The 55,870-nt window shown below is 68.9% G+C and carries 49 protein-coding genes and 1 pseudogene (1 of these 50 cut by a window edge); 19 read left to right on the top strand and 31 right to left on the bottom strand.

Annotated elements, in window-relative coordinates; genetic code table 11:
- The 4 genes from MTBUT4_RS12690 to cyaY all read right to left on the bottom strand — a co-directional run.
- Positions 1–386, bottom strand: the 5' portion of a protein-coding gene (locus tag MTBUT4_RS12690) for a YebC/PmpR family DNA-binding transcriptional regulator (protein WP_173980056.1). 364 nt of this gene lie to the left of the window's left edge; the window shows 386 of its 750 coding nt (coding positions 1–386); it begins with the start codon at positions 384–386; its stop codon lies beyond the left edge, outside the window.
- Between the two features lie 65 nt (positions 387–451).
- Positions 452–907 (bottom strand): hydrogenase maturation protease, encoded by a 456-nt coding sequence (locus MTBUT4_RS12685; protein ID WP_217424168.1) that lies wholly within the window; start codon positions 905–907, stop codon positions 452–454.
- Positions 904–1,560, bottom strand: coding sequence for a hypothetical protein (locus MTBUT4_RS12680; protein WP_173980055.1), 657 nt, complete (start codon positions 1,558–1,560; stop codon positions 904–906). Before MTBUT4_RS12680 ends, MTBUT4_RS12685 begins: the two co-directional genes overlap by 4 nt.
- Positions 1,561–1,646: 86 nt before the next feature.
- The gene (gene cyaY / locus MTBUT4_RS12675) at positions 1,647–1,973 is read right to left on the bottom strand and encodes an iron donor protein CyaY (protein WP_173980054.1); all 327 of its coding nucleotides are present in this window, start codon (positions 1,971–1,973) and stop codon (positions 1,647–1,649) included.
- A gap of 174 nt (positions 1,974–2,147) precedes the next feature.
- On the opposite strand from cyaY, the gene MTBUT4_RS12670 reads away from it, so the two are divergent.
- The 5 genes from MTBUT4_RS12670 (at position 2,148) to MTBUT4_RS12650 (ending at position 7,035) form a co-directional block, all read left to right on the top strand.
- Complete coding sequence (locus tag MTBUT4_RS12670; RefSeq protein WP_173980053.1) at positions 2,148–2,486, top strand: hypothetical protein; 339 nt, start codon at positions 2,148–2,150, stop codon at positions 2,484–2,486.
- Between the two features lie 86 nt (positions 2,487–2,572).
- On the top strand, positions 2,573–2,797 hold the full coding sequence (rpmE, locus tag MTBUT4_RS12665; RefSeq protein WP_173980052.1) for a 50S ribosomal protein L31: 225 nt from the start codon (positions 2,573–2,575) through the stop codon (positions 2,795–2,797).
- A 192-nt stretch (positions 2,798–2,989) separates the two neighbouring features.
- Positions 2,990–4,744, top strand: coding sequence for an adenylate/guanylate cyclase domain-containing protein (locus MTBUT4_RS12660; protein WP_173980051.1), 1,755 nt, complete (start codon positions 2,990–2,992; stop codon positions 4,742–4,744).
- Between the two features lie 186 nt (positions 4,745–4,930).
- Entirely contained in the window at positions 4,931–5,614 is a 684-nt protein-coding gene (locus MTBUT4_RS12655; protein ID WP_173980050.1) for an ABC transporter substrate-binding protein, read from the top strand.
- Positions 5,611–7,035 (top strand): ATP-binding protein, encoded by a 1,425-nt coding sequence (locus tag MTBUT4_RS12650; RefSeq protein ID WP_173980049.1) that lies wholly within the window; start codon positions 5,611–5,613, stop codon positions 7,033–7,035. The genes MTBUT4_RS12655 and MTBUT4_RS12650 overlap by 4 nt, the downstream gene beginning before the upstream one ends.
- 15 nt (positions 7,036–7,050) lie before the next feature.
- Here the strand turns inward: MTBUT4_RS12650 and MTBUT4_RS12645 are convergent, their stop codons facing one another.
- Positions 7,051–7,449 (bottom strand): DUF1465 family protein, encoded by a 399-nt coding sequence (locus tag MTBUT4_RS12645; RefSeq protein ID WP_173980048.1) that lies wholly within the window; start codon positions 7,447–7,449, stop codon positions 7,051–7,053.
- A 204-nt stretch (positions 7,450–7,653) separates the two neighbouring features.
- On the opposite strand from MTBUT4_RS12645, the gene MTBUT4_RS12640 reads away from it, so the two are divergent.
- Positions 7,654–8,112 (top strand): Hsp20 family protein, encoded by a 459-nt coding sequence (locus MTBUT4_RS12640; protein ID WP_173980047.1) that lies wholly within the window; start codon positions 7,654–7,656, stop codon positions 8,110–8,112.
- Between the two features lie 60 nt (positions 8,113–8,172).
- Here the strand turns inward: MTBUT4_RS12640 and MTBUT4_RS12635 are convergent, their stop codons facing one another.
- The 3 genes from MTBUT4_RS12635 to MTBUT4_RS12625 all read right to left on the bottom strand — a co-directional run bounded on the left by MTBUT4_RS12635 (position 8,173) and on the right by MTBUT4_RS12625 (position 11,300).
- Positions 8,173–8,514, bottom strand: coding sequence for a TusE/DsrC/DsvC family sulfur relay protein (locus MTBUT4_RS12635; protein ID WP_173980014.1), 342 nt, complete (start codon positions 8,512–8,514; stop codon positions 8,173–8,175).
- The gene (locus MTBUT4_RS12630) at positions 8,511–10,646 is read right to left on the bottom strand and encodes a bifunctional diguanylate cyclase/phosphodiesterase (RefSeq protein ID WP_173980046.1); all 2,136 of its coding nucleotides are present in this window, start codon (positions 10,644–10,646) and stop codon (positions 8,511–8,513) included. Before MTBUT4_RS12630 ends, MTBUT4_RS12635 begins: the two co-directional genes overlap by 4 nt.
- 174 nt (positions 10,647–10,820) lie before the next feature.
- Positions 10,821–11,300 (bottom strand): helix-turn-helix domain-containing protein, encoded by a 480-nt coding sequence (locus tag MTBUT4_RS12625; RefSeq protein ID WP_173980045.1) that lies wholly within the window; start codon positions 11,298–11,300, stop codon positions 10,821–10,823.
- 281 nt (positions 11,301–11,581) lie between these two features.
- Between MTBUT4_RS12625 and nifJ the strand changes: the two genes are divergently transcribed.
- A complete protein-coding gene (gene nifJ, locus MTBUT4_RS12620) occupies positions 11,582–15,181 on the top strand; it encodes a pyruvate:ferredoxin (flavodoxin) oxidoreductase (RefSeq protein ID WP_173980044.1) in 3,600 nt (1,199 codons plus the stop codon).
- A gap of 536 nt (positions 15,182–15,717) precedes the next feature.
- On the opposite strand, the gene MTBUT4_RS12615 is transcribed toward nifJ, so the two are convergent.
- The 8 genes from MTBUT4_RS12615 to MTBUT4_RS12580 form a co-directional block, all read right to left on the bottom strand.
- Positions 15,718–16,368: a NapC/NirT family cytochrome c gene (locus MTBUT4_RS12615; RefSeq protein ID WP_173980043.1), complete on the bottom strand. Its 651-nt coding sequence runs from the start codon at positions 16,366–16,368 to the stop codon at positions 15,718–15,720.
- A gap of 18 nt (positions 16,369–16,386) precedes the next feature.
- Positions 16,387–16,833 (bottom strand): nitrate reductase cytochrome c-type subunit, encoded by a 447-nt coding sequence (locus MTBUT4_RS12610; protein WP_173980042.1) that lies wholly within the window; start codon positions 16,831–16,833, stop codon positions 16,387–16,389.
- Positions 16,834–16,877: 44 nt separating this feature from the next.
- Positions 16,878–17,804 carry a quinol dehydrogenase ferredoxin subunit NapH gene (napH, locus tag MTBUT4_RS12605; RefSeq protein ID WP_173980041.1) on the bottom strand — a complete coding sequence of 309 codons (927 nt, stop codon included), beginning with the start codon at positions 17,802–17,804 and terminating at the stop codon, positions 16,878–16,880.
- Positions 17,801–18,553: a ferredoxin-type protein NapG gene (gene napG / locus MTBUT4_RS12600; RefSeq protein WP_173980040.1), complete on the bottom strand. Its 753-nt coding sequence runs from the start codon at positions 18,551–18,553 to the stop codon at positions 17,801–17,803. Before napG ends, napH begins: the two co-directional genes overlap by 4 nt.
- Positions 18,554–18,691: 138 nt before the next feature.
- The gene (napA, locus tag MTBUT4_RS12595; RefSeq protein ID WP_173980039.1) at positions 18,692–21,193 is read right to left on the bottom strand and encodes a nitrate reductase catalytic subunit NapA; all 2,502 of its coding nucleotides are present in this window, start codon (positions 21,191–21,193) and stop codon (positions 18,692–18,694) included.
- Complete coding sequence (locus tag MTBUT4_RS12590; protein ID WP_173980038.1) at positions 21,190–21,498, bottom strand: chaperone NapD; 309 nt, start codon at positions 21,496–21,498, stop codon at positions 21,190–21,192. Before MTBUT4_RS12590 ends, napA begins: the two co-directional genes overlap by 4 nt.
- Entirely contained in the window at positions 21,489–21,794 is a 306-nt protein-coding gene (locus MTBUT4_RS12585) for a 4Fe-4S dicluster domain-containing protein (protein WP_173980037.1), read from the bottom strand. Before MTBUT4_RS12585 ends, MTBUT4_RS12590 begins: the two co-directional genes overlap by 10 nt.
- Positions 21,795–22,378: 584 nt before the next feature.
- Positions 22,379–24,040 carry a bifunctional diguanylate cyclase/phosphodiesterase gene (locus tag MTBUT4_RS12580; RefSeq protein ID WP_173980036.1) on the bottom strand — a complete coding sequence of 554 codons (1,662 nt, stop codon included), beginning with the start codon at positions 24,038–24,040 and terminating at the stop codon, positions 22,379–22,381.
- Positions 24,041–24,127: 87 nt separating this feature from the next.
- Here MTBUT4_RS12580 and nudC point away from each other — a divergent pair, with 87 nt between their 5' ends.
- Positions 24,128–25,060: an NAD(+) diphosphatase gene (gene nudC, locus MTBUT4_RS12575; RefSeq protein ID WP_173980035.1), complete on the top strand. Its 933-nt coding sequence runs from the start codon at positions 24,128–24,130 to the stop codon at positions 25,058–25,060.
- On the opposite strand, the gene MTBUT4_RS12570 is transcribed toward nudC, so the two are convergent.
- Genes MTBUT4_RS12570 through MTBUT4_RS12560 form a run of 3 tightly spaced genes read right to left on the bottom strand, consistent with a single transcriptional unit; the run spans position 25,041 to position 27,429 of the window.
- The gene (locus MTBUT4_RS12570) at positions 25,041–25,295 is read right to left on the bottom strand and encodes a hypothetical protein (protein WP_173980034.1); all 255 of its coding nucleotides are present in this window, start codon (positions 25,293–25,295) and stop codon (positions 25,041–25,043) included. The two genes, nudC and MTBUT4_RS12570, sit on opposite strands and share 20 nt — an antisense overlap.
- A 59-nt stretch (positions 25,296–25,354) precedes the next feature.
- On the bottom strand, positions 25,355–26,167 hold the full coding sequence (locus tag MTBUT4_RS12565) for a sugar phosphate nucleotidyltransferase (protein WP_173980033.1): 813 nt from the start codon (positions 26,165–26,167) through the stop codon (positions 25,355–25,357).
- A gap of 14 nt (positions 26,168–26,181) precedes the next feature.
- Entirely contained in the window at positions 26,182–27,429 is a 1,248-nt protein-coding gene (locus MTBUT4_RS12560; protein WP_254434851.1) for a class I SAM-dependent methyltransferase, read from the bottom strand.
- A gap of 244 nt (positions 27,430–27,673) precedes the next feature.
- Between MTBUT4_RS12560 and MTBUT4_RS12555 the strand changes: the two genes are divergently transcribed.
- The 3 genes from MTBUT4_RS12555 to MTBUT4_RS12545 are packed head-to-tail and all read left to right on the top strand — an operon-like array spanning position 27,674 to position 30,827.
- A complete protein-coding gene (locus MTBUT4_RS12555) occupies positions 27,674–29,098 on the top strand; it encodes a UDP-glucose/GDP-mannose dehydrogenase family protein (RefSeq protein ID WP_217424167.1) in 1,425 nt (474 codons plus the stop codon).
- Entirely contained in the window at positions 29,095–30,177 is a 1,083-nt protein-coding gene (locus MTBUT4_RS12550) for an NAD-dependent epimerase/dehydratase family protein (RefSeq protein WP_173980032.1), read from the top strand. The genes MTBUT4_RS12555 and MTBUT4_RS12550 overlap by 4 nt, the downstream gene beginning before the upstream one ends.
- A 5-nt stretch (positions 30,178–30,182) precedes the next feature.
- Complete coding sequence (locus tag MTBUT4_RS12545; protein WP_173980031.1) at positions 30,183–30,827, top strand: PIG-L deacetylase family protein; 645 nt, start codon at positions 30,183–30,185, stop codon at positions 30,825–30,827.
- Positions 30,828–31,091: 264 nt separating this feature from the next.
- Here MTBUT4_RS12545 and MTBUT4_RS12540 read toward each other — a convergent pair whose 3' ends face one another.
- The 3 genes from MTBUT4_RS12540 to MTBUT4_RS12530 form a co-directional block, all read right to left on the bottom strand.
- Complete coding sequence (locus tag MTBUT4_RS12540) at positions 31,092–32,978, bottom strand: calcium-binding protein (protein ID WP_173980030.1); 1,887 nt, start codon at positions 32,976–32,978, stop codon at positions 31,092–31,094.
- A 367-nt stretch (positions 32,979–33,345) separates the two neighbouring features.
- On the bottom strand, positions 33,346–34,692 hold the full coding sequence (locus MTBUT4_RS12535; RefSeq protein ID WP_173980029.1) for an HlyD family type I secretion periplasmic adaptor subunit: 1,347 nt from the start codon (positions 34,690–34,692) through the stop codon (positions 33,346–33,348).
- 16 nt (positions 34,693–34,708) lie between these two features.
- The gene (locus MTBUT4_RS12530; protein ID WP_173980028.1) at positions 34,709–36,445 is read right to left on the bottom strand and encodes a type I secretion system permease/ATPase; all 1,737 of its coding nucleotides are present in this window, start codon (positions 36,443–36,445) and stop codon (positions 34,709–34,711) included.
- Between the two features lie 414 nt (positions 36,446–36,859).
- On the opposite strand from MTBUT4_RS12530, the gene MTBUT4_RS12525 reads away from it, so the two are divergent.
- The 6 genes from MTBUT4_RS12525 to MTBUT4_RS12500 all read left to right on the top strand — a co-directional run bounded on the left by MTBUT4_RS12525 (position 36,860) and on the right by MTBUT4_RS12500 (position 45,013).
- The gene (locus MTBUT4_RS12525; RefSeq protein WP_173980027.1) at positions 36,860–37,756 is read left to right on the top strand and encodes a hypothetical protein; all 897 of its coding nucleotides are present in this window, start codon (positions 36,860–36,862) and stop codon (positions 37,754–37,756) included.
- Positions 37,757–37,899: 143 nt separating this feature from the next.
- Positions 37,900–40,065: a Wzz/FepE/Etk N-terminal domain-containing protein gene (locus tag MTBUT4_RS12520; RefSeq protein ID WP_173980026.1), complete on the top strand. Its 2,166-nt coding sequence runs from the start codon at positions 37,900–37,902 to the stop codon at positions 40,063–40,065.
- 35 nt (positions 40,066–40,100) lie between these two features.
- Positions 40,101–41,360 carry a glycosyltransferase family 4 protein gene (locus tag MTBUT4_RS12515; RefSeq protein WP_173980025.1) on the top strand — a complete coding sequence of 420 codons (1,260 nt, stop codon included), beginning with the start codon at positions 40,101–40,103 and terminating at the stop codon, positions 41,358–41,360.
- Between the two features lie 34 nt (positions 41,361–41,394).
- Positions 41,395–42,282, top strand: a complete 888-nt coding sequence (locus MTBUT4_RS12510) for a glycosyltransferase family 2 protein (protein ID WP_173980024.1) — start codon at positions 41,395–41,397, stop codon at positions 42,280–42,282.
- Positions 42,279–43,589: an oligosaccharide flippase family protein gene (locus tag MTBUT4_RS12505; protein WP_173980023.1), complete on the top strand. Its 1,311-nt coding sequence runs from the start codon at positions 42,279–42,281 to the stop codon at positions 43,587–43,589. Before MTBUT4_RS12510 ends, MTBUT4_RS12505 begins: the two co-directional genes overlap by 4 nt.
- Complete coding sequence (locus MTBUT4_RS12500) at positions 43,553–45,013, top strand: O-antigen ligase (RefSeq protein WP_173980022.1); 1,461 nt, start codon at positions 43,553–43,555, stop codon at positions 45,011–45,013. The genes MTBUT4_RS12505 and MTBUT4_RS12500 overlap by 37 nt, the downstream gene beginning before the upstream one ends.
- A 6-nt stretch (positions 45,014–45,019) precedes the next feature.
- On the opposite strand, the gene MTBUT4_RS12495 is transcribed toward MTBUT4_RS12500, so the two are convergent.
- Together MTBUT4_RS12495 and lipA are read right to left on the bottom strand one after the other, a co-directional pair.
- Positions 45,020–45,481, bottom strand: coding sequence for a type II toxin-antitoxin system RatA family toxin (locus tag MTBUT4_RS12495; protein ID WP_173980021.1), 462 nt, complete (start codon positions 45,479–45,481; stop codon positions 45,020–45,022).
- 1 nt (position 45,482) lies between these two features.
- A complete protein-coding gene (gene lipA, locus MTBUT4_RS12490) occupies positions 45,483–46,427 on the bottom strand; it encodes a lipoyl synthase (RefSeq protein ID WP_173980020.1) in 945 nt (314 codons plus the stop codon).
- Positions 46,428–46,505: 78 nt separating this feature from the next.
- On the opposite strand from lipA, the pseudogene MTBUT4_RS12485 reads away from it, so the two are divergent.
- Positions 46,506–46,772 (top strand): annotated as a pseudogene (locus MTBUT4_RS12485) (tyrosine-type recombinase/integrase); the annotation flags it as partial.
- Between the two features lie 411 nt (positions 46,773–47,183).
- Here MTBUT4_RS12485 and lpdA read toward each other — a convergent pair.
- The 7 genes from lpdA to MTBUT4_RS12450 all read right to left on the bottom strand — a co-directional run bounded on the left by lpdA (position 47,184) and on the right by MTBUT4_RS12450 (position 55,645).
- Positions 47,184–48,578: a dihydrolipoyl dehydrogenase gene (lpdA, locus tag MTBUT4_RS12480; protein ID WP_173980019.1), complete on the bottom strand. Its 1,395-nt coding sequence runs from the start codon at positions 48,576–48,578 to the stop codon at positions 47,184–47,186.
- 37 nt (positions 48,579–48,615) lie between these two features.
- Entirely contained in the window at positions 48,616–49,224 is a 609-nt protein-coding gene (locus MTBUT4_RS12475) for a hypothetical protein (protein WP_173980018.1), read from the bottom strand.
- A 119-nt stretch (positions 49,225–49,343) separates the two neighbouring features.
- Complete coding sequence (locus tag MTBUT4_RS12470) at positions 49,344–50,615, bottom strand: pyruvate dehydrogenase complex dihydrolipoamide acetyltransferase (protein WP_173980017.1); 1,272 nt, start codon at positions 50,613–50,615, stop codon at positions 49,344–49,346.
- A gap of 12 nt (positions 50,616–50,627) precedes the next feature.
- Positions 50,628–51,995 carry a pyruvate dehydrogenase complex E1 component subunit beta gene (locus MTBUT4_RS12465; protein WP_173980016.1) on the bottom strand — a complete coding sequence of 456 codons (1,368 nt, stop codon included), beginning with the start codon at positions 51,993–51,995 and terminating at the stop codon, positions 50,628–50,630.
- Positions 51,996–52,009: 14 nt separating this feature from the next.
- Entirely contained in the window at positions 52,010–53,011 is a 1,002-nt protein-coding gene (gene pdhA, locus MTBUT4_RS12460) for a pyruvate dehydrogenase (acetyl-transferring) E1 component subunit alpha (RefSeq protein ID WP_173980015.1), read from the bottom strand.
- A 416-nt stretch (positions 53,012–53,427) separates the two neighbouring features.
- Positions 53,428–55,257, bottom strand: coding sequence for a methyl-accepting chemotaxis protein (locus MTBUT4_RS12455; protein WP_254434850.1), 1,830 nt, complete (start codon positions 55,255–55,257; stop codon positions 53,428–53,430).
- A gap of 40 nt (positions 55,258–55,297) precedes the next feature.
- On the bottom strand, positions 55,298–55,645 hold the full coding sequence (locus tag MTBUT4_RS12450; protein WP_217424166.1) for a rhodanese-like domain-containing protein: 348 nt from the start codon (positions 55,643–55,645) through the stop codon (positions 55,298–55,300).
- Here MTBUT4_RS12450 and MTBUT4_RS19310 point away from each other — a divergent pair.
- Positions 55,638–55,870, top strand: a 233-nt coding sequence (locus MTBUT4_RS19310; RefSeq protein ID WP_217424165.1) for a hypothetical protein, incomplete at its 3' end; no start/stop codon positions are given. The genes MTBUT4_RS12450 and MTBUT4_RS19310 overlap by 8 nt on opposite strands.

Genomic DNA, 55,870 nt, shown 5'->3' with positions numbered 1-55,870 from the left:
GAATTGCTCTCGCCCAGCGCGCCGCCGTTCTTCGAGAAGGCCGAACGCACCTCCGAGGCGGTGCGGTTGCGGTTGTCGGTCAGCGCCTCGACGATGATCGCCACCGAGCCGGGGCCGTAGCCCTCGTAGCGCACTTCCTCGTAATTGGCGCCGTCCTCGCCGCCGGCGCCGCGCTTGATGGCGCGCTCCACCGTGTCCTTGGGCATGTTGGCGGCGCGCGCCGCCTGTATCGCCGCGCGCAGGCGGGGATTGGCGTTGGGATCGGGCTGGCCGGTCTTGGCGGCCACCGTCAGTTCACGGATCAGTTTGGTGAACACCTTGGCGCGCTTGGCGTCCTGCGCACCCTTGCGGTGCATGATGTTCTTGAATTGGGAATGACCGGCCATGGGCGCGTGGTCCCTGTCAACGATAGGATGAACCGCGCTGCCTTACCATATCTTGTGGGAAGACGCTACGGCAGAAACAGCCCCTCGCTATCGGACGAAAGTCCGGCAACCAGTCTCTCGGCGGCGGCGGCTACCTCGGGCGACATCGGCGCGCCCATGGCGAAATGGCGCCCCTCCACCCCCAACACCATCATCCCGCCCGGCAGCCGGCCCAGCAGCCGGGACATCTCCACCGCCTCGGCCAGCCCGAACAGGTGGCTGCCCTTGGGGAACAGGGCGGCGGGCAGTTTCTCCGCCACCGCGTCCCAGGCCCGGACGGTGCCCGGCGCGCCGCCGCCGGACGTGGCGTCGACCACCACCACCCGCTCCAGACCCTGCCAAAGCTCCATCAACTCGGCGCCTTCGCCGTGATGGGCGACGGCGTTGACACCCGTAGCGGCCAGGCGTTCCGCCACCATCGGCCCGACACCGTCATCGCCGCGGTAGGGATGGCCGATTCCGATGACCAGGATTCCGCTCACTCGGCGAACCAGCGCGGGAAGAAGGTGTGGTCGCCCTCGGTCCGCAGGGCGCGGGTGGGCCGGCCGTCGTCGTCGATCAGGTCCATCTTGCGCAGCCAGCGCACGATCTTCTTGAAATGGGCAAGGTTGTGGCGGCTGACGCCGCCCTCCATCCAGTTCTGTTCCAGGAAGGCCAGGATGGCCGGCTGGCCCAGCTCCGCTTCCCACAGGATGCCGAGCAGCGAGCACAGCGCCTCCTCGACGTCGCGCTCGGGGCAGAACAGGCTCTGCACCGCGTCGGCCTCGTCCCGCCGACCGCTTTCGGGGCCGCAGCCAAGGCCGAAATCGATCACCGCCCGGCGGTCGGGGGCGGCGCACTGGTAATGGGCCACCTCGTGGATCAGCACGCTGGGCTCCATGCGGATGGCGACGCTCTCGCCGTCCCAGGTCCAGTGGCTCCTGGGATCGACGTCGAGGATGCCGAAGCCGAAAGACCGGCACAGCTCCACCGCCTGGGCGTGATGGCCGGCATCGGTGGACAGGCTCATCAGGTCTCCGTCGGGAACCAGCGCGGTGACCCGGGCGAACACCTTGGCCGCCACCCCGTCCAGCGCGCCGGCGAAGGCGGGCAGCAGCGGAGCCAGGGCGGCATGGTCGATGGGGGTGAGCATCATGATGGGGATGGTTTAGCCGAGGAGGAAGGGAGCGGGCAAGCCCCCTGCCCCACCCCCGGGCCTTCCCGCGCCGTCGGCAGGCGGCCTCAGAACTCCACCCGCACCCCGAACGTCGCCTCCAGCTCGCCGGCCAGGACGGAGTCGAGGGTCACCTTCGGCGCCCGCGTCGAGATCCAGTCGCCGTCGGCGTAGTCGAAGTGCCAGGCCCCGCTGACCGGCGAGGACAGCCAGACCTGTTTCATCGGGCCGTTCTTGTTGACGACGTACTGGCCGCCGCCCTTGATGGTGATGGTCAGCACGGCGCCGTGCAGGTCGGCGTCCAGCCGGTCGCCCAGCGCCTCGTCGATGGCGTCGGCCAGCCCCTCGATCAAATCGTCGGCAAGGGTGTTGAAACGGCTGTCGTCCAGGCTCATGGCGGGTTCCTTCAATCTGACCGGGCGATCCTACCCAAGCCCGCCGCCGCCGCCAAGCGGCCTACGTCTTTCGAACCCTTTTCCCACCCCAAAGGGGAATTGCGACAGGCGCATGAATGCGGCGATACTGGTCCAAAATAATGAAGAATGTATGGTCCAGGGGAGGTTTCCGCCATGATTCGAATCCTCGTCATCGATCCTGAGCCCCATGCGCGTCTGACCATGCGCAGCATGCTGGTCGGTGCCGGCTACGAGGTCGATCTCGCCGCCGATGGCTGCGCCGCCGAAAGCGCCTTCGCCCGCCACCCCGCCGATCTGGTCATCGCCGATGCCGAGGAAGAGGCGGCGCGCCTGCCCACCCGCCTGCTGGCGGTGCCCGGCGGCGACCCCTTGCGCCGGCGTGAACTGGGTGGCGTCACCAACGTGCTGCCCAAGCCGTTCGGCCGCGACGACCTGCTGGCCGCGGTGCGGGTCACGCTGGGGGCGATTCCGCCGGTTCCCGGCCACTCCTGAAAGGCCGAAAAATCCGTGAAACGGGCGCTTGCGCGGGGGCGGGCTTTTCTGTATAAGGCCCCCTTCGATTTGCGGAGCTGTAGGCCATGAAGAACGACATTCATCCCGATTACCACGAGATCAACGTGGTCATGACGGACGGCAGCGAGTTCACGACCCGCTCGACCATGGGCAAGGCCGGCGACACTCTGCGCCTGGACATCGACCCCAAGTCGCACCCGGCCTGGACCGGCGTGCACCGCATGGTCGATACCGGTGGCCAGATCGCCAAGTTCAACAAGCGCTTCGCCAGCTTCGGCATCAAGGCCTAAGGGCCGGCGGCCGCCAGGCCGCCCAACGCCGACCTTCCGCATCAGGCCGCCGTCCTCGGACGCGCGGCCTTTTTGCCGCTTTCCGCCCGCGGCGTTTTGCCGCTTTCCGATGGACTTGGCGGATCGAAGGCGTTACAGCAACCTTGTTTTGATCGGCCGATGGGGGGGCCGGGAAATGGACGGGCGGACGCCATGATCATCGTCCACTACGAGGTCTACGTCCTCGAGGGCCGCGGCTGGATGCTGCACGCCCGCTTCCCCCGTTCCGAACGTGAAACCGCCGTCAACGAGGCCAAGGAGCTGGAGCACCAGCTCCGCATCAAGGTCAAGGTGGTCCGCGAGACCTATTACACCGACACCAACGCCTTCGACGAGGCCGAAGTCTACATCACCGGCATGAAGGCCGGCGAGGCGCCCCGCGCCGCTGCGGCCCGCTCCGCGGCACCGGAGGGAGCCCGTGCAGGCGGCGGAGGCGCCGCGGCCGCCAAGCCGGCGGGAAAGGCGGCCAGCCCGCCGGCGCCGGCGCCGGCGCGCAAGGCACCCGCCCGCCCGCCGCCCAAGCCCCACCGGAATCCGCTCGAGGTCGCCCAAGCCCGCCAGGTGATGGTGCGCCTGACCGGCATCACCGCTCTGGCCCTCACCGTGGCCATCGTGGCCATCAAGGTCACACCCGAGTTCATCGTGCTGGCGTGGAAAATGGGCTTTCCCATCCGGGTCTCCCCGGACGGCTACAACCAGATGCTGTTCGCGGTCTTCGCGCTGACCTTCCTGATGACGGCGGTGCCGCTGGGCATGAAATTCCTGCCCCGCCAGGGCGCCGCCACCGCCCGCACCGCCCCTGCCGCCGATCCCGATCTCGGCTGGGGCCGGCGTGCGGCAGCACCGCCACCGCCGCGGCGGACCCGCCGCGCAGCGTCGGACGACGGCGACTCGCTGCCGTTGCTCGATGATCTGCCGGCCTTCCCGGACGACACGGATTCCGAGCCGCCTCCGCCGGCACTGGAGGTCTTGGCCACCGCGTCCGCCGCGGCGGAAGCCGCCGGTCCGGCCACCGCCGAGGGCGAGGTTCCCACGGTGATGCGCTTCCTCGACGGCGCCGTCGACTTCGCCAAGGGTGCCGGCATTGCCATGGACGCCTACAACAAGTTCGCGCTGCACCTCTACCTTGCCGGCGCGGTGGAATCCCTTTGCGAGTTCCGCAAGCTGGGCAGCTCGGCCAAGGCCAAGCTGATCGCCAACGCGCTCGAGACGCTGGGAGTGTCGGGCGAGCTGGCCCGCAGCTTCTACGACAAGCTGCCGGAATACCTGCGCGAGCCGCGCTATCTGGGGGCGGTCACCGCCGGGCGCGGGGCCATGAGCAACCTGATGCTGGGCGACGAGATGGGCGCCCATCTGGTCCTGCGCGACGTCTTCGCCAACTGGAACAAGAAGAACGAGAAGAAGGCCCAGCTGATGACGGTGCTGTTCACCGACATGGTGGGCTCCACCGACATGACCCAGGACCGCGGCGACGCCGCCGCCCAGGAGATCGTGCGCCGCCACAACCTGATCGTGCGCGCCGCGCTGCAGAAGTACGGCGGCACCGAGGTCAAGCATACCGGCGACGGCATCATGGCGTCGTTTTACTCGGCCGGCGGCGCCATCGACGCCATGATCACGGTGCAGCGCCAGGTCGCCGAGCACAATGCCCGCAAGCCCGATCAGGAACTGCATCTGCGCATCGGCCTGAATGCCGGCGAGCCGATCCAGGAGGAGGACGATTTGTTCGGCTCGACCGTCCAGCTCGCCGCCCGGGTCTGCGCCGCCACCGGCACCGACCAGATCTTCTGCACCGCCGGGGTCAAGGAGTCTTCTGGCAAGCCCGCCAACCAGTTCCGCGACGTCGGCGCCAAGCCGATGAAGGGATTCAAGCAGCCGATTCCGCTGTACGAGATACGCTGGCAGTGAGCCATGGCCGAAGGGATTGGTGACATGGCGCTTCACCTCATTCCCCGATACCGCTAAGGTTTCCATCGGTTTCGGCGCGGGCGGATGACGGGGACAGGTTTGAAGTCGGTCTTTCTTGTTGTGTTTGCATGGCTGACGGGCGCCTTCATTTGGGGCGCGGCGGCCGGTGAGCCACAGAAACCTGAATTGAAAATCATCTTCTCGCAATACACCCCACCTTACGTCTTCGAGAACGGGCAGGGCATTGTCGTCGACATCGTCCGCGCGGCGCTGGCCCCGGCCGGCTACCGCATCACGCCGGTCTACGTCCCCATCGGCCGCGGCGTCGAGCTGTTCGCCGAGCGCAAGGTGGACGGAACCGCCATCATCCGCGAAAGCTCAGGCCTGGCGGCCAGCTATTCCGACCCCTTCATGCAGTACCACAACGCCGCCTTCTCGCTGAAGCGGCGCGGTCTGGTCCTCTCGACGGTCGCCGACCTGAAGGACAAGGCGGTGGTCGGCTTCCAGAACGCCTCTGTCTTCCTGGGTCCCGAATTCGGCGCCATGGCGGCCGCCAACACGGCCTACAAGGAACTGGCCAACCAGGAGACCCAGACGCTGATGCTGCTGCTCGGGCGCATCGACGTGGCGGTGATGGACAGCGGCATCTTCCACTTCTACCGCCAGAAGCTGATCGCCGAGGGCCGGGCGCCGGCGGGCGAGGACATCCAGGTGTCGACCCTGTTCCCGCCCACCCCCTATCAATGCGCCTTCGTCGATCCCGTCGTCCGCGACGCCTTCAACCGGGGCCTGGCGGCGATTCGCGCCAGCGGCCGCTACGACGAAATCTACCGGTCGTATGTCGGCCGTTACCTGTGGGTCAACCAATGAAGTTCCGCACCGATTCGCTGTCGTGGCAGCTTCTGCGATCGGTGCTGTCCACCTATTTCGCCATCACGCTGGCCATCACCGTGGTGCAGATGGGGATCGAGTACTTCCATGCCCGCACCGTCATCCGGTCCGAGCTTCGCGACGTCGAGAACACCTTCCGCCCCGCCCTCTCCACCGCCCTGTGGGAGCTGAACCGCGAGCAGATCCTGGCCATCCAGAAGGGCATCCTGGGCCTGCCCAACATCACCTCGGTGACCATCCTCACCCAGCGCGGCGAGGACCTGCAGCTTCAGGACGCCGCCCACTTCGCCAGCGGCATCTCCCATACCTTCAAGGTCTGGTACAGCTTCGACGGCCAAGACAACGAGCTGGCGACGGTCAGCTTCACCGCCTCGGGCAAGATCGTCCTCGACCGGGTGATCGTCGGCTTCCAGATGATCGTCGCCGCCGCCCTCATCAAGAGCGCGGTGCTGGTGCTGCTGTTCTTCTGGGTGTTCCGACGCACGCTGGACGGGCCGCTGGGGCGGCTGACCGGGGCGCTTCGCGCCGTCGATCTGGACACCCTGGGCAGCAAGCACCTCGACCTGGGATTGACCGGCCGCAACGAGCTGACCGAGGTCGAAGGCGCCTTCAACCGCATGCTGAAGACCCTGGACGACGAACGGCTGGAGAGCACCCGCGCCCTGCGCGCCCTCAATCTCGGCCTGGAGGAGCAGGTGGAGCAGCGGACCCGCGACCTCGCCCGCTCCAACGCCGACCTCGAACATTTCGCCTATGCCGCCTCGCACGATCTGCGCGAGCCGCTGCGCATGATCAGCTCGTATCTGGGCCTGCTGGAACGCCGGGAATCCCACCACCTCAGCGAGGAAGGGCTGGAATTCCTGGGCTATGCCAAGAACGGCGCGGTGCGCCTGAACGACATGATCTCGGCGCTGCTGGACTATGCCCGCATCGGCCGCGACCAGCCGCCGCACGCGCCGGTGAGCCTGGACGAGGTGGTGGAGGAGGTGCGCGTCAACCTGCGGGTCGGTCTGGAGGAGAACGGCGCCCGCGTCGATGTGGCGCCTCCGCTGCCCCGGGTGATGGGCAACCGCGCCGATCTGGTGCGGCTGTTCCAGAACCTGATCGGCAACGCCGTCAAGTACCGCGCCCCCGACCGCCTGCCGATCATTTCCATTTCCGCCGGGTCCGTCGAAGGGCGGTGGGAGCTGGCGGTCGCCGACAACGGTGTGGGAATTCCCGAAAGCGCCTCGGAGCGGGTGTTCGAGCTGTTCCAGCGCCTGCATGGGCGCGATGTGGAAGGCTCGGGCATCGGTCTGGCCACCTGCCGCCGGATCGTCGAGCAGCACGGCGGCAGCATCCGGGTGGAAGGCGAGGCCGACCGGGGATCGACCTTCCGGCTGACCCTGCCGGCCGCCTGACCGCCCCCTCCCCCGTCAGTTCAGCCGCTCCAGCATGTCGCGTTCCAGCCGCGACACCCGCTGGTAAAGGCTGAAGCTGCGCTCCAGCAGGCTGCGCAGGCCGCCGGGAAGCGCTTCGTCGGCCAACCCGCTGGTGTCCAGGCAGACCTCGATCCCCGACAGGCGGTTGGGTTCGGCCAAGGCCTCGTCGCTTCCGATCTCGCCTTCGTGGACGGCGCGCTGCATCAGCAGCCAGGCCATCACCTGGGTCAGCCGCGAGGTCACCCGCATCGCCTCGCACGACAGCCGGAGGCGTTCCAGACCACCGCGCCGCTCGCTTTCGCGGCGCTCGACGAAGGCCAGGTAGTTCCTCGCCTCGACCATCAGGGTCAGGGTCTCGTCGTAGGTCCGGCGGAAGTACAGGGGCTGCGGCATGGGCCTTCCTCGCGCGCGGCAACGTGCCACCATCGACGCCCTGGAGGTGGCGCTCGGCGCCGCCCGGTTCAATGCGACCGAAGCGCCATGGCCCCTCCGCACGCCCTCTTGACGGCGGCCCGGGCGCCCCTATCTCGATAGCGCGCGGCCGCCACGTTCCGGGACCGCGTGATCCTCTGGTTGCTTCGCAAAGGAGAACTGGACATGCGTACCTTCGATCTCTCTCCCCTGTTCCGCTCCACCGTCGGGTTCGAGCATCTGTCGCGCATGCTCGATGCCGCCAGCCGCCTGGATGAGCAGGCGGCGGCCTATCCGCCCTACAACATCGAGAAGCTGGGCGAGGACCGCTACCGCATCACCATGGCGGTGGCCGGCTTCGGCGATGCCGATCTCGAGGTGACCGCCCACGACCATACCCTGATCATCACCGGCAAGGCCCACCGCGACGAGGCCGAGGTGCAGTACCTGCACCGGGGCATCGCCGGCCGTCCCTTCGAGCGTCGGTTCGAGCTGGCCGATTTCATCCGCGTGGACGGCGCCGCGCTGGTCAACGGCCTGCTGCACGTCGATCTGGTGCGCGAGGTGCCCGAGCAGATGAAGCCCCGCACCATCGCCATCGAAACCAAGCGCTCGCCCAAGGTCATCGAGGGCAAGGCCGCCTGACCACAAACGGCAAACGGCCCCTCCCCCGGGCCTGAGGGGGAAGACGCTGGGCGAGGGGGATCACCCCTCGCCCTTGCGCCGCCCGACCCCGGCCAGGCGGAAGCCCTGGCGGTCGGGGCCGTTGCCGGTTTCGAAAAGATGGTAGAGATAGCGGGCGGTGCCCTTCTCGGGCCCCCAGGCGACCCGGAAGTGCTTGACCATCTGCGGGATGGTGGTCTGGCGCCCCTTGCGCCGGAAATGCTCGCGGATGAAGGCGATGACCTGCCAGTGCTCGTCGGTGAGCGCCACGCCCTCGCGGGCGGCGAGGGCGCGGGCGAAGGCTTCCGACCACCGGCCGCGATCGATCAGGTAGCCTTCGGCATCGGTGGCGATGAATTCGCCATCGACCTCGATGCCGGTCACGGCCGCATGCCGCCGCAGCCGCGGACGTCGTAATCGGCGCAGGTGCGGCAGTCCTTGCGGCCGGCCAGCCAGGGGGTCAGCTCCGCCGCCGGCATCGGCCGGGCGAACAGGTAGCCCTGGCCGATGGGGCATTCGGCGGCGGTGAGCAGGCGCACCTCCTCGTCGTTCTCGACACCTTCGGCGACCACGATCTTGCCCAGCGCCCGGCCCAGGGCGACGATGGAGGCGACGATCTCGGCATTCTCGACGCCCTCGGCGAGGCCGATGACGAACGAGCGGTCGATCTTGATGACGTCCACCGGCAGGCGGGTGAGATAGGCCAGGCTGGAATAGCCGGTGCCGAAATCGTCGATGGCGACGGTGGCGCCCAAGGCCCGCAACTCGGAAAGGATGGCGGAAGCCGCGTCGGGATCGGCCATCACCGCGCTTTCGGTGATCTCGATCTGCAGCATGGCCGGGGTGATGCCGTGGCGCCGGGTGGCCTCGATCACCCGGACCGCGAAGTCGCGGCTGAACAGCTGGCGGGCCGAGACGTTGACCGCCAGCGGGATGTCGCCCAGGCCGGCGGCGCGCCAGGCGGCGATCTGGCGGCAGGCTTCCTCGATCACCCAGTCGCCCAGGGCCACCACCAGCCCGGTCTCCTCGGCCAGCGGGATGAAATCGGCCGGGTACATCAGCGTATCGTTGCCGTCGCGGCGCCAGCGCACCAGCGCCTCGGCGCCGCACGGCCGGCGGTCCTCGAAGCAGATCTTGGGCTGGTAGTGCAGTTCGAACTCGCCGCGCTGGATGGCGGCGCGCAGGTCGCGCTCGAGGCGCAGGGTGGCCAGGGTCTTCTCGGTCATGCCGGCGGCGAAGAAGCGGTAGGTGTTGCGCCCCCCTTTCTTGGCCGCGTACATGGCGGTGTCGGCCTGCTTGAGCAGCGAGACGGCATCCTCGGCGGTTTCCGGAAAGACGGCGATGCCGACCGAGGTGGTCACCCGCACGCTCTCCACCCCCAAATCCACCGGCTGGTCGAGGGCGGCGATGACGGCCTCGGCGGTGCGGGCGATGTCGTCGGCGGGACCGGCCGGCTCGAGCAGCACCACGAACTCGTCGCCGCCCATGCGCGCCACCGTGTCGGTGCGGCGCAGGGAGGCGACGATGCGCGCCGCCACCTCGCGCAGCAGGCGGTCGCCGGCGTCGTGGCCCAGACTGTCGTTGACCGCCTTGAAGCGGTCGAGATCGAGGAACAGCACCGCCAGCCGATGGGCCTCGCGCCGGGCCACGGCGATGCCGTGTTCCAGCCGGTCCATCAGCAGGGTACGGTTGGGCAGGCCGGTCAGGGCGTCATGATAGGCGAGATGGCGGATGCGGTCCTCGTTGCGCCGCATGTTGGTGATGTCGGTGAAGACCGATACGTAGCTGGCGACCCGGCCGGTCGCGTCCCTGACCGCCGTGATGGTCTGCCACTGCACGTAGACGCTGCCATCCTTGCGCCGGTTCCACACCTCGCCCTGCCAATGGCCGGTCTCCAGCAGCGTCCGCCAAAGGTCGGCGTAGAACCCGGGTTCGTGGTGGTCCGAGCGCAGGATGCTGGGCTTCCGCCCCACCGCTTCGTCGGCGGAGTAGCCGGTGATCTCGGTGAAGGCGGGATTGACCGAAAGGATGAGGGCGTCGGCATCGGTGACCACGATGCCTTCCGACGAATTGTCGAACACCGTGCGGGCCAGTTGCAGCCGCTCCTCGTCGCGCTTGCGGGTGGTGATGTCGCGCCAGGCGCAATAGATCACCTCGCGCCCGTCCAGGCTGAGCGAGGACAGGGTCACCTCGGCGTCGAAGCACGAGCCGTCGGCCCGGGTGTGCACCCACTCGAAGCGGTGCTGCCCGTTGCGCCGGGCGGTGGCGATCATCCGTTCGGCCTTGGTGCGCGAGTCCTCGCCGTCGGGCTGGAATGCCGGCGACAGGTCGCCCGGATGGGTCTCCAGCAGGCCGCGCTTGTCGCCGTAGCCCAGCATCGCCACCGCCGCCGCGTTGCAGTCGATGAAGCGGTTGCCGGCAATGATCCAGGCGGGATCGGGCGAGTGGTCGAACAGCCGGCGGAACCGGTCGCCGGCGTCCGGCCAGTCGGGCCGGACGCGCCCGCGTGCGCGCAACCTGCGCCTGCCCTCGAACCGTCCGACCGGGCTGCCCGTCATTTCGCCTTGGCCCCGTTGCGCCGCCGCCGGTTGGGTCCGGCGCGCGGGATAGGCCTTTTACCGTACTTTCGGGTTAGTCCGGCCACAACGGAGAAAAGGTATGAGAAACACTCCACTTCACCGGCGGCCGGCTCATTCCCCTGCCAGGCCGAGGGCGCGGGCGAGGTCGAGCACCCGCCGGCGGACGTTGGGATCGGAAATGCGGTAGTACGCCCGGACCAGCTCCAGGGTCTCGCGCTTGCTCATGGGATCGGCCTCGAACGGCGCCGGGTCCTCGCCCAGTCCGGAGATCAGGCGGGGCGACAGCGCCGACACCTCGTCGGGCATGTCGTCGAAGAAGAAGCTGATCGGCACGTCGAGGACGCGGGCGAGGTCGAACAGGCGCGAGGAGCCGATGCGGTTGGCACCGCGTTCGTACTTCTGCACCTGCTGGAAGGTCAGGCCCAAGGCCTCGCCCAGCTTTTCCTGGCTCATGCCGAGCAGGGTGCGGCGCAGCCGCACGCGGGCGCCGACATGGACGTCGATGGGATTCGGCTGACCCGAAGCGGTCCGGCCGCGATTGGCGCGGCGTCGGGTTCCCTTGGGACCGGTCTTTCTGGCTTCTGCGCTCATGGCTCTTTCCGTCATATAGCCCCGGTTGCATAGTTTCGCCGGTCCTCGGGAAAAAGGCAACCACCTGTTGTGATGAATGCAAAAAATCCCGACGCCAGGCCGTGCCGATTTTTGCCAGTGAGTCTCAGTCGCGCGCACGAATATTTCTTATTGTCCCCAGGTTTGGAAAATGAACTTGCGTATTCGCACTTGCGAACATTATGCTCCGCTAACCTATATCCCTACCCGCCCGCCCGTCGGCCAGTGGCCCCGGCGGGCGTCAGACAATGGAACGGACGGACATGGCTGAACGGCAACTCATCACGGTCGACGGCAACGAAGCCTGCGCCTCGGTGGCGTATCGGGTGTCGGAGGTGGCGGCGATCTATCCCATCACGCCGTCCTCGACCATGGGCGAGCTGGCCGACCAGTGGGCCGCCGACGGCCGCACCAACATCTGGGGCATCATCCCGGAAGTGTCGGAGATGCAGCACGAGGGCGGCGCCGCCGGTGCCGTCCACGGCGCCCTGCAGGCGGGCGGTCTGGCGACCACCTTCACCGCCAGCCAGGGCCTGCTGCTGATGATCCCCAACATGTACAAGATCGCCGGCGAGCTGACCGCCTTCACCATGCACGTTTCGGCGCGCACGGTGGCGACCCACGGCCTGTCCATCTTCGGTGACCATTCCGACGTCATGGCCTGCCGCCAGACCGGGTTCGCCATGCTGGCCTCGTCGTCGGTGCAGGAGGCCCACGACATGGCCGCCATCGCCCACGCCGCGACCCTGAAATCGCGGGTGCCGTTCCTGCACTTCTTCGACGGCTTCCGCACCTCGCACGAGGTGGCCAAGATCGAGGAAATGACCGATTCCGACCTCGCCATCATGATGGACGAGGACTCGATTCGCGCCCACCGCCAGCGGGCGCTGTCGCCCGACCATCCCACCCTGCGCGGCACCTCGCAGAACCCCGACACCTTCTTCCAGATGCAGGAGGCGCGCAATCCCTGGTACCAGCGCTGCCCGCAGGTGGTGCAGGAGACCATGGACCGCTTCGCCGCGCTGACCGGCCGCGGCTACCGCCTGTTCGACTATCACGGCCATCCCGACGCCGAGCGGGTGGTGATCCTGATGGGCTCGGGCACCGAGACCGTGCACGAGGTGGTTCACCACCTGGTCGGCGAGGGCGAGAAGGTGGGCGTGCTGAAGGTCCGCCTCTACCGCCCGTTCTCGGTCGATTCCTTCATCGCCGCCCTGCCGCCCACCGTGCGCGCCATCGCCGTGCTCGACCGCACCAAGGAATGCGGCGCGGTGGCCGAGCCGCTGTATCTGGACGTGGTGTCCGCCCTGATGGAGGCCAAGGCCGCCGGGCTGCGCCCGACCGCCGCCGACCCGGTGGTGATCGGCGGCCGCTACGGCCTGGCCAGCAAGGAATTCAACCCGCCCATGGTCAAGGCGGTGTTCGACGAACTGGCCAAGGCCACGCCCAAGCGCCGCTTCACCGTCGGCATCACCGACGACGTCTCGGGCACCTCGCTGGCCGTCGATCGCTGGTTCCGCCTGCCCAACCACGGCGTCAAGCGCGCGGTGTTCTTCGGCCTGGGCGCCGACGGCACCGTGGGCGCCAACAAGAACTCCATCAAGATCATCGCCGAGAGCGCCGGCCTGCAGGGCCAGGGCTACTTCGTCTACGATTCCAAGAAGTCGGGCGCCATCACCATCTCGCACCTGCGCTTCAGCCACGAGCCCATCCGCAGCGCCTATCTGCTGTCGGAAAGCGAGGCGGACTTCGTCGCCTGTCACCACTTCGTCTTCCTCGACAAGATCGACGTGCTGGAATACGCCGCCCGCGGCGCCACCGTGCTGCTCAACTCGCCCTATTCCAAGGACGAGCTGTGGGCCCACCTGACCCGCGACGTCCAGGAAGAGATCCTGGCCAAGGACATCCAGCTCTACACCATCGACGCCCGCAAGGTCGCCCAGGCCGCCGGCATGGGTCAGCGCATCAACACCATCATGCAGACCTGCTTCTTCGCGCTGTCGGGGGTGCTGCCGCGCGACGAGGCCGTCGCCGAGATCAAGAAGGCCATCGAGAAGACCTACGGCCGCAAGTCCGAGAAGATCGTCGCCCAGAACTTCCAGGCGGTCGACATGACCCTGGCCCACCTGGAGAAGGTGGACTACCCGCGCCTGGCCGACGCCATCCGCGTCAAGCCGCCCATCGTCCCGGCCGAGGCGCCCGAATTCGTCCAGCGCGTCACCGCCCTGATGCTGGCCGGCAAGGGCGACCTGCTGCCGGTCTCGGCCTTCCCGCCGGACGGCACCTGGCCCACCGGCACCGCCCGCTTCGAGCGGCGCAACATCGCCGACGAGCTGCCGGTGTGGGAGCCCAGCTTGTGCATCCAGTGCAACAAGTGCGCCCTGGTCTGCCCGCACGCCGCCATCCGAGCCAAGGTGGCCGAGCCCGCCGACATGGCCGCCGCCCCGGCGGCGCTGAAGCGCATGGCCTACAAGGGCAACGAGTTCAAGGGTGCCGACTACCTGCTGCAGGTGGCGCCCGAGGATTGCACCGGCTGCAACCTCTGCGTCCGCGTCTGCCCGGGCAAGGACAAGAAGGACCCGTCGCGCCTGGCCCTGCGCATGGAGGAGAAGCTGCCCCTCCTGGACGAGGAGATCGTCAACTGGGACTTCTTCACCAAGCTGCCCGAGGCCGACCGCACCAAGCTGCCCAAGCCGACGGTCAAGACCGCCCAGTTCCTGCAGCCGCTGTTCGAATTCTCGGGCGCCTGCCTGGGCTGCGGCGAGACCCCCTACATCAAGCTGCTGTCGCAGCTGTACGGCGACCGCCTGATGATCGCCAACGCCACCGGCTGTTCCTCCATCTTCGGCGGCAACCTGCCGACCACCCCCTACGCCCAGAACTGCGAGGGCCGCGGCCCGGCCTGGTCCAACTCGCTGTTCGAGGACAATGCCGAGTTCGGCTTCGGCTTCCGCCTCGCCATCGACCGCCACAAGGACCTGGCCAAGCTGTCGCTGATGGCCCTGGCGGCGGCCGGCAAGCTGCCTGAGCGCCTGGTCAACGAGCTGCTGCATTCGCCCCAGGACGACGATTCCCAGATCGCCGCCCAGCGCGCCCGCGTCGCCGAGCTGATGGGGCTGTTGAAGCACATCGACGATGCCCGCGCCCGCCGGCTCGAGCAGGTCGCCGATTACCTGGTGGAAAAGGTGGTGTGGATCGTCGGCGGCGACGGCTGGGCCTACGACATCGGCTATAGCGGCCTCGACCACGTCTTCGCCTCGGGCAAGAACGTCAACATCCTGGTGATGGACACCGAGGTCTATTCCAACACCGGCGGGCAGCAATCCAAGGCCACCCCGCTGGCCGCCACCGCCAAGTTCGCCACCGCCGGCAAGAGCCTGCCCAAGAAGGATCTGGGCATGATGGCCATGGCCTACGGCGACGTCTATGTCGCCAACGTCGCCTTCGGCTCGAAGGACACCCAGACCCAGCGCGCCATCATGGACGCGGTGGCGTGGCCGGGCGTGTCACTGATCGTCGCCTATTCCCACTGCATCGCCCACGGCTACGACATGGCCGACGGGCTGGAGCAGCAGAAGCTGGCGGTGCAGTCGGGCTACTGGCCGCTCTATCGCTGGGACCCGCGCAAGCTGGCCAGCGGCGAGCCGGCGCTGACCCTGGACAGCCAGGACCCCAGCACCGACCTCTACGACTTCCTCAAGGGCGAATCCCGCTTCACCATGGTCGAGCGGGCCAATCCCAACCGCTTCAAGGACCTGGTCGGCACCGCCGAGGAAGGCATCCGCCGCCGCTTCGCCATGCTGCGCCGCTTCGCCGGCCTGCCCGACGCGGTCCCGCCCGCCGGCAAGGACGCGGCGGAGTAGGAGGTCAAACGAAAAAACCCCTCCCCCTGACGGGGAGGGGTTGGGACTAAGTGTGTTTCGTCATGGCCGGGCTTGACCCACTTCTGTCCGGTTTAATTCTCGGCTGGCCCATGCCCCCTCGCCCGCCTGCGGGAGAGGGGGGCGAGCGTCAGCGAGCCGGGGTGAGGGCGGCGCGTGTCCACGCGCCCAAGACCTGAAAACGCAGAGGTTTTCGCTGTCGCGAAGCGCACCTGACGGCGCGCGCCCTCTCCCTCCCGTCGCTGGCGCGACGGGTCCCTCCCTCTCCCGCAGGCGGGCGAGGGTAATCTGTCCGCTTCCGCCAACATCACCCTGGACGCGGCCGACACCAAGGGCTCCCGAAGGCTCTCCGAAAAATAAACCGGACAGAAGTGGGTCAAGCCCGGCCATGACGGAAAACATCTTCGGCGAATGAAAAGCCCCGCATCCGGCGCTATGCCTGATACGGGGCTTCCCGCAAGCACACAAAGTCCCAACGGCCCTCCCCGTGACGGGGAGGGGTTTCTGCTGTCCCTACCTCACTTCTTGTGGATCGCGTTCCACGTTTCGTTCAGCTCGCGCTCGGCATTGAAGGCGCCGTCGGGGAGCTTGTGGGCGACGCCCTTGTGGCAGTCGATGCAGGTCTTGCCTTCCTCGATGGCCTCGTCGTGGCGGACCTGGGCGCGCTTCTGCTGGCGCGACAGGTCGAAGGCCGAGAAGGTGTGGCAGTTGCGGCATTCGCGCGAATCCGTCTCCTTCATGGTGGTCCACACGTTCTTGGCCAGCTGCAGGCGCTTGGCCTCGAACTTCTCGCGGGTGTCGATGGAGCCCAGCACCTTGTGCAGCACCTCGTTGGAGGCCTGGATCTTGCGCGCGATCTTGTGCACCCAGGGCTTCGGCACGTGGCAGTCGGGGCAGGTGGCGCGCACGCCCGAGCGGTTCTGGTCGTGGATGGTGCCGCGGTACTCGCGATAGACGTTCTGCTCCATCTCATGGCAGGACAGGCAGAAGGCCTCGGTGTTGGTCAGTTCCATCGCCCAGTTGAAGCCGCCCCAGAACAGGATGCCCGAGGAGAAGCCGACCAGCAGGATGGCTCCCAGGGACCACCGTCCGGTGGGGCGCTTCAGCAGGGACCAGGCCTGGCCCAGCAGCGATGGCTTGGCGGCTTTGCCGTCAGTGTCGATCTTCATGGCCGTGATCCTTTCGCCCTAGCGGCCGCTGACGGCGGGCTTGAAGCGGTTCTCGACCAGCGGCTTGGCGTCCACCTGGGACACATGGCACTGGGTGCAGAAGTAGCGGTTGCCGTTGACGGTGTCCTGGCGCACGCCGTTGCGGTCGATGTAGTGCAGGTCCGAGATCTTCGGCGCCTTCTCCTGGTCCGAATAGGGCCATTCGTGGCAGCGCAGGCACTGATTGACCTTGAGGTCGATCTCGTATTTCTCGGTGGCGTGCGGCACCAGCGGCGGCTGCTGGCGATAGGCGCGTTCGTGCTTGACGCCGTCCTGCACCTTGTAGACGTCGGGCGCCTTGTCGGGGGCGTTGACGGCGGTTTCACGCAGGCCCTTGACCTCGGCCGCGCCGGCCGGGTCGATGCCTGCATTCAGGCCCAGGGCAAGGCCCAGGGCGACGGCGATGGCCACGATCTTGGTCTTCACAGCGGTCACTCCCCTTCCAGGATTCCGTTGGGTGGCGCCGGGCATCATCCCGCCCGCGCGATCTTGGGTTTCCCCTCCGCCGGCTCGGCCGGGTCCGGCCGGTTGGCGAAGCGGGTGGAAAAGCGGAAAACGTCCTTGCCGCACACGTCGATGCAGCGGCCGCAATTGCTGCAATCGGCCGACAGGATCACCGGACCGACGCCCTTGTCGCGGCCGCGCAGGGCCGGCGCGATGACCTGGCGTTCCGGGCAGACGGCGAAGCAGTCCATGCAATTGTCGCAGGCGGCGCGGTTGACGGCCGAGATGCGCACCACGCTCCTGGCGCCGATCAGGCCGTAGAAGGCGCCCACCGGGCACAGATGCCCGCACCAGCCGCGATTGGCGACGCCAAGGTCGAACAGCAGCACCGCCAGCGCCACCGAGCCGGCGGCGCCGGCCCCCAGCAGGCCGCCGGTGACCAGGCCGCGATGCAGCATGGTGACGGGATTGACGAATTCCCAGGCGATGGTGCCGGTGGCGGCCGAGGCGACCAGGGCTCCGGCCAGCAGGGCGTAGCGCAGGCGGCGGTCGAGGCCGGCGCCCTCCTTCAGCCCGAGGCGGGCGCGGGCCCAGGCGGCAAGGTCGGCCACCGGATTGATGGGGCAGACCCAGGAACAATAGGTGCGCCCGCCCAGCACCGCATAGGCGGCCAGCACGATGGCGGCGCCGACCAGGCCCGAAACCGCCATGACGTGTCCGGTCAGCAGCGCCTGCAGCACCATCATCGGATCGGTCAGCGGCAGCACCCCCAGGGTCAGGCTGGCGGCCAGGGTGCCCTTGGCGATCCAGAACCCGGCCAGCGGGCCGGTGAGGAACAGCGCCAGGAACCCGGCCTGGGCGAGGCGGCGGGCGAGCAGCCATTTATGGGCGGCGAACCACCCCTGCTCGGCGGCCTTGGCGCGGCCGGGACGCAGGTCCGACAGCGCGCTCATGGCTTGAACTCCTTGAAGCCGCCGCCGGGCAGGCGCTCGGGCGCCGGCGCATCGGGCATGCGGTCGGGCAGGTCGATGATGTCGTCGATCAGCGCCTTGCCGGCCTTCCGCTTCTCTTCCCAGCCGAGGCGGTAATGGGCGCCCAGCTCGCCCACCGCCAGCGCCAGGGGCAGCACCCGGATGGCCGATTCCTCGAGCACGCAGGCCTTCTCGCACTTGCCGCAGCCGGTGCACTTGTCGGTATGGACGGTGGGAATGAAGACGGCGTGCTTGCCGGTGCGCTCGTTGTGGTGGCGCTCCAGGGTGATGGCCTGGTCGATCAGCGGGCACACGCGGTAGCACACGTCGCAGCGCAGGCCGAGATAGTTGAGGCAGGTCTCGTGCCCGACCAGCACGGCGGTGCCCATGCGGGCCTGGTTGATGTCGGTGAGGCCCTTGTCCAGCGCGCCGGTCGGACAGGCGAGGACGCAGGGGATGTCCTCGCACATCTCGCACGGCACGGCGCGGGCGTTGAAATAGGGTGTGCCCATGGGCCGGCCGGCACCGGCCGGCGCCAGCTTCAGGGTGTCGTAGGGACAATCGCGCGCGCACAGGCCGCAGCGCACGCAGGCCCCCAGGAACGTGTCGTCGGCGATGGCCCCCGGCGGCCGCAGCGCCACCGCTTCCGCCCGGCGGCTGGCGGCGGGGGCCAGCAGCAGCGCCAGGGCGCCGGCCCCGCAGGCGCCGGCAAGGAAGCCGCGGCGGTTCATGGCCTCACCTCATGGCGACAGCCCTCTCCCCCCTCCCCTCTCCCGCAAGCGGGCGAGGGGCGCGCGCCCCTCCCTTCCTCGCCCGCTTGCGGGAGAGGGAGGGCCGGGGTGGGAGAGGGCCGGCGGCCAAACATGGCCCTACGCCTTCTCGACCTTGACGGCGCACTTCTTGAAGTCGGTCTCCTTGGAAATCGGGCAGGTGGCGTCCAGGGTCAGCTTGTTGACCAGGATGGATTCGTCGAAGAACGGCACGAACACCAGGCCCTCGGGCGGCCGGTTGCGGCCGCGGGTGTCGACACGGGTGGCGATCTCGCCGCGACGGCTCTTGATCTTCACGATGTCGCCGTTGCGCAGATTGCGCTTCTTGGCGTCGTTGGGATGCATGAAGCAGACCGCGTTGGGCACCGCCTTGTGCAACTCGGGCACGCGCCGGGTCATGGAGCCCGAGTGCCAGTGCTCCAGCACGCGGCCGGTGCACAGCCACAGATCATAGTCGGCGTCGGGCTTCTCCGGCGGGTCCTGGTAGGGCAGTGCGATGATCCACGCCTTGCCGTCGGGCTTGCCGTAGAACTTCACGCCCTCGCCGGCCTTGACGTAGGGGTCGTAGCCCTCGCGGAAACGCCACAGCGTCTCCTTGCCATCGACCACCGGCCAGCGCAGGCCTCGCGACTTGTGGTAGGTCTCGAACGAAGCGAGATCGTGGGCGTGGCCGCGGCCGAAGGCTGCGTATTCCTCGAACAGGCCCTTCTGGACGTAATAGCCGAAGTGCTTGCTCTCGTCGTTCTCGAACCCGGCCTGCAGCTCGGACAGCGGGTACTTGTTGACCACGCCGTTGGCGAACAGGATGTCGTAGAGGGTCTTGCCGCGGTATTCGGGCTTCTTGGCGAGCAGGTCCTCGGGCCACACCTCCTCGACCTTGAAGCGCTTCGAGAATTCCATCACCTGCCAGACGTCGGACTTCGCCTCGCCCGGACCCTTGACCTGCTGGCGCCAGAACTGGGTGCGCCGCTCGGCATTGCCGTAGGCGCCCTCCTTCTCCATCCACATGGCGGTGGGCAGGATCAGGTCGCCGGACAGCGCGGTGACGGTGGGATAGGGATCGGACACCACCACGAAGGCCTCGGGGTTGCGGTAGCCCGGATAGCCCTCCTCGTTCATGTTGGGGGCGGTCTGCATGTTGTTGGTGCACTGCACCCAATAGGCGTTGAGCTTGCCGTCCTTGAGCATGCGGTGCTGCAGCACGGCGTGATAGCCGGGCTTGGGATTGAGGGTGCCGGCGGGCAGCTTCCACAATTCCTCGGTCATTTTGCGGTGGCCTTCGTTCATCACCACCATGTCGGCCGGCAGGCGGTGGGCGAAGGTGCCGACCTCGCGGGCGGTGCCGCAGGCCGAAGGCTGGCCGGTCAGCGAGAACGGGCCGTTGCCGGGCTCGGAGATCTTCCCCACCAGCAGGTGCACGTTGTAGATCATGTTGTTGACCCACGTGCCGCGGGTGTGCTGGTTGAAGCCCATGGTCCAGTAGGACACCACCTTGACCTTGGGATCGGCGTACAGCTTGGCCAGGGCGATCAGCTTGTCCTCGGGCACGCCCGACAGCTTGGACACCTTCTCGACGGTGTATTCGGAAACGAAGGCCTTGAACTCGTCGAAGGTGAAGGGATCGACCTTGTTGGGGTCGCCCTTGCCCTCGCCGTAGCCGTTGTTGCCGGCCGCCTGCTCCAGCGGGTTGTTGGGCCGCAGGCCGAAGCCGATGTCGGTCACGCCCTTCTTGAAGTTCACCGCCTTGTCGATGAACGCCTTGTTCACCGCGCCGGTCTGGATGATGTAGTTGCAGATGAAGTTCAGGATGGCGAGGTCAGTCTGCGGCTTGAACACCATGGGGATGTCGGCCAGGTCGAACGACTTGTGCTCGTAGGTCGACAGCACCGCCACCTTGCAGCCGTCATGGGTCAGGCGCCGGTCGGTCAGGCGCGACCACAGGATCGGGTGCATCTCGGCCATGTTCGAGCCCCACAGCACGAAGGCGTCGGCATGCTCGAGGTCGTCGTAGCAGCCCATCGGCTCGTCGATGCCGAAGGTGCGCATGAAGCCGGTCACCGCCGAGGCCATGCAGTGGCGCGCATTGGGGTCGATGTTGTTGGAGCGGAAGCCGGCCTTGTACAGCTTCACCGCCGCATAGCCTTCCCAGATGGTCCACTGGCCGGAGCCGAACATGCCGACGCGGGTGACGCCGTCGGGCTTCTTCAGCTGCTCCTTCCACTTCTCGGCCATGATGTCGAAGGCCTGGTCCCAGCTGATGGGCGTGAACTCGCCGTTCTTGTCGAACTTGCCGTTCTTCGTCCTCAGCAGGGGCTGGGTCAGGCGGTCCTGGCCGTACATGATCTTGGACAGGAAGTAGCCCTTGATGCAGTTGAGGCCCCGGTTGACCGGCGCGTCGGGATCACCCTGGGTGGCGACCACGCGGCCGTCCTGGACGCCCACCAGTACGCCGCAGCCGGTGCCGCAGAAACGGCAGACGCCCTTGTCCCAGCGGATGTTGGCCTTGGCCGGCTGCGCCACGGCGGGAACCGCCAGGCCGGCGGCGGCGGCGGTGGCGGCGGCGGCGTTGGCCTTGATGAAGTCGCGCCTGTTGAGGCTCATGGAACGCACTCCCCTTCAAGATCCGTGTCGAAATGGTGGTAGACGAGGGCGACCGAGAGCACGCCCGGAATGTCGTTGATGCGATTGATGGTGGTGCTGGCCAGTTCGCCTTCGGCATCCTCGACCACCACCACCAGGCGGCCGTCCTCGGCGCCGGCGTGGATCTCGCAGCCGGGCAGGGCCAGGATTTCGGGCTTCACCTGATCCAGCTTTTCGGGACGGGCGTGGACCAGCACGCCGCAGATGTTGACCGGCCGGACCGGCGGCTCGGCGTGCTCGCGGGCGATGAAGGCGTTCACGCGCATGCAAGGGTCTCCTGGCTGGCGGGTTCAAGGGAAAGGGCGCCGACCGGGCAGACCGCGAGGCAGTCGCCGCAGCCGGTGCAGAGAACGGCGTCGATGAGCGGCAGGGCGCGGCCGCCCGGCAGGGGGCGCAGGCGCAGGGCGCGGGGCTCGCAGGGGTCGGCGCAGGCCATGCAGGTGGTCCCGGCGGCGGCCAGACAGCCGCCGGACAGCGTCGCCACCCGCGCCCCGTCGGAGGGCGGCGGCTGCGTGTCGGGCGTCCGGCCCAGAAAGGCACGGCGGCTGATACTGCGACTCATGGCTCTGCCTCGCACTGGATATGCGTCCCCGAAGGGCTATCCATGCGGGTAGAGTGAACCTATCTCGAAGGGGCTTACTTGATTTTGGTCAACAAGCCCCCGGTGAACGAAGGGGCATTCAGGTGGCGCGGCCTAACTCATTGTTTCATAAAGCGTGCGGGCGGACCCACGTGAATCGCCGGGTCAAGCCCACTTCTGTCCGGTTTAATTTTCGGCTGGCCCATGCCCCCTCGCCCGCCTGCGGGAGAGGGGGGCGAGCGTCAGCGAGCCGGGGTGAGGGCGGCGCGTGTCCACGCGCCCAAGACCTGGAGAAACCAGCGCTTTCGCTGTCGCGAAGCGCACCTGACGGCGCGCGCCCTCTCCCTCCCGTCGCTGGCGCGACGGGTCCCTCCCTCTCCCGCAGGCGGGCGAGGGTAATCTGTCCGCTTCCGCCAACATCACCCTGGACGCGGCCGAAACCAAGGGCTCCCGAAGGCTCTCCGAAAATTAGACCGGACAGAAGTGGGTCAAGCCCGGCCATGACGACGAGGGGAAGGGGCGGAATGACGCGGGGCGCCTTGAGGTTGGTGGCGGGAGCGCCGACCTCAGCCCGGCCGGCTCACCTTGCCCTCGCGCAGCTTCTGTTCGAACTGCTCGGGCGGCAGGGGCTTGGAGTAGTAGAAGCCCTGCACGGTGTGGCAGCCGTGGCTGCGCAGGAAGTTCACGTGGCCGACCACCTCGGCGCCCTCGGCCACCACTTCCAGGTTGAGACCCCGCGACAGGCCGATGATGGCCCGGGCGATCTCGGCGGTCTTGGGGTTGGTATCGACGTCGGCGATGAAGGCGCGGTCGATCTTCAGGGTGGTGATGGGGAAGCGCCCGAGATAGCTGAGCGACGAATAGCCGGTACCGAAATCGTCGATGGACAGGCCGATGCCCAGTTCGCGGATGGCGGCCATCTTGCGCACCACCCCCTCGACGTCGTTCATCAGCATGCTTTCGGTGATTTCCAGCTCCAGCCAGCGGGGATCGAGGCCGGTTTCGGTCAGCACGCCCTTGACGATGTCGAGCAGGGTGCGCGAGCGGAACTGCCGGGCCGAGACGTTGACCGACACCCGCACCGGTTTCAACCCCGCCTCGTACCAGCCCTGCATCTGCTCGCACGAGCGGCGCAGCACCCATTCGCCGATGGGCTCGATCAGGCCGGTCTCCTCGGCCACCGGGATGAATTCGCCGGGCGAGACCATGCCGCGATCGGGATCCATCCAGCGCACCAGCGCTTCGGCCCCGACCAGGCGCTCGTCCTCGGCCGACACCTTGGGCTGGTAGAAGACGATGAATTCCTGGTTGGCCAGGGCGCGGCGCATGCGCGCCTCGAGGTCGAGGCGGACCTTGGCCTTCTGGTTCATGTCCTTCGAGAAGAACTGATACTGGTTGCGCCCCGAGGTCTTGGCGAAGTGCAGGGCGTTCTCGGCCGCCTTGCCCAGGCTCTCGACGTCGGGCGCGTCCTCGGGATAAAGGGCGATGCCGATGGAGAAGGTGACCACCACCTCCTGCCCGTCCACGGCGAAGGGCTCCTTGATGGCGTTCAGCACCTTCTCGGCGACGATGACGCTGTCGTCCACGTCGGCGATGGACATCACCAGGGCGAAGCGGTCGCCGTCCAGGCGCACCGCGGTGTCGGTCTCGCGGATGCATTTGCGCAGGCGCCGCGACACCTCGACCAGCAGGCTGTCGCCGGCGGAATGGCCGAGCGCGTCGTTGATCAGGCTGAAGCGGTCCAGCCCCATCATCAGCAGGGCGACCGACTGCCTGGCGCGGTGGGCCAGCAGCAGCGCCTGCTCGACGCGATCGACGAAGATGTCGCGGTTGGGCAGGCCGGTCAGGGTGTCGTGGCCGAAGCGCGATGCCTCGGGTTCGGGCGGGAGTCCCTCGGCTGAGCGCACGATGCCCAGGTAGCCGGCCGCCACTCCGCCCATGTCATCGACGGCGGAAATCCGGAGCTCGACGGCGCAGTCGCCGCCGCCGGCGCAGCGCAGGGTGCCGACCCAGCGGCCCGCCCCGGTGGCGCGAACCACCCGCGCCAGGCCCTCGGCCATCTCCAGCGCGTTGCCGGCCGCGGCGTCCACCAGCGCGGCGCCGCTGTGGCCGGTCAGGTCCTCGAAGGCGCGGTTGACGCGCACGACCCTGCCCTCGCCATCGGTCAGCACGACGGCGTCACCGATGTTGTCGAGAATGGCGTCCAGGATCGAGCGGCGTTGTTCCATTTGTCCCCCTGCGCCCCCATTTTCCCCACCCTGCGGCAAAGCGCAACGGGCTTGAGGCGCACACGGACACCATGCCATGGTTCGAGGATGACGAACATCCTCTATTCGGCCGTTCCCATCGACCGCGCCCACCGGCTGCGCCGCGACCCCGGGGCGCTGGCCGCCCTTGCCGCCTCGCCCGAGCGGCTGGTGGTTCCCTTGTGGCAGGAACTGTCGCTCATTGCCGGCGACCGCGGCGTTGTGCTCTCGGGCCAGGCGGCGGCGCTGGCCATGGAGCTGGCCGAGACCACCGCCTTTCTCGGGCTTTGGGGCGGCCACCCGGTCTTCGTCGCCGACATCGCCGCCGCCGAACCCGACCGCTCGCCCCCGGCCCTCGGGCTGGAGGGGCAATGGCTGCCGTTGCGCCTGCACGGCCCCGCCCTGCCCCACGCCGAGGGCGGGCTGCTGGCCTATGGCCGCGCGCTGCTGGCCTGGCATCGCCGCGCCCGCTTCTGCCCCGTCTGCGGCGCCCCCACCGAATCCCGCGACGGCGGCTTCCTGCGGGTGTGCCAGGACGAGCGCTGCGCCGCCCAAAGCTATCCGCGCACCGATCCGGCGGTGATCATGCGCATCGACGACGGCGCCGGCCGGGTGCTGCTGCACCGCCAGCATGCCTGGCCGGCCGGCATGTGGTCGGTGCTGGCCGGCTTCGTCGAACCGGGCGAAAGCCTGGAGGAGGCGGTGGCGCGCGAGGTGCTGGAGGAGACCGGCATCGCGGTCGCGGAAATCGCCTACGTCGCCAGCCAGCCCTGGCCGTTCCCGTCGTCGCTGATGATCGGCTTCACCGGCCGCGCCGTGGGCGGCACCCTCGAGGCGGACCCCGACGAGATCGAGGACGCCGCCTGGTTCAGCCGCGAAGACATCCGTGCCCGCTTCGACGACAGGCACAGGGAAACCGGCTCCGGCCTGTTCCTGCCGCGCGCCGGCACCCTGGCGCGGGTACTGCTGGACGACTGGCTGCTCACCACAGCATCTGCTTGAAGTACTCCTCGCCGCGCACGGCGGCGTCGAAGCAGCGCCGCGCCGCCGCCTCGCTCGACCAGCCGCTGGCGGCGGCGACCTCGGCCATGCCCTGCTCGCTGTCGGGCGCCCCGGCGCGGGCATGCCCGCACAGCGAATAGACATGGTTGCAGCGGACCTCGACCACGGCAAAGTGCCCGGCGCCATCGGTGATCAGCCGATAGGTCTCCCTGGTGTCCAGAACGCGAATCGACATAAGTGCACACTCCCACCGTCTGGGCTGCGCAACACCCGGAGGCGGCGCCGGGTTCCCGATCATTCCGCCGCCAATCCGGGTGAGCGGCGCAAGGCCGGCCGCCGCCAGCTCTCCCACGGACCCGGTCCGCGGGCCACCAGCGTCTCCATCTCGGACAGGTCCTTGAAGGTGTCGACGGCGCGCCAGAACCCCTCATAGCGGAAGGCGGCCAGGCGGCCGGCGGCGATCAGGCGCTGGAACGGCTCCAGCACCAGTTCCTCGCCCTCGCCCATGGCCTGGAAGATGGCGCGGTCGAGCACGAAGTAGCCGCCGTTGATCCACATGTCGGTCTCGCGCACGTCGTCGATGCCGGCGACGGTGCCGTCCTCGCCCATGCGCGCCACGTGGAAGGACTGGCTGGGCCGCACCGCCAGGAAGGTGGCGACGGCGCGGGTGGCGCGGTGGCGCTCGATCAGATCGGGCAGGGCGACGTCGGTGAGGCCGTCGGAATAATTGGCGAGGAAGGTCTGCTCCCCCTCCAGGAACGGCTCCACCGCCTTCAGCCGCTGGCCGATATTGGCGCCCATCCCGGTATCGACGAAGGTGATGCGCCAGTCGCGGATGTCCTCGGCCAGCAGATCGACCCGCCGGCCGCCGTCGGACAGCACGAAGTCGTTTGACAGCGCCTCGGAATAGCCCAGGAAGTATTCCTTGATGGCCTCGCCGCGATGGCCGAGGCAAAGGATGAAGTCGGTGTGCCCCCAATGGGCGTACCAGCGCATCACGTGCCAGATCAGCGGCCGGTTGCGCAGGCTCGCCATCGGCTTGGGCAGGGTCTGGGACCAGTCGCGCATGCGCATGCCCAAACCGCCGCAGAACAGGACGACCTTCATGGCGCACCTCGTGTTCAGGGAAAGACGGCGACGTCGGGAATGGGAACCACGAACCGCCCGCCCCAGTCGCGGATATAGGCGTGGGCGTCCATGATCTCGTGCCGGAGGTTCCACGGCAGCACCAGCACGTAATCGGGCCGGGTCTGGCTCAGGCGCTCGGGCGGATGGATGGGAATGTGGGTGCCCGGGGTGTACTTGCCGTGCTTGTAGGGATTGCGGTCGACCGCGTAGTCCAGGATGTCGCCGCGGATGCCGCAATAATTCAGCAGGGTGTTGCCCTTGCCCGGCGCGCCGTAGGCGGCGATTGACTTGCCGTACCACTTGGCGCGGATCAGGAAGTCCAGCAGGTTCCAGCGCGCCTGGCGCACCTGCTCGGCGAAATGGGCGAAGCCGGCCAGGCGGTCGAGGCCGGCCTCGGCCTCCTTGGCCACGGTTTCGGCGACGCAAGGCTGCACCGGGCGGCCATCGGCGGCGAGGTACAGCCGGAGCGAGCCGCCATGGGTCCAGATCGCCTCGACGTCGAAGACGGCCAGGCCGTGGGCGGCGAAGATGCGCCGGGCGGTGCCGAGCGAGAAGTACGAGAAATGCTCGTGGTAGATCGTGTCGTACTGGTTGCCGGCGATCAGCGTCAACAGATGCGGGAACTCCACCGTCGCCACCCCGTGCGGCTTCAGCAGCCGGCGCATGCCGGCGACGAAGTCGTTGAGGTCGGGCACCTGGGCCAGCACGTTGTTGGCGATCACCAGGTCGGCCGGTTCCAGTTGCCCGCCCAGCTCGGCGCCGAAGAAGGCGACCCGGGTCGGCACCCCCTGGGCGAGGGCGGCGCGGGCGACGTTGGCGGCCGGCTCGATGCCCAGCGCCGGGATGCCGCGGGCGACGAAGTGGCGCAGCAGGTAGCCGTCGTTGGAGGCCAACTCGACCACCCGCGAGGCGCCATTCAGGCCCAGCCGGGCGATCATCGCCTCGACGTAGCTGCGGGCGTGCTCCAGATAGGTGTCGGAATAGGATGAGAAATAGGCGTATTCGCCGAAGATGTCGGCCGGGGCCACGTACTGCCCCAGCTGCATCAGGAAGCAGTCGCCGCAGACCCTGACCTTGAGCGGGTAGAAGGGCTCCATGCGGTCGAGCTGCTCCTCGGCCAGGAAGCTTTCACACAGCGGTGACATGCCGAGATCGACCACGTCGTGCAGCGGGCCGCCGCAGAAGCGGCAGCCGGTCCGCGCCTGGGCGACAAGGTCCTCGCGAGGGTCCGCATCCTTCACGGCCTGGGTCCTTTCATCCGGGGGGTGGCGGAACGTCGGGGTGGAGGAACGTCTGGGGCCGATTGCCGGTCCGCCTAGGCATTTAGGCCCGCAACGGCGCCACATCGCAGCGGACAAGCGGCGATGCCACCGATGGGCCTCCCCCTCTCCGCTTGACGGGCCCGACTATCCGCCTGCCGGTCTTCCACGCCGATGGCGGCCGGGCGCAAGGTCCATGGTCCGCGAACCCGAAGAAGGACCGGCCATGCCCCATGACGAGCCGATGCCCCATGACGAAGCGATGCCCCATGACGAAGCGATGCCCCATGACGAAGCGATGAACGTGGCGGTGGTCGGGGCCGGCTATGTCGGGCTGGTGACCGGCGCCTGCCTGGCGGCGGCCGGGCACCGGGTGACCTGCATCGACCGTGATGGCGCCCGCATCGAAGCCCTGGCCGCCGGCCGCTCGCCCATTCACGAGGAGGGGCTGCCCGAACTGATCGCCGAGGCGCACCGGACCGGCCGCCTGGCCGCCACCACCGACCTTGCCGCCGCCGCCGAGGCCCGGGTGGTGATGATCGCCGTCGGCACGCCGGCGGGGCCGGGCGGCATCGACCTGTCGGCGGTGGAGGCGGCGGCTTCGGACATCGGCCGCGCCCTGCGCGGGCGCACCGGCTTCCCGGTGGTGGCGGTGAAGAGCACGGTGCCACCGGGCACCACCGCCACCATCATCCGCGACCACCTGGAGCGCCAGTCGGGCGGCCGCGCCGGCACCGCCTTCGGCCTTGCCATGAACCCGGAATTCCTCAGCCAGGGCAGCGCCGTGCGCGACTTCCTGGAGCCCGACCGCATCGTCGTCGGCCAGTGGGACGACCGCTCGGGCGAGATCATGGCCGCCCTCTACCGCCCCTTCCGCGCCCCGATCCTGCGCCTCACCCTGGCCGAGGCCGAGTTGGTGAAATACGCCGCCAACACCCTGCAGGCGACGCTGATTTCGTATGCCAACCAGATCGCCGCCCTGTGCGAGGCCATTCCCGGCACCGACCAGGAGCGGGTGCTGGCGGCGGTGCACCTGGACCGCATGCTCGACGGCCCGGGCGGCGGGCGGGCCGGGGCGGTGGCGTTCCTGTCCGGCGGGCTGGGCTTCGGCGGCTCGTGCTTCCCCAAGGACCTGGCCGCCCTGGCGGCCTACGGGCGGCGGATCGGCGTGCCGCTGCCGCTGGTCGAGGCGGTGCTGGCGGTCAATGCCGAGCGCCCCGCCGCCCTGGTCGACCGCCTCGCCGCCGCCGCCGGAGGCCTTGGCGGCAAGCGGGTGGCGGTGCTGGGGCTGACCTTCAAGCCCGGCACCGACGACCTGCGCTGCTCGCCGGCCCTGGCCGCCATCGAGCGGCTGGCCGTCCTGGGCGCCCACCCCATCGCCAACGATCCGCTGCCGGCCGCCCGCGCCGCCGCCGCCGGCCGCGGCATCGACACCGCCGGGACGGCGGGCGAGGCGCTGGAAGGCGCCGATGCCGCCCTGATCGCTACCGCGTGGCCGCAATACCGCAGTCTCGACTGGCCATCCCTGCTGGCCGCCATGCGCACGCCGCTGGTTGCCGACGGCCGCGGCGTGATGGCCGGCCTGACCCTGCCCGCCGAGCTTCGCCTGATCCGTGCCGGCGCCTGCCCCATCCCCAAGGAGGACGCATGATCACCGACATCATCCGCGACGACGCCCGCCAGGTCGCCGACAGTCTCGGCCGCCTGCTCGAGCCCATGGCCGGCGGCACCGTACTGGTGACCGGCGCCGCCGGCTTCCTCGGCGGTTTCTTCATGGACGTGCTGGACGCCTTCAACCGTCGCCACCCCGGCCACGAGGCGCGGGTGGTGGCGCTCGACAACTACCTGGTCGGGCCGCCCGCCCGCCTTGCCCACCTGGAGGGCCGCCCGTGGCTGCGGCGCATCGCCGCCGACGTCGCCCGGCCGCTGTCCGAGCTGCCCGCCGCCGACTGGATCATCCACTGCGCCTCCATCGGTTCGCCCTCGCTCTACCGCGCCAACCCGCTGGCCACCATCGCCGCCAATGTCCAGGGCACCTGGTCGCTGCTGGAACTGGCGCGCGGCGGCGCCCACGGCATGCTGTCGTTCTCGTCCTCCGAGGTCTACGGCGACCCGCTGGTGGTGCCGACGCCCGAGGATTACCGCGGCAATGTCAGCTTCACCGGGCCGCGCGCCTGCTACGACGAAAGCAAGCGGCTGGGCGAGACCCTGTGCGCCACCTATTTCCGCCTGCACCGGGTGCCGGTGAAGGTGATCCGCCCGTTCAACGTCTACGGCCCCGGCCAGCGCCTGGACGACGGCCGCATCATCCCCGATCTGGTGCGCGCCGCCCTGGCCGGCGGTCCCCTGGTGCTCTATTCCGATGGCGCCGCCACCCGCTCGTTCTGCTACGTCTCCGATTTCGTCGAGGCCTGCCTGACCCTGCTGATGATGCCCGAGGCCGACGGCGAGGCGTTCAACGTCGGCAACGTCGAGGAAGTCACCATCGCCGAGGTCGCCCACACCATGGCCGAGCTCGCCGCCGAGCCGCCGCTGGAGGTCCGCTTCGAAACCGCCGCCGAGGGCGCCTATCTGGTGGACAACCCGCAGCGGCGCTGCCCCGACCTGGACAAGCTGCACCGCCTGACCGGCTTCGCCGCCCGCATCCCCTTGCGCACCGGCCTGTCCCGCACCCTGGCCTCGTACCGCGAGGAACGGGCGGCGCCGCCGCTCAGGGCGGCCGGGGAGTGACGACCATGCTGCCCCTCGCCCTTCCCTCCGGGCCGCTCAGGCTGCTCTGCCTGGGCGCCCATTGCGACGACATCGAGATCGGCTGCGGCGGCACCGTGCTGCGGCTGCTGGAGGCCAATCCCGGCGCCGAGGTGACCTGGGTGGTGTTCACCGGCTCGACCACCCGCCGCGACGAGGCCGCCGCCGCGGCCGAAATCTTCCTGGCCCGGGCCGGCGAGCGGCGCATGGAGTTCAATTCCTACCGCGAGAGCTTCCTGCCCCAGGCCTGGGGCGCCGTGAAGGAGGATTTCGAGCGCATCAAGCGCCTCGCCCGGCCGACCCTGGTGCTGACCCATTGCCGCCACGACGACCACCAGGACCACCGCCTGCTGGCCGAACTGAGCTGGAACACCTTCCGCGACCATCTGATCCTGGAATACGAGATCCCCAAATACGAGGGCGACCTCGGCAACCCCAACCTGTTCGTGCCGCTGGACCGCGACCATGCCGAGGCCAAGATCACCAACCTGATGCGCTGCTTTGCCAGCCAGCGCGCCCGGGCCTGGTTCGACCCGGAAACCTTCCGCGGCCTGATGCGCCTGAGGGGGGTGGGCTGCAACGCCCCCTCGGGCATGGCCGAGGCGTTCACCGTGCGCAAGATGGTGGTGTAGAAAAACGTTTGTGGCGGATTGGCGGAGCGCAATGGGCGGTGAAACATTGGGTTCACCACGAAGACACGAAGGGCACGAAGAAGGCACAGAGAAAAAACATCCTTCTCTATGAGTCCTCCGTGTCTCTGTGTCTCTGTGGTTATTCCCCTGGCGGTTCTCCGGGGTGTGTTTGCCAATTGCGCGCAATCACCGTCGTCCCCGCGCAGGCGGGAACGACGGAACCCCCTCCCCCGGCAAGGCCGGGAGAGGGGGTATACGCTCTGATTACGACCAGTGGTCCGAGGTCTGGGCCACCGCGTGGGCGTCGGCGTTCTCGATCACCGCCACCTTGGTGCCCTCGTGGCCGGGCAGGTGGGTGACGATCTCGGCGTTGGCGCCCGTCTGCACCACCTCGATGAGGTGATCCTTGACCGCGTCGGTGGAGGTCTTGCCCGCCGCCTTCAGCAGGCCGCGCACGTCCAGCGTATCGACGCCCACCTGGAAGTCCTTGATGGTGTCGGTGCCGGTGCCGGCGGCGTTGAGGACGAAGGTGTCCTTGCCGCCGCCGCCGGTCAGAACGTCGTTGCCGGCCTTGCCGTCGATGACGTTGGCGGCGGAATTGCCCTTGATGACGTTGGCCCAGGCATTGCCGGTGGCGTTGGCCTTGGCGCCGCCGAACAGTTCCAGGTTCTCCAGGTACTGCCCCAGGGTCCAGGATTGCGCCGCCTTGACGGTGTCCACACCCTGGTCGGACAGCTCCACCACCTTGTCGGTGGCGCGGCTGACGATGTAGACGTCGTTGCCGAGGCCGCCTTCCATGATGTCGGCGCCGTTCCAGCCCTGCAGGGTGTCGTTGCCGGCACCGCCGACAAGGTGGTCGTCGCCGTTGCCGCCATTGAGGACATTGGCGGCGCCGTTGCCCTTGATCAGGTTGGCAGCGTCGTTGCCGGTGCCGTTCTGGGCACCGCTGCCGGCCAGGGTCAGGTTCTCGACATTGGCGGCCAGCTTGTAGCTGGAGGCGTAGGACACCACAGTATCCACCCCCTGCCCGGCCAGTTCGATCACCCTGTCGCCGGCCTGGTCGACGATGTAGGTGTCGTCGCCCCTGCCACCGGCCAGGCCGCCGGTGTCGGCCTTGCCCTCGACGCCGGCGATCTGGTCGTTGCCGTCGGAACCGGTCACCTTGGCGGTGGCGTTGGTGGAGGCGATCCACTTGGTCGGCGCCCCCGATTCAGGGGTGCCGGCGCTGGGCGTGGGAGTCGGGGTGGGAGCCGGATCGGGCGTGGGGTCGGTGCCGCCGCCCGGCGGCGAGGTGGTGGTGCCGTCGCCGATGGTGCCGCTATGAACCCCGTCGGCGGTGATGCTGAAGTTCAGCCCGACCTTGGAGAGGTCGCCGAAATCCTTGGCCGGCTCGCCCACCGTGATGGCGCCGGTATAGGGCATCTTCGGCCAGGTGATCTGGTTGCCCACCCGCACCGCGCTCATGTCGCCCATGCCCGCCTTCGGCCACACGCTGCCCGTTTCGGCGGTCTGGCCGTCGCGCTCGGTGGCGTAGACGTTCTTCAGGGTGACCGGATAGGGCTGCTGGTTGGAGCCGTCCAGGAACCAGTACTGGTAGGTGTAGCCCGAGCCGCCGTTGTAGCTGATGTTGACGTTCTCGAAATCGGCCGACTTGTGCGGCGGATCGTACTGGGGCGCGATGAAGAAGCCCTGGTAGCTGGTGTCGCCGGTGACGTTGTAGAAGCGCATGTCGCCGACCGACCCGTGGGTCTGGAAGATGTCGGCATGGACGCCGCCCTGCGTGCCGTGGATGTTCTCGATCACCGTGTTCTGGACGGTGACGTTGGGCTGCTTGCCCGCCGCGCCGCCCACGGCGATGCCGTCCTGCGAGGCGTTCTTGCTGTCGATGTGCACGCCCTCGACGTGGACCGAACCGTTCAGGTTCAGGAAGTGCAGGGTGGCGCTCTTGGAATCGCCCGAGGGCTGGAACTCGCCGCCCAACAGCACGATGTTGCGGCCGCCGTCGGTCTGCAGCTTGTCCAGCGTGCGCGCGCTGGTCGAGCCGATGAAGATGACGTCCTGGTCGGCGGCGAACTTCCAGTAATTCTGACTGCCGGTCTTCGACAGATCGATGATGGTCGGATTGTCGAGCGTCGGGAACGCCCACTTCATGTCGGTATTCGTCGCCGCAGAGGCGAGAGGGTTGGAAGCCATGAATATTCCTCTGTGTTCAGTTGCTGTTGTGCAGACACCACGAGCAAACGGTTCACTCTGCGTCTGAAGCGGAGTGTGAAGTACTGCAGTTAACAGCATCTGAACGGCTATAATAATTGATATGCTCATTGTGGGTAATCATAAGGTGGTAGATGAAGCAAAGCCCGCCATTTCTGGCGGGCTTGTCTTATTGTGGCGGAACTTTGATGGGATGAGTTATTTCCCGTCATGGCCGGGCTTGACCCGGCCATCCATGGCGCCGCAGGCGTGGACCCCCGGGTCAAGCCCGGGGATGACGGGAAATTCGCAGTCCCGCGACCACACTTTACCTCTCGCGGAACCCCCGCGCGAAGCTGTCCGTAAGGGGTCTCAGGAAGTACTGAAGGGGGGTGCTGCTGCCGCCTTCCAGCATCACCTCGACCGGCATGCCGGCCCGCAAGGCCCGCGGCAGGCGGGCGACCTCGCCTTCCGCGACCTCGACGCGGGCGGTGTAATAGGGCTGGCGGGTGGCCTCGTCGGTGCTGGCGTCGGCGGCGACCACCGCCACCTCGCCGTCGATGACCGGGGTGGTGCGCGAGCCGAAGGCGGTGAAGCGCAGCTCCGCCGCCTGGCCGGCATGGACGCGGTCGATGTCGCCGGAATTGACCCGGGCCTCGACGATCAGGCGGTCGCCGCCCGGCACCACCTCCATCAGCTCGCCGCCGGGGGGCAGCACGGCGCCGGGGCCGGCCACCTTGATGTTCTGGACGATGCCGTCGACCGGGGCCACCACCTGCAGGCGCTCGACGGCGTCGGTGGCGGCGGCCAGCCGGGCGGACAGCTCACCGATCTCGTTCTCGGTGCGGATCAGGTCGGCGGCCACCTCTTCGCGCAGCTTCTGGTCGGCCTGCAGGATCTGCAGCCGGGTCTCGGCCACCTCCTGGTCGGTGGATTCGGCGCCGGCGCCGTCGGACAGCATCTCGCCCTGCATGCGGGCCAGCTCGCGCTCCTGCCCCCGCAGCTTGTTGGTGGGATAGTAGCCCTTGGCCTCGAGCCGGCGCAGGCCCTCGATCTCCTGCTGCAGCAAGGCGAGCTGCTCGCGCTTGGACTGTTCCAGCATGGTGCGGCCGCGGCGGGTGGATTCCAGCTGGCCGATACGGGATTGCAGGATGTCGCGCTGGCCCTCACGCGACAGGGCGCGCTGCGCGAAGCGGTCCTGCTCGCGGGCCAGCAGCTCGGCCACCGCCGGGTCGGATTGGCGGGCGGTCAGTTCGGGCGGAAAGGCGATTGTGGACTTGCCGTCGCGCTCGGCGGCCAGGCGGGCGCGTTCGGCCCGGCGGGCGTCGAGCTGGGCCGCCAGGGTCTGCATCTGGGTCTGGGCGGTGGCGTCGGTGAGACGCACCAGCGGAGCGCCGGCGGCGACCCGGTCACCCTCGCGCACCAGCAGCTGGCCGACGATGCCGCCCTCGCGGTGCTGCACCAGCTTGCGCTTGGACTCGACGGCGACGATGCCCTGGGTCACCACCGCGCTGTCGAGCGGGGCGAGGCTGGCCCACAGGCCGAAGCCGCCCAGGGCCACCGCGATCACCGCCAGCCCGACCATGGCCGGGGCGCGGGTGTCGGTGGGCGGAACCGGCAGGTCGATGATGGTCAGACGGTCGGGCAGGGCGGGAAGCGAGCGAAGGCTATCCATGGATCTGGCTCCTCGGTCAGGAATGGGCGGCGGCGGCGACCGCCTTGGGGCCGGCCTGGGCGGCCACCACCTGGGGGCGGGCCAGGCGGGCCATCACCTCGTCGCGGCTGCCGAACAGCTCGACCTCGCCGGCGTTGAGCACCAGGATCTTGTCGACGGTGGCGAGGATGGAGAGGCGGTGTGTGACCACGATGGTGGTGGCGCCGCGCGCCTTGCAGCCGCCCACCGCCTCGACCAGCGCCTGCTCGCCGGCGGTATCCAGGTTGGAATTGGGCTCGTCCAGCACCACCAAGGCGGGGTCGTCGTAGAGGGCGCGGGCCAGGGCGACGCGCTGGCGCTGGCCGCCCGACAGCGCCCGGCCGCTTTCGCCGATCCGGGTGTCGTAACCGTCGGACAGCGACAGGATGACCTCGTGCACGCCGGCCTTGGTGGCGGCTTCCACCACCTTGGCGGCGTCGATGTCGCCGAAGCGGGCGATGTTCTCGGCCACGGTGCCGTCGAACAGCTCGACGTCCTGGGGCAGGTAGCCCAGCGCCGGGCCGACCTGGTCGCGCGGCAGGGTGGCGAGGTCGGCGCCGTCCAGCCGCACGGTGCCGGCACCGGCCGGCCACACGCCGACCATCACCCGGGCCAGGGTCGACTTGCCGGCCGCCGAGGGGCCGACGATGCCCAGCACCTCGCCCGCCTCGATGGCGAACGACACCCCCTTCAGCACCGCGGTGCGGCTGCCCGGCGGCACCGCGAACACCCGCTCCAGCGCCACCGCGCCCTTCGGCCGGGGCAGCGCCAGGCGGGCCGGGCCGGCATCGGTCTCGGCCAGCAGGGCCCCCAGGCGGGCGAAGGCGCCGCGGGCGGCGACGAAGCCCTTCCAGTGACCCACCGCCATCTCGATGGGGGCCAAAGCGCGGCCCATGATGATGGAGGCGGCGACGATGGCGCCGCCCGAGATGGCGTCGTCCAGCGCCAGCCAGGCGCCGACGCCCAGGATCGCCGATTGCAGGAACAGGCGCACGAACTTGGACACCGCCAGCAGGGTGCCGGCACGGTCGGCGGCGCGGGCCTGCAGCGCCAGCGCGGTATCGTGGCGCAGCAGCCAGCGCTTGGCCATCTGCGGCATCATGCCCATGGCGTGCAGCACCTCGGCGTTGCGCAAGCTGGCCTCGGCGAAGCCGCCGGCCTGGAACGACACCGCCGCCGAATCCTTCAGCGCCTTGCGGGTGACCACCTCGTTGATCACCGCCAGGGCGAAGATGGCCACCGCGCCGACCAGGGTCACCAGCCCCAGCAGCGGGTGCAGCAGGAAGGCGACGGCGATGAACAGCGGCGCCCAGGGGGCGTCGCAGAACACCAGGATGGCCGGGCCGGTGGCGAAGTCGCGCACGCTGTCGAGGTCGCGCAGGACCTGGCCGCCGCCCGCCCCCGGCTTCTTCACCGCCGTCTCGAACACCCCGGCGAAGGTGGCGGACGCGAGCAGCCGGTCGAGGCGGGCGCCGGCCCGCACCAGCACGCGGCTGCGCACCGCCTCGATGATCCCCAGCACCGCCAGCAGGAAGCCGGCGATCAGGGTCAGCATCAGCAGCGTCGAGCCGCTGCGGCTGGACAGCACGCGGTCGTAGACCTGCAGCATGTAGAGCGGCGAGACGAACAGCAGCAGGTTGCCGAACAGGCTGAAGCCGGCGGTGGCGGCGATGGCGCCGCGGCACGAGGCAAGGGCGCGGCGGATCGGGCTGGGCGTGGTCTGATCGAGGGCCATGGGCGACCGGTCCTTTTCGCTGTGAATGCGTTGGGACCGGCAGGCTGTGGCAGCGGGCTTAACGATGTATTACCTCGTCCGGGGTGCCACCGCATTGCCGCAAAGTGATAGAGCCGATGGAGTAGGTACTAACAAGGTGTTAAGCCGATTTTGCGACGGGTGCCCCGGGCCTTATTTTCCCAATGCATTCATCATGATTAGGCCGTGCCACCATTCACCGATGCGTTGCTCCAGCCCGTCTGGATGGAGCGCACGGCGTTGGTTAAACGAACCGGCAATAGACTTTAAGAAATCTTTCGGGTGAGGCCGCGTCGGCCCTGCCCAAACGGCGACACCCGTCCGGATGCGTGGCGCCGCCCCCCCTTCCCGCCCACCTATGCCCAGGCCTAGACCGGAATGCCTGGAGGGGTGACCATGGCGGGAAATCGCGAAGCCGTTCTGCTGATGACCCATTTCATCGACGACGTCATCGTCGCCCGCTACCGGCGCCTGGTCGCCGAGTCCGGATCGCGGCCGGTCTTCGTGCTGCTGAACGCCAGCGACGACGTCAATCCGTCCTACCGCCGGCCGCGCGACCTCAAGGTCTTCTCGTTCACCGCCGAATCCCTGCGCGGCCTCGGCTATCCGACCAAGGGGCGGCGCATCCGCGACAAGGACATCGAGCTGTTCGTCTTCCCCTTCTTCCGCGCCTACACCGAATTCGACCGGGTGTGGGTGGTGGAGTACGACGTCGAGTTCACCGGGCGCTGGAGCGAGCTGTTCGACCATTTCGCCGACAGTCAGGCGGCGCTGCTGGCCACCAGCCTGCACCGCCACGCCGTCAACCCGGCCTGGCCCAACTGGCCGAGCGTCAGCACGCCCGAGGGCCCGCCCGCCGACCTGTCCCGCTTCGTGCGCGCCTTCATGCCGTTCTACCGGCTGTCGCGGTCCGGCTACCTGGCCCTCGACGCCGCCTACCGCCAGGGCTGGGACGGCTTCTACGAGGGCATCGTGCCGCGCATCCTGCTGGATGCCGGCCTTGGCATCGAGGACATCGGCGGCGAGGGCGAATTCGTGCGCCCGGCCAATCTGGGGCGCTTCTACCGCTCCACCCCGGCCGACAACACCCTGTCGCCGGGCACCTTCGTGTTCCGTCCCATCCGCGCCCTGCCGGGGCCGGAGCCGGGAATGCTGTGGCATCCGGTCAAGCCCGAGACGGCGACCCACCGCACCGGCTGGCCGATCAAGCGCCGCCAGCAGATCGTGCACCGCGCCACCGCCTTCGCCAGACAGTCCATGGCCCGTCTCGGACGGATGCTCGAAAAGCCATAGGGGCCACCCGGAGGGTCAGGCCCTCCAGCCCTTTGCCGCTTTGCCGAAGGCCATGGGAAGCGCCGATATGTAGGCCGACCGGACGATGACTTGCCGGGCCATTCCTTGGACGACCGTCTCAACAGCTTCGGGAGCAGCCGAACATGGCCGCCGATCCTAACGATCCCCGCGGTCCCGACCAGCCCCTGGCGGTGCTGTGGCAGCGCAAGGCCCTGATCGCCGCATTGGTCGGGGGCGCCACCGGGCTGGCGGCGCTGGCCCTGGCCGTGGTCGAGCCGCGCTACACCGCCGAGGCGCTGGTGGCGCTCAACACCCGCACCAGCACCAGCGCCCAGTTGCTGACCTCCAAGCCGAACGTGACGGCGCCGCCCCTGGCCGCCGCGGTGGTGTCGACCGAGATCGACATCCTGCGCTCGCGGGCGATGACGGAAAGCGTGGTGGAGGCGCTGGCGCTGGACCGCGATCCCGAGTTCAACCGCCGCCTCGAGCCGTCGGTGCTGCCCGAGCCGGTGGCCGGCTGGTGGCGCGACCTGAAGGACACGCTGGTCGATGCCCCGGGCGACGACCGGGTGGCGGCGGTGGAAGCCGTCGCCAAGCGCCTGGAGGTGAAAAGCGACGCCGATTCCTTCGCCATCCGGATCAGCTTCGGCTCGCGCGAGGCGGGCAAGGCGGCGCTGATCGCCAACGCCTATGCCGACCTCTACATCCGCTCGCAGCGCGAGGCCCGGCTGGCCGACATGCGCATCGCCACCGACTGGATCACCGGCCAGATCGATCGCCTGCAGGGCGATCTCACCCGCGAAGCCGCGGACGCCGTGGCGTTGCGGCGCAAGCACAAGCTGGCGCCGGCCGAGCTGCGCGAGCAGGGCGTGGTGGCCGGCCAGCAGATGGTGGCGCTGACCACCGAACTGGCCATGGCCGAGCGCGAGCGGGCCGAGGCCGAGGCCTCATTGGCCCAGGCAAGGCGCTGGCAGAAGGGCGGCGGCTCCGCCGCCTCGCTGACCTTCGCCGAGGACTCGCCGTTCCTGCAGGAAATGCGGCGCGAGGAGGCCAAGATCCTGGGCCGGGTCGCCGAGCTGTCGGTGGGCTACCGCGAGGACAGCCCGGCCATGGCGGCGATGCAGGGCCAGCTCGCCACCCTGCGCGCCGAGATCGACCGCGAAATGTCGGCCCAGATCGAGCGCATCGCCAACCGCGCCGCCCAGGCCAAGGCGCGCGAGGACGTGCTGCGCCGGCGCCTGGACCGCATCTCGGGCCGCTCGGCCGCCTCGGACGCGGCGACCAGCGAAGTCGGTCAGCGCGAGAAGGTGATCGAGGCCAAGAACCTGATGCTGGAAAGCTTCCTCGGCCGCTACGCCGAGCTCACCAACCGCGCCGAAATCCTGGACTCGGACGCCCGCATCGCCTCGCGCGCCACGGCGCCGTCGCGGCCCTCGCACCCCAAGCCGCTGCTGTTCCTGGGGGTGGCCTTCACCGGCAGTTTCGGCCTGGCGGTGTCGCTGGCCTTCCTGCTGGAACGCTTCCGCGCCGGCTTCCTGTCGACCCGCCAGGTGCGCGAGGCGCTGGGCCTCGCCACCCTGGGCATCCTGCCCGACACCGGCGCGGCGACGCCCAAGGTGCGCCCCGGCGACTACCTGGTGGACCGCCCCGAATCGGTCTATGCCGAGGCGGTGCGCTCGGCCCAGATCGCCATCACCAACGCCCGCGGCGAGGGCGCCGGGCCGGTGATGGTGACTTCGTCGGTACCGGGCGAGGGCAAGACCGCCTTCGCAGTCAGCCTGGGGCGTTCGCTGGCCCTGTCCGAGAAGCGGGTGCTGCTGGTCGATTGCGACCTGCGCCGCCCCTCGGTGGCCCGCCAGCTCGACGCCTACGAGGTGCCCGGCCTGTCCGATTTCGCCCGCCAGCAGGCCTCGCTGGAGGAGGTGGTGCGTCACGACCCGCGCTCGGGCCTCGACTTCATCGCCGCCGGCGGCCACACCGCCGAGCCGCAGCGGGTGCTGGAGGACCCGGCGGTGGCCGCGGCCCTGAAGACCCTGGCCGCGCGCTACGACTGGGTGCTGGTCGATACCCCGCCGACCATGGTCGCCTCGGATGCCGCGCTGCTGACCGGACGCTGCGGCATGGCGCTCTACGTGGTCGAGTGGGACAAGACGCCCAGGCGCGCCGTCGAGGCCGGCATCGAGCATCTGCGCGCCTTCGACATCATCATCGGCGGCGTGGTGCTGACCAAGGTCGATCTCGACCGCCAGCGGCAATATTCCGACTACGTCGACTTCTGTTTCCGCAGTTCCGAGTACTACGGCAACTGACGCCTTCCCCCGAAACATCAACAAGCGAGACCCGCATGGGAGCGAACGCGTCCACCCCCGGAAAGGTGCTGATGATCGTCGAGAACCTGCCCGTCCCCCGTGACCGCCGGGTCTGGCAGGAGGCCCTGGCCCTCAGGGCGGCCGGCTGGGAGGTGTCGGTGATCTGCCCGGCCACCGACGTCTTCCCGCGCGGCCACGCCGAGATCGAGGGCATCCACGTCTGGCGCCACCCGCTGCCGACCAGTGGCGGCGGCCTGGCCGGATACGCCCTCGAATACGCCGTCGCCCTGGCCTGGGAGTTCGCCCTGGCCTGGCGGGTGCTGTTCGCCCGCGGCTTCGACGTCATCCACGCCTGCAACCCGCCCGAGACGGTGTTCCTGGTCGGCGCATTCTTCAAGCTGCTGCTGGGCAAACGCTTCGTCTTCGACCACCACGACCTGTCGCCCGAGCTCTATGTCGCCAAGTTCGGCCGCCGCGGCCCCGGCCACCGGCTGCTGCTGCTGCTGGAGCGCCTGACCTTCGCCACCGCCGACGTCTCCATCGCCACCAACGAGAGCTTCCGCCAGATCGCCATCCTGCGCGGCGGCATGGACCCGGAACGGGTGTTCGTGGTGCGCAGCGCTCCCGACCAGAGCCGCCTGAACGCCCCGGCCGCCGCCGCCGTGCCCGATCCGGCGATCCGCCGGGGGGCGCGCCACCTGCTGGCCTATGTCGGGGTGATGAACAGCCAGGACGGCGTCGAATACGTGCTGGAGGCCATGCGCATCCTGGTGGCCGAACAGGGCCGCGGCGACGTCCACGCGGTGCTGATGGGAGACGGGCCGCTGCTGGAGGGCCTGAAACGCATGGCGGAGAAGCTGGGCGTCGCCCATGCCGTCACCTTCACCGGCTGGGCCGACGACGACGTGCTGGTGCCCACCCTGGCCGCCGCCGACGTCTGCGTCTCGCCCGATCCGGCCAACGACTTCAACCACACCTGCACCATGAACAAGGTCCTGGAATACATGGCGCTGGGCAAGCCGGTGGTGATGTTCGACCTGGCCGAGGGACGCAGCTCGGCCGGCGACGCCGCCCTCTACGCCCAGGGCAACGATTCCCGCGATCTCGCCGCCAAGATCGCGCTGCTGCTGGACGATCCCGACATGCGGCACCGGCTGGGCGAACTGGGGCGCGCCCGCATGGAACGCGAGCTGGGCTGGAACCACCAGGTGCCCCGGCTGCTGGCGGCGTATCGCGCCCTGACCCGCCGCGCCGGGGAGGAAACCACGGAAGGGCTGGCGGACGACCGGCCCTGACAACGTGCGGCCAGACCATGTGCGGGAGTTGAGCATGGACCTACCCTTCGTCGACGTGGTCGTCCCCCACCTGGACGACCATCATCGCCTGGCCCTGTGCCTGGCCGACCTGGCGGCGCAGAGCTATCCCGCCGACCGCTTCTCGGTCACCGTGGTCGACAACGGCTCGAGCCGCCCGGTGGAGCAATCGGTGCTCGCACCCGCCCGGGCCAGGGTGCTGACCGAGCACCGCCGCGGCTGCGGCAGTGCCCGCAACCACGGCGTCGACGACACCGCCGGTACCATCCTGGCCTTCACCGATTCCGACTGCCGGCCGCACCCGGACTGGCTGCTGAACGGGGTGAAGCGACTGGCCGAGCCCGGCATCGACGTGGTCGCCGGCGCCATCGACGTGTTCGCCGCCGACGAGGCCGCCCCCACCGATGCCGAACTGTTCGACAAGGTGTTCGGCTTCGAGGCGCGCCGCTACGCCGAGCGCAAGCACTTCGCCACCGGCGCCAACATCATGGTCAGCCGGCGGGTGTTCCAGGTGGTGGGGCCGTTCCGCGACGGCACCCTGCCCGAGGACCTCGACTGGGGCCGGCGCGCCACCCGCCTGGGCTACCGCATCGTCTTCTGTCCCGAGGTCAAGGTGCGCCACCCGGCGCGGCGGACCATGGCCGATCTGCGCAAGAAGGCCGAACGCACCTGCTGGCATTCGCGCAACCTGATGGCGGAGCAGCCGCTGTTCCGCCTGCGCTGGGCCATCTACACCGCCGCCATGGCCTCGCCGCCGCTGATCAAGCTGAGCCAGATCCTGGCCTCCCCGGCCCTGTCCGGCTGGACCCAGCGGCGCCGGGCGGCGCGCGCCATGCTGCGGGTGCGGGGGTGGAAGGTGGCGACCATGCTGCGCTTCCTGGTGGCGCCGGTGCCGAGGGCATGACACGCCGCAAAAGCGGATTCTGGTTTCGCGCTTCCGGCCTGCTGCTGCGGCTGGCGGCGGACCGCGTGCGCACCCTGTCGCTGCTCGAGCAGGGCATCATCTCGGCCGCCAACTTCGTCGCCCTGCTGCTGCTGGCCCGCCACTTCGACCCCCGCACCTTCGGCGCCTTCTCCTTCGCCTGGCTGAGCCTGCATTTCGTGCTGAACCTGCACCGCTCGGCGGTGGTGGTGCCGTTCGTCGTCCACACCGCCGACCCCGCAATGCTGGCCGCCGAGGCGCCGGCCTGGCGCCGGCTCAATGCGCTGACCACCATCCTGGCGGCGGCGGCGCTGGGCCTGGCCGCGGCGATCGTGCCGGCGGTGGGGGCGCCGGCATGGATGTCGGCCGCCCTGTTCACGGCGGCGATGTTCGTGCCGCCCGCCTTCGTCTACGAGTTCCGCCGCCGCTGGCTGATCCAGCAGGAGCGCTTCGGCGCCGCGGTGGCGGCGGCGGCGCTCTATGGCGGCGGCATGGTCGGCGGAGTCGGCTGGGCGGTGGCGAGCGGCCATATCGGCGCCGCAATGGCCGGCATGACCTGCGCCAACGCCGGCGCCGCCCTGCTCTGCGTCATCCTCGCCCCCGCCCTGCCGGAACCGGCGCGGACGCCCGCCTTCGCCCCGTTCCTCAGGCGGCTCGCCCATTTCATCGGCTGGTCGGTGGCCAGCAACCTGGCCTATAACGGCTACGGCCACCTGCCGCCGCTGATCCTGGGCAGCCTGGCCGGGCCGGCGCCGGTGGCGCTGTTCCAGGCCATGCGCAACTTCACCCAGCCGCTGTCCACCGCCGCCACCGCCATCGACAATTTCGACAAGCCCCGCGCCGCCCGTGCGCTGGCCGCCGGCGGCCCGGCCGGGCTGGCCCGGGCGCTGGCCCACACCACCGCCGCCATGGCCGCCATGACCCTGCCCTACCTGGTGGTGCTGGTGGCGTTCGGCGACACCCTGGTGCCGCTGGTCTACGGCGCCCGCTACGGCGACCCCACCCCGGTGCTGCTGTGGTTCGCCGCCGTCCATGTGGCGGTGGTCTTCGTCTATCCGCTGGAGACCGCCATGGTGCTGCTGCGCCGGCCCGACCTGCTGTTCTTCGGCCGGGTCGGCTCGGCGGCGGTCGGCATCGGTCTCAGCCTTGCCCTGGTGCCCACCTGGGGCCTGGGCGGCGCCATGGCCGGCATCACCGCCGGGATCGTCGCCTCTGGCCTAGGGTCCCTCTGCCTGTTGCTCCGGGAGAAGCCATGGATGCCCAAGCCCCCGCGCCCCGGCCGGCGGTGATCGCCGCCGCCCTGGTCGCCGTCGCCGCCTTCGCGGTCTCGCTGATGATCGCCGCAGCGTCGGATGGAAGTGCCGCCTGGGCGGCGCTGCCGCTGGTGCCGGTGGCGCTGATGTGGTCGGCGCCGCTGCTGGCCGGGCTGCTGCGCGGCCGCCCCTGGGCCTGGATGCTGGCCCTGGCGCTGCTGATCTTCGTCACCGATGCCAGCTTCCGGGCGCGGCCCTGGGCCGACAAGTCGGTGGACTGGCAGGTGCTGCTGAAGGCGGCGGTATGGGCGGGGTGCGGGCTGGCCGGGCTGCTGCGGCTGGGAGCCGGCGACGGCGTGTGGAAGCGGCCGCCGGCGGTGCTGACGCTGGCCTTCATCGGGTTGCTGGGAGCCTCGGCGGCATGGTCGCCGACGCCCCTCTACACCCTGCAATCGGCGGTGGCCTTCGGCTGGCTGTTCCTGTTCGGCCTGGCCGCCGCCGAGGTGCTGGACGAGACCCGGCTGCTGCAGGCGGTGGCCCTGGGCTGCGGCCTGATCGTGCTGCCGTCGCTGGCGATGGCGCCGTTCGCCTATGGCCTCGCCCCGTCCAGCCCGGGCAGCACCGGCGATCCCGACCGCCTGCGCGGCCTGACCGACCATCCCATCCCCATGGCCGAGATCGCCGTGCTGTTCACTTTCGCCGTGCTCGCTTTGGCCGGACGGGTGCGCGCCGCCTCGGTCCGCATCGGGCTGGTCGTGCTGGCGCTGGCGGGGGCGGCGGCGGTGCTGCTGACCCAGTCGCGGGTCGCCCCGGTGGCCATGCTGGCGGCGGTGGCGCTGTACGTCGCCTACCGCCGCGGCGGCTGGCTGCTGCTGCTGCCCACCCTGGTGATGCTGACCGGAGCGGTGCTGGCGGCGGAATCCCTGTCGGGCTTCGCCGCCCTGCTGCCCGGCGACCTGCTGGAGCTGGTGTCGCGGTCGGGCTCGTCCAGCGAGATCCTCAGCCTGTCGGGACGGCTGGAGATCTGGCCCTACGTGCTGGGACGCATCGGCGAATCACCCCTGCTCGGCCACGGCCACGCCGCCGGCATCGAGCTGTTCCGCGGCTTCACCCGCTGGCGCATCACCCATGCCCACGACCTCTATCTGCAGGCGGCGCTGTATGTCGGGCTGGTCGGGCTGGGCCTGCTGGCGGCGGCCTTCGCCACCCAGCTCAAGGTGTTCCTGGCCGCCCCCAGCCCGGTGCGCGACATCCTGCTGCTCTACACCCTGCTGAAGGGCGTCACCGAGCAATCGGTGCTGTCCAACATGCCCTCGGGCAGCGTGGCGCTGTGGATGGTGACGGTGGGGCTGGCGGCGGTGGCGTGGCGGGGAAATCCGTCGTTCCCGCGCAGGCGGGAACCCAGGGGTCACGGACAGGCTGTCGGTGCACCTCCTGGATCCCCGCCTTCGCGGGGATGACGGCTCCTAAAGGACCACCGCCGCCCTTCCGTCCGGGCCGTAGAGTTCGCGGGCGCGCTTCTCGAACGACGCCACCATCAGGCGCACCGCCTCGCCGAACAGGGCGCCGATCAGCTTCTGCAGCAGCTTGGAGCGGAACTCGAAATCCACGAAGAAGTCGATCACCGTGCCGCCGTCGGCGGTGGGGGTGAAGACCCAGTGGTTGTTGAGGTGGTGGAACGGCCCCTCGGTATAGGTGACGTCGATGCGCATGGCGGCGCGGTTCAGCACCACCTTCGAGGTGTAGCGCTCGCGCACCAGCTTGAAGCCGATCACCAGGTCGGCGAAGAAGACGTCGCCGTCGCGCTTGCGGATACGGGCGGCGACGCACCAGGGCAGGAAGTCCGGGTATTTCTCGACGTCGGCGACCAGCGCGAACAGCTGGTCTGGGGTGAAGGGCAGCGGGCGCTGTTCGGCGTGGGTGGGCATGTCACTCGGCCGCCCGCAGGGCGGCGCGGGCCTTCCGCAATTCCTCGAAATCGCGGTCGGCGTGGTGCGACGAGCGGGTCAGCGGCGTCGCCGCCACCATCAGGAAGCCCTTGGCCTTGGCCATGGCGGCGTAGTCGGCGAACTCGTCGGGGGTGACGAAGCGATCCACCGCCACGTGCTTCAGGGTCGGCTGCAGGTACTGGCCGATGGTGATGAAGTCGATGCCGGCCGAGCGCATGTCGTCCATCACCTGCAGCACTTCCGCCCGCGTCTCGCCCAGGCCGACCATGATGCCGGACTTGGTGAAGATCTCGGGCTCCAGCTCCTTGGCCTTCTGCAGCAGGCGCAGCGATTCGAAATAGCGCGCCCCCGGGCGGATGGCGGGATAGAGCCGCGGCACGGTCTCGAGGTTGTGGTTGAAGACGTCGGGCCGGGCCGCCGCCACCGCCTCGACCGCGCCCGCCTTGTCGCGGAAATCGGGGGTCAACACCTCAATTGTGCAGCCGGTTCCCAGGGCGCGGATGCGCTGGATGCAGGCGACGAACTGGAAGGCGCCGCCATCGGCCAGATCGTCGCGGTCGACCGAGGTGATGACCACGTGCCGCAGGCCCATGGAGTTCACGCTGTCGGCCAGGTGCTCGGGCTCGGCCAGATCCACCGTGCCCTTGGGGTTGCCGGTCTTGACGTTGCAGAAGGCGCAGGCCCGGGTGCAGGTGTCGCCCAGGATCATGAAGGTGGCGTGCTTGTGCTTCCAGCACTCGCCGATATTGGGGCAGGCCGCCTCCTCGCACACCGTGTGCAGGTTCTTGTCCCGCATCAGCCGCCGCACCTCGGCGGCCTCGGCCGAGGTGGGCGCCTTGACCCGGATCCAGTCGGGCTTGCGCGGCGACGGATTGTCGGGCTTGCGGGCCTTCTCGGGATGGCGGATGACGGGAGCGTCGGTCATGGATTGGATATCGGCCAGGGCGGATGGCGGGTCAAGGAAAACCGTGACATCTTCCAGGACCGTCACCCCCGGGCTTGACCCGGGGGTCCATGGCGCCGGTCCGTGGATGGCCGGGTCAAGCCCACGGCTGTCCGGTTTAATTCTNGCCTGCCCGACACCGCCACCCCGCACGCGCTCAGGCATTCCTTCGCCACCCACCTGCTGGCCGGCGGCGGCGATCTGCGCACCATCCAGGAATTGCTGGGCCACGCCTCGCTGTCCACCACCCAGCGCTACACCAAGGTCGATGCCGCCCGCCTGAAGGGCGTCTACGACAAGGCCCATCCGCGGGCGAAGGCCAGGTAGGTCGCCATGCGTCAAGTCCGAACCACTCCTAACTCGTCATGGCCGGGCTCGCCCCACGGCTGTCCGGTTTAATTTTCGGCTGTTAAGGGCCCCCTCGCCCGCCTGCGGGAGAGGGGGCGAGCGTCAGCGAGCCGGGGTGAGGGCGGCGCGTGTCCACGCGCCCAAGACCTGGAGAGACAGCCGCTTTCGCTGTCGCGAAGCGCACCTGGCGGTGCGCGCCCTCTCCCTCCCGTCGCTGTCGCGACGGGCCCCTCCCTCTCCCGCTGGCGGGCGAGGGAAATTATGTCTACTGCGGCCAGCGTCACCCTGGACGCAGCCGTCACCAAGGGCTTCGAAAGGCGTTCCGAAAATTAAACCGGACAGAAGTGGGTCAAGCCCGGCCATGACGAAGACGTGTGCGTGGTGAAAACCCTAGAAATGGATCGCCCGCCCCCAGGCCGCCAGCACCGATTCGTGCATCATTTCCGACAGGGTCGGATGGGGGAAGACGGTGTGCATCAGCTCGGCCTCGGTGGTCTCCAGGGTCTTGGCGATGGTGTAGCCCTGGATCATCTCGGTGACCTCGGCGCCGATCATGTGGGCGCCCAGCAGCTCGCCGGTCTTGGCGTCGAACACCGTCTTGATCAGGCCCTCGGCCTCACCCAGCGCGATGGCCTTGCCGTTGCCGATGAAGGGGAAGCGGCCGACCTTGACCTGATAGCCCTTCTCCACCGCCTTCTTCTCGGTCAGGCCGACGCTGGCCACCTGGGGATGGCAGTAGGTGCAGCCGGGGATCTTGCGGATGTCCAGCGGGTGGACGTCCTTGAGGCCGGCGATCTTCTCGACGCAGATCACCCCTTCGTGGCTGGCCTTGTGCGCCAGCCACGGCGGCGCCGTCAAATCGCCGATGGCGTAGACTCCCGGCTCGCCGGTGGCGCACCACTGATCGGTCACCACGTGGCCCTTCTCCAGCACCACCTTGGTGCCTTCCAGGCCCAGATTCTCGGAATTGGCGACGATGCCCACCGCCGAGATGACGCGATCGACCACGATGTCCTCGATCTTGCCGCCGGTCTCCACCTGCACCGCCACCTCGGTGGCCGATTTCTTCAGCCCCTTGACGGTGGCGCCGGTGAGGATGCGCATGCCCTGCTTCTCGAACTGCTTCTGGGCATGGGCGCTGATCTCCTCGTCCTCGACGGGAAGCACCCGGTCCATCACCTCGACCACCGTGACGGCCGACCCCAGCGCGTTGAAGAAACTGGCGAATTCGATGCCGATGGCGCCCGAGCCGATGACCAGCAGCCGCTTCGGCACTGTGTCGGGAACCAGCGCCTCCCTGTAGGTCCAGACGAACTTGCCGTCGGGCTCCAGCCCCGGCAGCACCCGGGCCCGCGCGCCGGTGGCGAGGATGATGTGCTTGGCCGAGAGCTGCGCCCCGTCCTTGCCCTCGACCACCACCTTGCCTTTCCCTGCCAGCTTGCCGTGGCCGTCGAACACGGCGACCTTGTTCTTCTTCAGCAGGCCCTTGACGCCGGCATTGAGCTGGGCCGAAACCCCGCGCGAGCGCTTGACGATGGCGGCGAGGTCGTAGCCCGGCTGGCCCGCCGACAGGCCGTAGGACGCGGCGTGCAGCATGGTGCGGTAGACGTCGGCCGAGCGCAGCAGCGCCTTGGTCGGGATGCAGCCCCAGTTGAGGCAGATGCCGCCGAGATGCTCGCGTTCCACCACCGCGGTCCTGAGGCCCAGCTGGGCGGCGCGGATGGCCGCCACATAGCCGCCGGGTCCGCCGCCGATGACCACCAGGTCGAAGCTGTTCTCGGGCATGTCCCTTTTCTCCACGAAGCTCATGGTCGGCAACGGATCAGGCGGCGCGGGCGATGGGCCGCCACGCCTGGTCGAGGTCGAAGGCCAGGTCGTGGTCGGCGACGTAGCGCCACAGGAAGGCGTCGAAATCGCCATGGAACTCCTCGGCCACGAACTGCTCCAGCGCGGCGGCCTTGGCGGCGTAGACCGGCATCAGGTCGAAGCGCCAGCCGCCCTTGTCGTCGGCGGCGGCCTTCAGCATGCCGCCCTCGTCCATCTCGGCGACCAGGCGCTTCATGACCCACGCCCCGTCCTCGTCGAAGCCCAGGTGCTCGCCCAGGGACAGCTCGTCCACCAGGGCGTCGAGATAGGGGAACGCGGTGAAGGCCATCAGGAACACCGCCTCGGGCGGCGCCCCCAGGATGTCGGCCGGCTCGGGCATGCCGCGCAGGCGGGTGACGAAGAAGCGGGTGAGCGGGTCGCGCGCCGCCAGCTCTGCCTTGCCCTCGGCGCGGTAGATGTCCTTCAGGTCCTCGCCCCAGGCCGCGGCGGCGCCGAACAGGCGGGCGGCGGCTGAGTTCATGCGGCCGTCGCGCAGCGCCTGTTTCAGCCCCTCGAAACCGGTGCGGATGCCCGACAGGGCGCGGGCGGTCTCATCCTTGTCCATCTTATCCTCTCAGAACCAACAGCATTTTTCCGTTTCGTCACCCCCGGGCGTGACCCGGGGGTCCATGGCGCCGAGGCGTGGATGGCCGGGTCAAGCCCGGCCATGACGAAGGAAATGGGTCACAGCAGCATCGACAGCGGGTCTTCCACCAGCTTCCTGAAGGCGGCCAGGAATTCGGCGCCGACGGCGCCGTCCACCACCCGGTGGTCCACCGACAGGGTGCAGGTCATGACGGTGGCGACGGCCAGGGCGCCGTCCTTCACCACCGGGCGCTGCTCGCCCGCCCCCACCGCCAGGATGCAGCCCTGGGGCGGGTTGATGATGGCGGCGAATTCGCGGATGCCGTACATACCCAGGTTGGAGACGGTGAAGCCGCCGCCCTGGAACTCCTCGGGCTTCAGCTTGCCGTCGCGGGCCTTGGCCGCCAGCTCCTTCATCTCGCTGGAAATGGCGCCCAGACCCTTGCCGTCGGCCTTGCGCACGATGGGGGTGATGAGGCCGTTGGGCGTGGCCACCGCCACCGAGATGTCCACGTCGGTGTAGCGGCGGATCGCCTCCTCGCCCCACGAGGCGTTGGCGGCCGGCACCTTCCTCAGCGCCAGGGCGACGGCGCGGACCACGAAGTCGTTGACCGAGAGCTTATAGCTGTCAGACCGCCCGTTCAGCTCGGACCGGATGCGCAGCAGCTCGTCGATGCGGCAATCGATGGTCAGGTAGAAATGCGGGATGGTCGATTTGGCCTCGGTCAGGCGCCGGGCGATGACCTTGCGCACGTTGGAATTGGGGATCTCCTCGTAGGCCGGGCCGAACGGGTTGTCCACCGGCGCGGCGACCGGCGCGGGCGCCGGAGCGGCGACCGGAGCGGCGACCGGAGCCGCCTTGACCCCGCCCTTCACCGCCGCCTCGATGTCGGCCTTGACGATGCGCCCGTGCGGGCCGGAACCGGTCACCAGCTTGAGGTCGAGCCCGGCCTGGGCGGCCAGGCGGCGGGCCAGCGGGCTGGCGAACAGGCGGTCGCCGGCCCTCTCGCGGGGCGGGGTTGGGGTGGGGGCATGGGCGGCAGGCACGGGAGCAGGCGGCGCCATGTCCCCCTCCCGACCTCCCCCCGCTGGCGCGGGGCGAGGAGAGGTAATGGTTGCCGCGCTCTCGCCCTCTTCCAGCAGGACGGCGATGGGCTGGTTGACCTTGACGCCGGCGGTGCCGCCGGGGACCAGGATCTTGCCGATGGTGCCCTCGTCCACCGCCTCGAATTCCATGGTGGCCTTGTCGGTCTCGATCTCGGCGATGACGTCGCCGGACTTGACCGCGTCGCCTTCCTTCTTCAGCCAGCGGGCCAGGGTGCCTTCGCTCATGGTCGGCGAGAGCGCGGGCATCAGGATCTCGATGGGCATGGCGCTCTCCCCTTACTTGGCGTAGCAGACCTTGCGGACGGCATCGGCCACCGTCTGCGCGGTGGGCAGGTACATCCGCTCCAGGTTGGCGGCATAGGGCATGGGCACGTCGGCGCCGCACACCCGCACCGGCGGGGCATCCAGCCAGTCGAAGCAATGCTCCATCATCACCGCGGCGATTTCCGAGCCGATGCCGGCGAAGGCCCAGCCTTCCTCGACGCTGACCACGCGGTTGGTCTTCCGCACCGAGGCGGCGATGGTCTCGACGTCGAGCGGGCGGATGGAGCGAAGATTGACCACCTCGGCCTCGATGCCTTCCGAGGCCAGCAGGGTCGCCGCCTCCAGCGCCACGCCGACCATGCGCGAATAGCTGACGATGGTGACGTGGGTGCCGTCGCGCTCGATCTTGGCCTTGCCGATGGGGACGACGAAGTCCGGGTCGTCGGGGACGTCGAAGGTCTGGCCGTAGAGGATCTCGTTCTCAAGCACCACCACCGGGTTGGGATCGCGGATGGCCGCCTTCATCAGGCCCTTGGCGTCGGCCGCCGAATAGGGGGCGACCACCTTGAGGCCCGGGCAATGGGCGTACCACGAGGCGAAGTCCTGGCTGTGCTGGGCGCCCACCCGCGCCGCCGCCCCGTTGGGACCGCGGAAGACGATGGAACACGGCTGCTGACCGCCCGACATGTACAGGGTCTTGGCCGCCGAGTTGATGACGTGGTCGATGGCCTGCATGGAGAAGTTCATGGTCATGAACTCGACGATGGGCTTCAGGCCGGAAAAGGCGGCGCCCACCGCCAGGCCGGCGAAGCCCATCTCGGTGATCGGGGTGTCGATCACCCGCTCGGGGCCGAACTCGTCCAGCATGCCCTGGCTGATCTTGTAGGCGCCCTGGTACTGGCCGACCTCCTCGCCCAGCAGGAACACCGCCGGATCGGCGCGCATCTCCTCGGACATGGCGTCGCGCAGCGCCTCGCGCACGGTCTGGCGCACGGTCTTGTCGTAGACCTTCTCGTCGGCGGCCGGCTTGTGGATGGCGGCGGCCATGGGCGCCGCCACCTTGGGCTCGGCATGGTTGACCGGCACGGTGGCGGGACCGGCGTTCTCCATCACCTTCGACAGGGCCGAGTTGTCCTCGCCCTCCTCCAGCAGAATGGCGATGGGGGTGTTCACCGCCACCCCGTCGGTGCCGCCCTGGACCAGGATCTTGCCGAGGCGGCCTTCCTCGACCGCCTCCATCTCCATGGTCGCCTTGTCGGTCTCGATCTCGGCCAGCACCTCGCCGGACTTGACCGCGTCGCCCTCGGCCTTCAGCCAGCGGGCCAGCTTGCCCTCGGTCATGGTCGGCGACAGCGCCGGCATCAACACTTCGATTGCCATGTCGTCCTCCCCCCTCAGGCGTCGATCAGAACGTCGGTCCACAGCTCGGACGGATCCGGCTCGGGACTGGATTGCGAGAATTCGGCGGCCTCGGTGACGATGGCCTTGACCTCGCGGTCGATCTCCTTGAGGCCGGCCTCGTCGATGGCGCCGGTGTCCAGCAGCCTGGCCTTCAGGGTGTCGATGGGGTCGTGCTGCTCGCGCATCTTGCTGACCTCCTCCTTGGTCCGGTACTTGGCCGGGTCGGACATGGAGTGGCCGCGGTAGCGGTAGGTCTTCATCTCCAGGATGTAGGGGCCGTCGCCCGAGCGGGCGTGCTCCAGGGCGCGCGATGCCGCCTCGAACACCGCCGGCACGCTCATGCCGTCCACCGCCTCGCCGGGAATGCCGTAGGCCTGGCCGCGCATGAACAGCTCGGTGCCGGCGGCGTGGCGCTGGGTCGAGGTGCCCATGGCGTACTTGTTGTTCTCGATCACGTAGACCACGGGCAGCTTCCACAGCGCCGCCATGTTGAAGCTCTCGTACACCTGGCCCTGGTTGAGCGCGCCGTCGCCCAGGTAGCAGTGACAGACGCCGCCGTCCTTGGAATATTTGTGGGCGAAGCCCAGCCCGGTGCCGATGGGCACCTGGGCGCCGACGATGCCGTGGCCGCCGTAGAAGCGCTTGTCGCGGCTGAACATGTGCATCGAGCCGCCCTTGCCCTTGGAATAGCCGCCGATGCGCCCCGTGAGCTCGGCCATCACGCCCTTGGCGTCCATGCCGCAGGCCAGCATCTGGCCGTGGTCGCGGTACGAGGTGATGACCGAATCGGTCGCCCCGGCCGCCGCCTGCATGCCGACCACCACCGCCTCCTGGCCGATATAGAGGTGGCAGAAGCCGCCGATCAGGCCCATGCCGTAAAGCTGGCCGGCCTTCTCCTCGAACCGGCGGATCAGCAGCATGTCGCGGTACCAGCGGACCAGCTGATCGCGGCCGGGCTCGGTGGCCTTGCCCTTGCGCTTGGGTGCGGTCGCCATGACTCCTCCCTGGGGTCGTTTGAGGACGGTTTCCAAGATAGGTAAACCGCCCTACCCTTTTTTGCAAGACTTATCAAATTCGAAAACGCTTGTATTGCAACGCAATAATGACGGTTAACCGCTTTTCGGTTAATCACCATTGTTGCGCCCATGAGGCGTATCATGATGCGCCAGCGGGTCCCCGGTCCAGCCGCACCGAGGCCATAGGTGCGACTGCCCGACTGTCTATGTCGGAAGGGGAAGGCGGGATGAAAAGGGGGGAGAGGGGCGTACGGGGGTGCAGCCGACAAAGGCCGTGCACCGGGCAAGGACGGCGGCCGCCGACAAGCGACGAGCCCGCGCCCGACGCAAGGTCATTGGGAGCGGGCTGCGGGCAACACGCTCACCGCATCTGGACGATGATGTCTTCGCCCCGATCAGCCGGCGCGCAGTTCGCGCAGGAAGTCCTGGAACTCGGCTTCCAGCTTGCCGCTGTCCTCCCGCAAGCGGCCGGCGGCACCGATCACACCGCGGACGGTTTCGCTCGTCTCCATCGCCACGCGGGCGACGCCGCCGATGGCCGTGGCGACCTCACCAGCGCTATGCGCCGCATGTTCGACGTTGCGGGCGATCTCGGCGGTAGCGGCGCCCTGCTCCTCCACCGCACCGGCCACCGCGACGGACAGTTCGTTGATCCGCCCGATCGTGCCGGTGATGGCACGAATGACGGATACGGCCTGGCGGGTCTCGTCCTGGATCGCGTTGACCTGCGTCGAAATCTCTTCGGTGGCGCGGGCGGTCTGGCCGGCGAGGTTCTTGACCTCGTGGGCCACCACGGCGAATCCCTTGCCGGCATCACCGGCCCTGGCCGCTTCGATGGTGGCGTTGAGCGCCAGCAGGTTGGTCTGGCTGGCGATGGAGTTGATCAGGCTGACGACCTCGCCGATGCGCTGGGCGGCGGTGGCCAGGCCCTGGATCTTGCCGTTGGCGGCTTCGGCTTCGCCGAAAGCCTCGCGGGCGATGTCGGCCGAGGCGTTGACCTGTCTCGATATTTCCTGGATCGAGGCGTTCAGCTCGGTGCTGGCCGCCGACGCTGTTTCGACGTTGCTGGACGCCTCTTCCGTCGCGGACGTCACCGATGCGGTCTGAGCCATGGTGCTTTCGGCGTTGCCGCTCATCTGGTCGGCAGCCCCCAGCAGTTGCTCCACCGTCTGCGAAATGGTGCCCATGGTCGCCCGCACCCGGGCTTCCAGGCGATCGGCCAGTTCCGCCATTTCCCGCTTCCGCGCGATCCGACCTTCCTCCTCAAGGTGCAACCGCTCGGCCCTGGCGCCCTCTTCGGCCTGCCGGGCCTGCTCCAGTTCAAGACTGACCGCGTCCTCGCGCTGCTCCACCGTCCGCAGGAGCAGATGGATCGCGGTCAGGGTCGCCCCTCCCACCACCGCCATGACCGCCAGCAGGAGGACGTAGGACAGCACCCGGGTCCATCTCAGTTCAGCGGACAGATGGTCGACGTCCTGAACCGCATGGATTGCGGCCAGTGGACGGCCGTCCTTGTCCTTCAGGGTCAGGGACAGCGCGTGCGTGCTTGCACCTTCGGGAATGGTGAAGTTGGCGAGCTTCCTGGCCGGACGAGCCCCCCCCAGGTCGGCGATGGCCACCTGCATTCCAAGGCGGGTGTCAAGATCGGCCAGGGCGACCAGGGGATCGACGTGCAGAATGGCGTATCCCAGCAGGCGCAGGCCGCCCACGGGCGCGATTACGCTGAGCCGCGCCTGCCCGTTGTCGAGCCAGACATGATGCAGGATGCGCAGGCGGTCCGGTCCCTGACGGGCCTTGAGTGCCGCCATCAGATCGTCGGGAAGCGGTGTGCGGTCGCCCGCCCACTTCTCGCCCAGGATCGTCAAGTCGGGTGCCGCCATGGTCAGGCCGATGAAATGCACCCGCCCCTCGGAAAAGACATCCCGCCGTTCAGCATCGGCGATCGTCTCGGACACCTGCTCGCGCGCGCTCAACGCCTGGCGCACCCCACCTTCCTGGGCGACCTCCGACACCGCCGCAGCGGCCATGGCGGCGTGGCGCCGCCATATCAGGTCGCCGGCCAGATTGTCGAGAAGCAGTTGGGACTGACGGTCCTGGAAGAGGAAAACCAGGGATTCGTAACGCCCGGTGACGAACGTTACCACACCGATGCTGGCCGCCACCACCACGAGCCCCGCAACGATGAGAATGGTCATCAGCGTACGCCTGCGCTTGCGTGCGTTCATTACCGCCTCCCCGCCCGAATACCGTCAGCCCCGCCTGCCTCTACTTGCCGACCAGCGGCAGGCCCTTGGCCTTCCACTCGTCCATGCCGAGTGCATAGTAGTAGACCTTGCTGTAGCCGTATTCGATCGCCTTGCCCGCCGCAGCGGCGGCACGGCCGCACTTGACCCCGTTGCAGTAGAACAGAGCGGGGTTGGTCTTGGCCGCGATGTGCTTGGCCAGAACGTCAGGACCGGTGATGTCGGTGTCGATCAGGCGCACGGCTCCCTCGATGTGGCCGGCGGCGTAGTCGCCCTCCTTGCGATTATCCAGGATGACAAGGTTGGCGTTGGCCTCGATCAGCTTGACGACTCCATCGGCGTCGACAGTCGTCGCCCCCTTGATGGTCATCGGCGCATCGGCCGCAGCCGCGACGCCAGCCGATCCCACCTATACCGCCAACACAACCAATACCCTGAAGATGGCTTTGTTCATTGTTTCTACTCCCGTGCAATCCGCAATTTCCCGGATGGAGGGCGTTCCGCCTCTTGATTTTCAGAATGTTAATACAAATTGGCCGTGTTCAAAAGGCTGGAACCCCATTGCCAGACGCACTGTTCGCTGCGAAGCTAGCCC

Source organism: Magnetospirillum sp. UT-4 (assembly GCF_902729435.1).
GTDB lineage: Bacteria > Pseudomonadota > Alphaproteobacteria > Rhodospirillales > Magnetospirillaceae > Magnetospirillum.
The sequence above is the reverse complement of the archived record's forward strand: the minus strand, read 5'-3'. Positions and strand labels throughout refer to the sequence as shown.

What these genes read in the sequence shown, in the direction of transcription:
- MTBUT4_RS12580 (WP_173980036.1), bottom strand. Translation starts at nt 24,040, where the DNA reads ATGGAACAACGCCGCTCGATCCTGGACGCCATTCTCGACAACATCGGT.
- MTBUT4_RS12535 (WP_173980029.1), bottom strand. Translation starts at nt 34,692, where the DNA reads ATGGATAGCCTTCGCTCGCTTCCCGCCCTGCCCGACCGTCTGACCATC.
- MTBUT4_RS12470 (WP_173980017.1), bottom strand. Translation starts at nt 50,615, where the DNA reads ATGCCCATCGAGATCCTGATGCCCGCGCTCTCGCCGACCATGAGCGAA.
- MTBUT4_RS12650 (WP_173980049.1), top strand. Translation starts at nt 5,611, where the DNA reads ATGAAGTTCCGCACCGATTCGCTGTCGTGGCAGCTTCTGCGATCGGTG.
- rpmE (WP_173980052.1), top strand. Translation starts at nt 2,573, where the DNA reads ATGAAGAACGACATTCATCCCGATTACCACGAGATCAACGTGGTCATG.
- MTBUT4_RS12645 (WP_173980048.1), bottom strand. Translation starts at nt 7,449, where the DNA reads ATGCCGCAGCCCCTGTACTTCCGCCGGACCTACGACGAGACCCTGACC.
- MTBUT4_RS12640 (WP_173980047.1), top strand. Translation starts at nt 7,654, where the DNA reads ATGCGTACCTTCGATCTCTCTCCCCTGTTCCGCTCCACCGTCGGGTTC.
- lpdA (WP_173980019.1), bottom strand. Translation starts at nt 48,578, where the DNA reads ATGCCCGAGAACAGCTTCGACCTGGTGGTCATCGGCGGCGGACCCGGC.
- napA (WP_173980039.1), bottom strand. Translation starts at nt 21,193, where the DNA reads ATGAGCCTCAACAGGCGCGACTTCATCAAGGCCAACGCCGCCGCCGCC.
- MTBUT4_RS12570 (WP_173980034.1), bottom strand. Translation starts at nt 25,295, where the DNA reads ATGTCGATTCGCGTTCTGGACACCAGGGAGACCTATCGGCTGATCACC.
- MTBUT4_RS12555 (WP_217424167.1), top strand. Translation starts at nt 27,674, where the DNA reads ATGCCCCATGACGAGCCGATGCCCCATGACGAAGCGATGCCCCATGAC.
- MTBUT4_RS12520 (WP_173980026.1), top strand. Translation starts at nt 37,900, where the DNA reads ATGGCCGCCGATCCTAACGATCCCCGCGGTCCCGACCAGCCCCTGGCG.
- MTBUT4_RS12545 (WP_173980031.1), top strand. Translation starts at nt 30,183, where the DNA reads ATGCTGCCCCTCGCCCTTCCCTCCGGGCCGCTCAGGCTGCTCTGCCTG.
- MTBUT4_RS12510 (WP_173980024.1), top strand. Translation starts at nt 41,395, where the DNA reads ATGGACCTACCCTTCGTCGACGTGGTCGTCCCCCACCTGGACGACCAT.
- MTBUT4_RS12495 (WP_173980021.1), bottom strand. Translation starts at nt 45,481, where the DNA reads ATGCCCACCCACGCCGAACAGCGCCCGCTGCCCTTCACCCCAGACCAG.
- cyaY (WP_173980054.1), bottom strand. Translation starts at nt 1,973, where the DNA reads ATGAGCCTGGACGACAGCCGTTTCAACACCCTTGCCGACGATTTGATC.
- MTBUT4_RS12540 (WP_173980030.1), bottom strand. Translation starts at nt 32,978, where the DNA reads ATGAAGTGGGCGTTCCCGACGCTCGACAATCCGACCATCATCGATCTG.
- MTBUT4_RS12530 (WP_173980028.1), bottom strand. Translation starts at nt 36,445, where the DNA reads ATGGCCCTCGATCAGACCACGCCCAGCCCGATCCGCCGCGCCCTTGCC.
- MTBUT4_RS12515 (WP_173980025.1), top strand. Translation starts at nt 40,101, where the DNA reads ATGGGAGCGAACGCGTCCACCCCCGGAAAGGTGCTGATGATCGTCGAG.
- MTBUT4_RS12450 (WP_217424166.1), bottom strand. Translation starts at nt 55,645, where the DNA reads ATGACCATCAAGGGGGCGACGACTGTCGACGCCGATGGAGTCGTCAAG.
- pdhA (WP_173980015.1), bottom strand. Translation starts at nt 53,011, where the DNA reads ATGGCGACCGCACCCAAGCGCAAGGGCAAGGCCACCGAGCCCGGCCGC.
- napG (WP_173980040.1), bottom strand. Translation starts at nt 18,553, where the DNA reads ATGAACCGCCGCGGCTTCCTTGCCGGCGCCTGCGGGGCCGGCGCCCTG.
- MTBUT4_RS12670 (WP_173980053.1), top strand. Translation starts at nt 2,148, where the DNA reads ATGATTCGAATCCTCGTCATCGATCCTGAGCCCCATGCGCGTCTGACC.
- MTBUT4_RS12465 (WP_173980016.1), bottom strand. Translation starts at nt 51,995, where the DNA reads ATGGCAATCGAAGTGTTGATGCCGGCGCTGTCGCCGACCATGACCGAG.
- MTBUT4_RS12585 (WP_173980037.1), bottom strand. Translation starts at nt 21,794, where the DNA reads ATGAGTCGCAGTATCAGCCGCCGTGCCTTTCTGGGCCGGACGCCCGAC.
- lipA (WP_173980020.1), bottom strand. Translation starts at nt 46,427, where the DNA reads ATGACCGACGCTCCCGTCATCCGCCATCCCGAGAAGGCCCGCAAGCCC.
- MTBUT4_RS12505 (WP_173980023.1), top strand. Translation starts at nt 42,279, where the DNA reads ATGACACGCCGCAAAAGCGGATTCTGGTTTCGCGCTTCCGGCCTGCTG.
- MTBUT4_RS12475 (WP_173980018.1), bottom strand. Translation starts at nt 49,224, where the DNA reads ATGGACAAGGATGAGACCGCCCGCGCCCTGTCGGGCATCCGCACCGGT.
- MTBUT4_RS12590 (WP_173980038.1), bottom strand. Translation starts at nt 21,498, where the DNA reads ATGCGCGTGAACGCCTTCATCGCCCGCGAGCACGCCGAGCCGCCGGTC.
- MTBUT4_RS12455 (WP_254434850.1), bottom strand. Translation starts at nt 55,257, where the DNA reads ATGAACGCACGCAAGCGCAGGCGTACGCTGATGACCATTCTCATCGTT.
- nudC (WP_173980035.1), top strand. Translation starts at nt 24,128, where the DNA reads ATGACGAACATCCTCTATTCGGCCGTTCCCATCGACCGCGCCCACCGG.
- MTBUT4_RS12500 (WP_173980022.1), top strand. Translation starts at nt 43,553, where the DNA reads ATGGATGCCCAAGCCCCCGCGCCCCGGCCGGCGGTGATCGCCGCCGCC.
- MTBUT4_RS12550 (WP_173980032.1), top strand. Translation starts at nt 29,095, where the DNA reads ATGATCACCGACATCATCCGCGACGACGCCCGCCAGGTCGCCGACAGT.
- MTBUT4_RS12565 (WP_173980033.1), bottom strand. Translation starts at nt 26,167, where the DNA reads ATGAAGGTCGTCCTGTTCTGCGGCGGTTTGGGCATGCGCATGCGCGAC.
- MTBUT4_RS12660 (WP_173980051.1), top strand. Translation starts at nt 2,990, where the DNA reads ATGATCATCGTCCACTACGAGGTCTACGTCCTCGAGGGCCGCGGCTGG.
- MTBUT4_RS12625 (WP_173980045.1), bottom strand. Translation starts at nt 11,300, where the DNA reads ATGAGCGCAGAAGCCAGAAAGACCGGTCCCAAGGGAACCCGACGCCGC.
- napH (WP_173980041.1), bottom strand. Translation starts at nt 17,804, where the DNA reads ATGAGCGCGCTGTCGGACCTGCGTCCCGGCCGCGCCAAGGCCGCCGAG.
- MTBUT4_RS12525 (WP_173980027.1), top strand. Translation starts at nt 36,860, where the DNA reads ATGGCGGGAAATCGCGAAGCCGTTCTGCTGATGACCCATTTCATCGAC.
- MTBUT4_RS12615 (WP_173980043.1), bottom strand. Translation starts at nt 16,368, where the DNA reads ATGAAGATCGACACTGACGGCAAAGCCGCCAAGCCATCGCTGCTGGGC.
- nifJ (WP_173980044.1), top strand. Translation starts at nt 11,582, where the DNA reads ATGGCTGAACGGCAACTCATCACGGTCGACGGCAACGAAGCCTGCGCC.
- MTBUT4_RS12680 (WP_173980055.1), bottom strand. Translation starts at nt 1,560, where the DNA reads ATGATGCTCACCCCCATCGACCATGCCGCCCTGGCTCCGCTGCTGCCC.